We start from the raw sequence: 57,671 nt of genomic DNA, 5'->3' as shown, positions 1-57,671 counted from the left end.
GCGTGTAAGGCAGGTCATCGAGCACCCCCGCCGCTTCCATCACGGCCTGCGCGTTGTAGCTCTGGTCGCCGACCACCAGGGTTTGCGCCTGCGCCGTCAGGCACAGCAAAGAGGCGGCCAACCCGGCCGCCAGGGTTTTGAGGTAACGCACGTTCGTCTCCAGATGCCTTGTGGGGCATTCAAGTCGATCCGCACGCACGGTCTCGGTTTTAAAAAGCTTTTATCTGTGGCGAGGGAGCTTGCTCCCGCTGGGCAGCGTAGCGGCCCCATGCTCCGGACAAAGAGCAGGGCCGCTTCGCGCCCCAGCGGGAGCAAGCTCCCTCGCCACAGGTTTTTGGGTGTCCGGGCTATTTTCGTGGTGTTGAAGGCGAGATGTAAAATACTGATAACGCATAACCTAATTCATTAATAATGCGCATATCGCATCACGCTAGCGCGGCAATTCAACCCGAGCCACCAACCCCGACCCACGTCGATTGCTCAGGCTCAGCTCACCGCCCTGCTCGCGCACAATGGCCCGCGCTGCCGAGAGCCCAAGCCCTACCCCACCGGTATTGCGGTTGCGTGAGGTCTCGAGACGAAAGAACGGGTCGAACACACGCTCCAGGTCCGCCTCGGGAATCCCCGGGCCCTCGTCGCTGACCTCGATGCGTACCCGCTGATCGTCAACACTCAGAGCAATGCTGGGGTGCCGGGCGTACTTGGCGGCATTTTCCAGCAGGTTGACCACCACCCGTTTAAGCGCCAATGGCCGGCCGTGATAGACCAGATGGGGCGGCCCCCGGAAGTCGACCGCCAGCTGCTGGTCGCGATAGTCGTCGATGATGGTTTGCAGCAGTTCAGACAAATCGAATGCCGTGCTGTGCTCCAGTACCGTATCGTCGCGGAAAAACGCCAGCGCGGCGTTGATCATCGACTGCATTTCCTCGACATCGCGAATCAGCTTGTGCTGATGGTCCAGATCCTCCATGAACTCACAGCGCAGGCGTATCCGCGTCAAAGGCGCGCGCAAGTCATGGGAAATGGCTGCCAGCATCTGGGTGCGTTCGCCGATGAAGTGCTGGATCTGCGCCTGCATGGTGTTGAAGGCGATAGTGGCCTGGCGTATTTCGTCGGGGCCTTCGATGTCGATGGGCGGTGCGCGCAGATCGCCGCCGAAGCGTCTGGCGGCACTGGCGAAACGCTGCAACGGCTTGGCCAATTGCCGGGTGGCCACCCAGGCGACCAGCAAGGTGGCGATCAACCCCAGGATGATGATCACCGCAATCCGCGTGGGTGCGCTCAGGCCCCAACTGCGTTCGGGTGGGATGAAGGACAACCAGCTGCCATCAAGTAACTGCACCAGCGCGACATAATGCGCGTCGGGGCTGCCACGGGGCCAATCGTCCGGGCTGTACACCTGAATGGTGCGCCCCGTGCCAAACAACGCCTGTATCCCAGGGACTTCGCCCGCCTGTAGCACGTTGCCGCCGCTGGGCAGGCCGAAATCCACGGGGTCGGTATGCCACGTCACCTGCAACCGCGCATCGCTGGCCGCTGCAGCCAGATGCGAGCGCAACGGCGCAGGCGCCGCCTCGATCACTTTCAACGTCGCGGCCATTTGCTCCAGCAACCCCGTGCGGTCGATGGGCGGACGCGCCCACACCCCGGCCACCTGCACGAACAAGGCATTGAGGGCCAGTGAGGCGAGCATCGCGGCGAGAATGGTCAGGGCGATCCGCCGATTCAGGGTGTCGCGGCGCAGCAGGCGGCGAATCATGCGCGGGTCACCGGGGCAGTGAACAGATAGCCGCCATTGCGCACGGTGCGGATCAGGTCCGGGCGCTTGCAATCGGGCTCGATCTTGCGCCGCAGCCGGCTGACCTGCACGTCGATGCTGCGGTCGAAGGCGTCGTGGCCCTGGCCGTGGGTCAGGTCGATCAACTGGTCGCGGGTGAGAATGCGCTGGGGGTGTTCAAGAAACACTACCAGCAGGTCGAACTCGCCACCGGACAACGGGATCATGACGCCCTCGGGCGAACGCAGCTCGCGACAGGTGATATCCAGATGCCAACCGGCGAAGGCAATCACCGGGCGTGAGCGCTCGTCGGCCGCGATGACCGGCTGTCCCGCACGCCGTTGCACAGCGCGCAGGCGCGCCAGCAATTCGCGTGGGGCGAAGGGTTTGGTCAGGTAGTCGTCGGCGCCCAGTTCCAGGCCAACAATGCGGTCGCTCAGCTCGCCCATGGCCGTGAGCATGATGATAGGGATGCCGAACTGCGCCCGCACTTTCTGACAGAGGCTGAGGCCGCCTTCGCCGGGCAACATGAGGTCGAGGATGATCGTGTCCGGCCGCTGTTGTGCGATGGCCGCCCACATGGCCTCGCCGTCGGCGGCCACGTCGACTTCATAGGCGTGCTGGACGAAGAATTTCTTCAGCAATGCCAGCACTTCCACGTCGTCATCGACGATCAGCAGTCTGCTCACGTTCACAGATTCCCAGGCCAAAAAAAGAACGACATCTAAAACCATTCCGGCGCCGGGGTCATTTATTTCAATCGAGCAACATTCCTTCGCCACGGACACAACCCGGACATCTTTGGGCAAAACCTGTCGGGCATTCTGCACGTCTTCCACCCAAGGAGACGCCTATGAAAGTTTCGAGCAGCAGGTACACCGAGCAAGCAGCAGGCGATGCGCGGCCACTGGTACTGAGCCAGCGCACCTCTTCCCCGGCTCAGGATAGCCCGATGCTGTTCCAGGAATCCTGCCTGGGGCTGAACGCGGACCTGGACCGTATCGTGCTGCGTCGCTACTTCGAACACTACAGCCCCGACGCCGGGCGCTGGGTCGAGTACGCCCACTCCATTCCCATCGCCGACCTTATCCACTGGATCATGACCCATGGCCAGTTGCATATCGAATCGTCACACGACACTCCAAACGAACAGGCAACCCATTGATGGCCCGTAAATGCTCACTCCTGCTACTGATGGCGGCCACCCTGAGCCTGATGGCTTGCAGCAGCAACAAGGTCGAACCCGAGCGATATACAGGCTTTCTTCATGACTACAGCCTGCTTAAAGAACAACAGAGCCCGTCGGGCCAGACCGTACTGAGTTGGATCAGCCCGGCCTTGAAGCGCGGCCGCTACAAGCAGGTCTACCTGGCGCCTAGCCAGTTTTTCCCGGCTGTTGAACCCACCGCTCAGATCCCCCAAAGCACGCTCTCCCACGTCACCGGCTACTACGACCTGGTACTGCGCTCGGAACTTGGCAAATACGTTTACCTGGCCTCAAAACCTGGCCCTGACACCCTCACAGTACGCCCTGCCATCACCCGCATCGCCACCAGCCCCCAGGGACTGCGGTTGTATGAGTGGCTGCCGATCACCCTGGTCGCAGCGGGCGTGAGCGCCGCCACAGGCATACGCGATCGAGACAGTGAAATCGCCACGGAGCTGTCATTGGAAGATGGTTCGACCGGCGATGTCGTGGCGGCCATGGTGCGTAAAGGCACCGGTGCCCCCCTGGCCAATGACAAGCAAGTCATGACGGCCGACAACGTCAAGGACGTGCTCGACGGCTGGGCCCGCGACCTGGGTACGTCGTACAGTGCAGTCGCTCGATAACCCTCGCCGCGCTCAAACGTCATAATCACAGGGGCATCTGCGTGGTAATCTCCCGGCACCACGAATAGACATTGATCGTCACTTGACGATGACCAAAGCCAGGAAAGACCATGCCCAAGATTTCTCACTCAGCGCTACGCCGTAACTTCCGTGACCTGCTGGCAACGCCCCTGTGCGTTGAAACCGCCTCCGTATTCGACCCCATGTCTGCCCGCATCGCGGCCGACCTGGGGTTTGAAGTGGGAATCCTGGGCGGCTCCGTCGCCTCCCTGCAGGTGCTGGCGGCCCCCGATTTTGCGTTGATTACCCTGAGTGAGTTCGTCGAGCAAGCCACCCGCATCGGCCGTGTGGCCCAGTTGCCCTTCATCGCCGATGCCGACCATGGCTACGGCAACGCCCTGAATGTAATGCGCACCGTGGAAGAGCTGGAACGCGCCGGCGTCGCGGCGCTGACCATCGAAGACACCCTCTTGCCTGCGCAATTCGGGCGTAAATCCACGGACCTGATTTCCGTCGAAGAAGGCATCGGCAAGGTCAAGGCCGCGCTGGAGGCGCGTGTCGACCCGGCGCTGTCGATCATTGCGCGCACCAACGCCGGCGTGCTGCCCACCAGCGACGTGATTGCGCGGACCAAGGCCTACGAAAAGGCCGGTGCTGACGGCATCTGCATGGTCGGCGTCAAGGACTTCGACCACCTGGAGCAAATCGCGGAGAACCTCAGCGTTCCGCTGATGCTGGTGACCTACGGCAACCCACAACTGCACGACAGCGAGCGCCTGGCCAGCCTGGGCGTACGCATCGTGGTGGCCGGGCATGGCGCCTACTTCGCCGCGATCAAGGCCACTTACGACAGCCTGCGTGCCCAGCGTCAGCTGACCCACAGCACCTCGAACCTCAGTGCGACGGAATTGACCCACACCTACACCTTGCCTGAGAGCTATGTGGCGTGGGCCGAAGAGTTCATGGATGTAAAAGAGTAATCAATCACTCACGGCTCAGCCGTTGGCGCATCCCTGCGCTGGCGGCCGGGCCGGGCTGTACCACGCACTGATCCATCGCCACCCACGCACCTTCCTCCGTCGCCATCATCGGCTGCACCGGCCGGCCCGTCTCGCGTTCCACCACCTCGACACTGATGCCCTCCTCGGCGTAATGCCGATTGCCCCACGCCACCAACGCCATCAGCACCATACGAAAGTCTTCGCCTCTGGCCGTCGGCACGTATTCGTACCGTGGCGGCCGCTCGCTGTAGGCGCGGCGCTCCAGCATCCCCGCGTCTACCAAGCCATTAAGGCGGCGCGTCAGCATGTTGGGCGCGATGCCCAGGCTGCGCGAGAACTCGTCAAAACGGCGCAAGCCGTGCAAGGCGTCGCGCATGATCAGCATGCTCCACCACTCCCCTACCCGTTCAAGGCTACGGGCGATGGGGCATTCGGCACTGATGAGGGATTTGCGCTGCATAAGTATTCCTGTGTGCGAGTACAAACTTGTATGACTCCATGTTACTTTCATGATGATAGTGACGTCCATACGCTGTGTACCCTTCAAGCAACAGGAGTCGATTGAGCATGAGTAAACGTATCGTCGTGACGGGCATGGGCGCGCTGACGCCGCTGGGGTCGAGCGTGGAATCCACTTGGCAGCGCTTGCTGGACGGGCAGTCGGGCATCCGCCGGTTGCCGCAAGAGTTGATCGGTGATCTGGCGGTCAGCATCGGCGGCCAGGTGCAGAGTGTGTTGCAAGACCCCGAAGCCGGTTTTGATCCTGATCGACTGTTGGCAGCCAAGGAACAGCGCAAGATGGACCGCTTTATCCTGTTTGCCCTGGCGGCGGCGGATGAAGCCCTGAAGCAGGCCAATTGGGCCCCCAGAACACCCGAGGAGCAGGAACGCACGGCAACCATCATCGCCTCCGGCGTCGGCGGTTTCCCGGCCATTGCCGATGCGGTGCGCACCACCGACAGCAAGGGCCCGCGTCGTTTGTCGCCCTTCACCATTCCATCGTTTCTGAGCAACATGGCCGCCGGGCATGTGTCGATCAACTATGGCTTGAAAGGCCCGCTGGGTGCGCCAGTAACCGCGTGTGCCGCCGGGGTTCAGGCTATCGGCGACGCAGCGCGAATGATTCGCGCCGGGGAAGTCGACGTCGCGGTATGCGGCGGTGCCGAAGCGGCGATTCATCGCGTCAGCCTTGCCGGATTCGCCGCAGCGCGAGCGCTGTCCAGCGATTTCAATGCCACCCCGCAGCGCGCTTCGCGACCCTTCGATCAGGCGCGCGACGGCTTTGTGATGGGCGAAGGCGCCGGCATTCTGGTAATTGAAGAACTCGAACATGCCCTGGCGCGGGGCGCGCAGCCGATTGCCGAACTGGTGGGCTATGGCACCAGTGCAGACGCCTATCACATGACCGCAGGGCCTGAAGACGGTGACGGTGCGCGCCGGGCAATGACTCAAGCGTTGCGCCAGGCGGGCATCGAGGCGTCGCAGGTGCAGTACCTGAATGCCCACGCGACCTCCACACCGGTGGGAGACAAAGGCGAGCTGGCGGCGATCAGGACGCTATTCGGTACTGGCGGTAGCCCGGCGATCAGCTCGACAAAATCCGCCACCGGCCACTTGCTCGGTGCTGCGGGGGGCATCGAAGCCGTCTTCACCGTGCTTGCCCTGCGTGACCAGATCGCGCCAATGACACTCAACCTGGAAAACCCGGACGCCCTCGCCGACGGCCTGGACATGGTGCGCGATGAGGCGCGTCCCATGCCGATTGAATATGCGCTGTCCAATGGCTTCGGCTTTGGCGGCGTGAACGCCAGCGTGCTGTTCCGACGCTGGACATAAGCCGGGGTTTGCCCCTGGAGTGAATTTCACCGACCATGGCGCCTTTCTGTTCCTGCCAACACGAGGTGCCCATGGCCAACCACGACCTGTCCTATACCCCTGACCCGGACGCCGATTCCATCTCCTCCGACGTAATCGGCTTCAACGGCATCCTGGTCTCCACCCAGATTCCCACCCATGCCGATGGCAGCCTGGAACTGGGCGATATCACCCTGCAAAGCGAGTGCACCCTGCAAGCGCTGAAAGTCGCGCTGGAAAAAGCCGGCAGTTCCATGGACCGGGTCATGCACCTGACCATCTACCTCACCGACATGGCCGACCGTGCTGCGTTCAACGAGGTCTACAAGCGCTTTTTCGCCAAGCCCTGGCCAGTGCGGGCGGCAGTGGGCGTTGCCGCCTTGGCGGTGGAAGGTATGCGGGTGGAAGTGACGGCGATGGCTGCCAAGGCTTGAATCTGTGACGCCGTTAACGCCGATCTGATAGGAATGTCGAACGCGGTCAAAGAGGTGGGCTTGCCTGCGATAGCGGTGGTGAATGTTCCATCGCCATCGCAGTATAGGTATCTACACAACTGTGCAGTTCGCCGCAGCCCCCGGTAACTACGATGCGAAGCGAGCCGCTCTTGATCTGCTCTTGATCTTAGGCGCCCCGTTAAACCACGCTGGCCGGAATTCGACAGGGATTTGGGGGGTAAACCGGCAGGGATGCCGGTTTAGCCGCCCCGCGCCATGGATGGCGCGTGGCGGCGGCCCCCCAAATCACTGGCGGATTACGGGCACACCGAGCCTGGGCGAGGTGCCGAGTGGTGGGGCAAGAGCGTTTTGCTTACTTTTGCCTGGGCCGGCATTCCGGCTTTTCAAAAGTGAGCCGCCGTCAGGGCGGAACCCAAGGTGGCCGTTACCGCAGGAATGGATATGTACTCGGTATAACAGTGTCGCCTGTCAGGTCGTCATCGCAGGCAAGCCAGCTCCCACATTTGGAACGCGGGGCATCAGGTCGATAGAGGTCGGCTGTCAGGCCGTCTTCGCAGGCAAGCCAGCTCCCACATTTGGAACGCGAGGCATCAGGTCGATAGAGGTCGGCTGTCAGGCCGTCTTCGCAGGCAAGCCAGCTCACACATTGGGTCTTCGTTGCGTTGAGTAATGCGTTCGCTTAACGGGCTTGCATTAGGGCCGACAGCCCTGCGGTAGATGCCGCCCAGGCATTTCACGGCTACAATGCGCGCCTCGACCGTGACAAGCCTGACTAAAAAAACTATGTCCTTGCCCAAGCATCACCTGGAATTGCTCAGCCCTGCCCGCGATGTCGCCATTGCGCGCGAGGCTATCCTGCACGGCGCCGACGCCGTTTATATCGGCGGGCCGAGCTTCGGCGCCCGCCATAATGCGTGTAACGAGGTGAGCGATATCGCTCAACTGGTGGAATTCGCCCGCCGTTACCACGCCCGCGTCTTCACCACCATCAACACCATCCTGCATGACAACGAGCTAGAACCTGCGCGCAAGCTGATCCATCAGCTCTACGATGCCGGTGTGGATGCGTTGATCGTGCAAGACCTGGGCGTGATGGAGCTGGATATTCCGCCGATCGAGCTGCACGCCAGCACCCAGACCGACATCCGCACCCTGGGCCGGGCCAGGTTTCTCGACCAGGCCGGTTTCTCGCAGTTGGTACTGGCCCGCGAGCTGAACCTGCAAGAGATCCGCGCCATTGCCGACGAGACCGATGCCGCCATCGAGTTCTTTATCCACGGCGCCCTGTGCGTAGCGTTCTCCGGGCAGTGCAATATCTCCCACGCGCAAAATGGCCGCAGCGCCAACCGTGGCGACTGCTCCCAGGCCTGCCGCCTGCCCTACACCCTGAAAGATGACCAGGGCCGCGTGGTGGCCTTTGAAAAGCATCTGCTGTCGATGAAAGACAACAACCAGAGCGCCAACCTGCGTGCCCTGGTCGAAGCGGGCGTGCGTTCGTTCAAGATCGAAGGCCGCTACAAGGACATGGGTTATGTGAAGAACATCACCGCCTACTACCGTCAGCGCCTCGACGAGATCCTCGAAGACCGCCCGGACCTGGCCCGCGCTTCCAGCGGCCGTACCGCGCACTTCTTCCTGCCCGACCCGGAAAAAACCTTCCACCGTGGCAGCACCGATTACTTTGTCAGCGACCGCAAGATCGACATCGGTGCCTTTGACACCCCGACCTTTACCGGCCTGCCCGTGGGCACCGTGGAAAAAGCCGGCAAGCGCGACTTGCAGGTGGTCACCCATGAGCCACTGTCCAACGGCGACGGCCTCAATGTGCTGATCAAGCGTGAAGTGGTGGGTTTTCGCGCCAATATCGCCGAGCCCAAGGGGGAGTTCGAGGAAGACGGTGAGAAGCGCTACCGCTACCGCGTCGAGCCCAACGAAATGCCCGCCGGCTTGCACCAGCTGCGCCCGCATCACCCGCTCAATCGCAACCTGGACCACAACTGGCAACAGGCCCTGCTCAAGACCTCGGCCGAGCGCCGTATCGGTTTGTCATGGGTCGCGAGCCTGCGTGAAGAGCAGCTGCAAATCACCGCGACCAGCGAGGAAGGCATCAGCGCCAGTGTCACCCTGCCCGGCCCGTTTGGCGTGGCCAACAAACCGGAACAGGCGCTGGACACCCTGCGCGACCTGCTCGGCCAGCTCGGCACCACCGAGTACCACGCCACCCGTATCGAACTGGATGCGCCGCAAGCGTTCTTCATCCCCAACTCGCAGCTCAAGGCGTTACGCCGTGAAGTGATCGAAGCACTGACCGCCGCACGCGTCGCCGCACATCCGCGGGGTGGGCGCAAGGCTGAAACTTCGCCGCCGCCGGTGTATCCCGAGGCGCACTTGTCGTTCCTGGCCAACGTCTACAACCAGAAGGCCCGGGACTTCTACCACCGTCACGGCGTGAAGCTGATCGATGCGGCCTTCGAAGCCCACGAAGAAACCGGCGAAGTGCCGGTGATGATCACCAAGCACTGCCTGCGTTTCTCGTTCAACCTGTGCCCTAAACAGGCCAAGGGCGTGACCGGAGTGAAGACCAAGGTGGCACCCATGCAATTGATCCACGGTGACGAAGTGCTGACCCTGAAGTTCGACTGCAAACCCTGCGAAATGCATGTGGTGGGCAAGATCAAGGGGCATATCCTCGGTCTGCCGCAGCCTGGCAGTGCGGTGGAGCATTTCAACCCGGAAAACCTTATCTACCAGGGCACGCACTAACCCTCACCTGTAGGAGCGAGCTTGCTCGCGAAGAACGAGAGAACGCCGCGTTTCAACCCTGATACGCGGCGTCATCGTTAACCTTCTTCGCGAGCAAGCTCGCGCCTACCGAGGTTGCGGGGCCACCACCAGCCCCGTTGCAACCCTGCCGCTGCCAGCAGAATCGCCGCCACACCCAGCCATTGCAGCCACCCCAGGCGATGCCCGAACGCAATCCAATCCACAAAGATCGCCGCAATCGGGTAGATGAACGACAGTGCGCCGGTAATGGCCGTCGGCAGTTTCTGGATCGCGCCATACAGCAGTACATACATCAAACCTGTGTGCACCACCCCCAAGGTGACCAAGGCCGCCCACGTCGTGGTGGATGCTGGCAGGCCATTCCAGGGCACCAGTGGCGCCAGCAATAGCGCGCCAGTCGTCACCTGGATCAATGCCATCAAATGCGGCGGTACTTCCTTGAGGCGCTTGATGATCAACGCCGCGACCGCATACAAAAATGCCGCACCCAGGGCCAGCGCGATGCCAACCAGGTAATCTCCTCCACCCGTTTGCTCGCCATGGGCGGTGACAATCGCCAACATGCCCAGGAACGCCACGCTCAACCATGCCAATTTCTGCACGGTGATTTTTTCACCGAGAAACACCGCCGCCAGCATCACCAGGATAAACGGCTGCACGTTGTACACCGCGGTGCTGATAGCGATGGAGGCACGGGAATAGGATTCGAACAGCAGCAACCAGTTGCCGACAATGGCCACGCCGCTGAGCACGGCCAGCCCCAGTTTTGCCCAACTGAGCAGGTCCAGGCGCAGGTAACCCAGCCAGGCGCACACCAGTACCAGCGTCAGCGCACCGATCACGCAGCGCCAGAACACCACCTCGATCACCGACACGCCAGACACCAGCACAAACCAGCCAATGCTGCCCGAGATCAGCATGGCGGCGACCATTTCCCACGACCCACGACGGATGGATGAATCCATGATTGAGGCTCCTCAAGTGAGGCTCCAGTATGGCAATCTGTTGGCGACGGCTACAGCGACTAAAAAAGGCAAAATCCCGAAATCACCTTTTCTTATTAGGCACAGACCATGATCGACACCATCGACCAGCAACTGATCGCCGCTTTGATGGACGACTCGCGGTTGTCCCTCAAGGCCCTGGCAGGCATCACCGGGCTGTCGTCACCCAGCGTCAGCGAACGCCTGCGCCGCCTGGAAGAACGCGGCGTGCTGACCCACTACACCGTCGACATCGACCCCAAACACTTCGGCTACCTGCTGCAAGCCATCGTGCGCATCCGCCCCCTGCCCGGCAAATTGCAGGAAGTGGAGCGCCAGATCCAGGCGATCCCCGAGTTCACAGAGTGCGACAAGGTTACCGGGGACGACTGCTTTATCGCACGCCTGCACGTACGCACCATGGAACACCTCGACACGCTGCTGGACCGGCTGAATACCTATGCCGAAACCAACACCGCTATCGTCAAGAAAACCCCGGTGAAACGGCGCTTGCCGCCGTTGGCTGACTAAATGGTTTGTTCAGGTACTCATGCCCAATGCACGGCGCGCTCACTGGTCAGTTTTTCCACAAACCCCACAATCCGCCGACAGGCCTGCGCCAGGCGCTCTTCGCCCAGGGTAAAGGACAGTCGAACGAACCCCTGGGCCGGCTCGCCGAAGGCTGCCGCGTCCAGCACCGACACGCCCGCTTCACGAAACAGGCGCCAGGCAAAATCCAGCGACCCCAGCCCCGTGCCGCGCACATCCACCAGCACAAACATGCCCGCTTGCGGCGCCTGCACCTGGATGCCTGGGCAGGTGCTCAAGGCGGTCACTACCAGGTCACGTCGGCGTCGGTAGGTCTCCCGCATACCTTCAGTGACTTCATCGTGGGCCAACACCGCGGCGGTCGCCGCCTCCATCACAAAGCCGGGCAAGCCGTACATCATGCTCAACAGCAGGGTTTCGGCGTGCTGCACCATTTGCACTGGAGCGATGAGCCAGCCGATACGCCAGCCGGTCATGGCGTGGGACTTGGACAAGCTGCCGATCACAATGCAGCGCTGGGCCATGCCCGGGAATGCCGCGAGGCTGTGGTATTGACCGTCGAACACCAGGCTTTCGTAGACCTCATCCACCACCACCCACAGATCATGGGCGATGGCCAAGTCGGCAATGGCTTGCAGCTCCTGCAGGTCAAGCACCACGCCAGTGGGGTTGTTCGGATTGGAAAAGAATATCGCCCGGGTACGCGGGGTGATCGCGGCGGCGAGCAAGGACGGATTCAGGCGAAAGCCGACCTCAGCACTGCAGGGCACCCGCACCAGAGTGGCGCCGCTGGCCTTGAGCGTGGCTTCGTAGGTGACATACATCGGGTCGAGCACCAGCACTTCGTCGCCGCCCTGCAACAGGCACAGCGAACTGATGAACAGCGCGTTCTGCGCACCGGGCACGATGATCACGTTGTCGGCCGCCAACGGCCGGGTAAGGGTTCGGCTGTAACGGGCGGCGATCGCCTCGCGCAGTGCGGGGCGACCGGCGATCTCGGTGTAGTGAGAATCTCCCGCGTGCAAGGCATTGACGGCGGCGTCGGTGATAAAGGACGGCGTGGCGAAATCCGGGTCGCCGACGCTGAGGATGATGACGTCTTCGCCCTGGCTGGCGGCGTCGAACGCGGCGTGGTGGATGTCCCAGGCGGCAACGCCCTGCCCTGCAATTCGCTCAACGAAGGGGGAAAACTTCATGCCAGAGCCTCTGATGAAAGAAGAAAGACGCAGATCCGTAGATGCGCGGGCGACAAAAGGCCAACTTAGTGCATGGCAAACCTTCGTTCAATGGCTAAATAGGGCCTTGTCCCCATGGCAGGCAATCACATTGAACCCCCTTCCGGTCGCCGTTCTCAAAGTTGCATAGACCACGGCCCTGGAACACGCACAATGACTTTCATTCTATGGTTGGCCGTATTGGGCGCCGTACTGCTTACCCTGGCCCTCACCTCCTCATACTTGCGCTGGATGCCGGTCACCACCTCGGCGGTGTGCCTGTTGCTGGGTATCGCCATCGGCCCTCTGGGTGTGGACCTGCTGCATCTGGACATCAAGGGCTCGGCGCGCTGGATGGAGCACCTGACCGAAGTCGCAGTGCTGTTTTCGCTGTTTGTCAGCGGCCTGAAATTGCGCCTGCCGCTCAAGCATCGCACCTGGCGCATCGCCTTCGGCCTGGCCGGCCCGGTCATGTTGTTGACCATCCTCGGCACCGGGCTGTTGCTGCATTACCTGCTTGATCTGTCGTGGGGGGTGTCTCTGCTGGTGGGCGCGATCCTGGCGCCGACCGACCCGGTGCTGGCGGGCCTGGTTCAGGTCAACAATGCCCAGGACTACGACGCGCTGCGCTTCGGTCTGTCAGGCGAAGCGGGGCTGAACGATGGCAGCGCCTTCCCGTTTGTGATCTTCGGCCTGCTGTTCATGCAACACGGCGGCTTCGATGGCGACTGGGTCGGCGGTTGGGTGCTGAAAAACCTGGTATGGGCGGTGCCGGTCGGGCTATTGATCGGCTACTGGATGGGCCGAGGTATCGGCCGGGTGACGTTACGCCTGCGCCTGATCAATGCCGACAGCACCCTCTCGCCCAATGATTACCTGACACTGGCATTGATCGCCCTTGCCTATGTGACCGCCGAAGCCGTGGGCGGCTATGGCTTCCTGTCGGTATTCGCGGCGGGCCTGGGGTTGCGCCAGGCCGAGGTGAAGTCCACCGGCAACGCCCAGACACCCGCCGAGCACCTGGCGCAACCGGTGGTGGGCCACCTTGAAATCGAGCCCGAGCAAGCCTTGCATGGTGACGTCAGCCAGTTGAAGGACACCCAGATCGCGGCAGGCGTGATGATGGGCGACATGCTGGCCTTCGGCAGCCTGGTGGAGCGGGCCATGGAGGTGTTCCTGGTGACAGTCTTGGGCATCGTGCTGGTCAGCCACTGGGAGTGGGCCGCGTTGGCGGTGGCACCGTTGCTGTTTTGTGTGATTCGCCCCGCCAGTGTATTCGCCATGCCTTGGGGCCGCCTGTTGGACCGGCGGCAACGCAGCCTGGTCAGTTGGTTCGGCATTCGTGGGATCGGCAGCATTTACTACCTGTTCTATGCGCTCAACCACGGGCTGGTGGGCACCAGCAGTGCGGTGGCGGTCAACCTGACGTTGTCGGTCATCGCGTTGAGCATCCTGGCCCACGGGTTGAGTACCCAGCCCATGCTGGCGTGGTATGAGCGTCAGGCTGCGCAAAAAAATTGAATCCTGCACCGCGCCGGGGTTTCAAACAGTCAGGACCCACAGTGCGAGTCAACTAATGAAAAACATCGCCCAACGATTGCTTGAGGAACGCCAACGCCTGGGATATTCGCAGCAATACCTGGCGCAGGCAGGCGGCGTGACCACACGCGAGCAACGTCAATATGAACTGGGCGAAGACCTGCCCCATGCCAACTACCTGGCAGCTTTGGCCGAGCATGGGGTGGATGTGGTGTATGTGATCACTGGCAAGCGCAGCACAGTGGTCAATATCAGCCGCGATCAGGCGCAGACGCTGATCGATAACCGCGTGGTGGGCCAGGAGGTGTCGCTGGACGGCGGGGCCGAGGAAGACGTCTACTTCAAGCTCAGCAATCCCTCGGGCCCGCCGCCGGATCAGTCCTGATTTTCAGTGTTGCCAACGTCCGCCGCTTCATCCAGGTCGTTCAGCGGTACCTCGGCATCGTCCATCAGCGAACCCGGGTCTTCGTTGCCCGGGTCGTTGAGTTCATCGTCCAGTTCTTTTGACATGTGCGTCTCCTCTAACCGCCTTGGGTATCGATATCGGCATCGGTTTCAGGCTTGTGCTCACGCTCAGGCCTGAAGTCTGGACTGTAGTCGTTTTCCTTGGCCTTTGGGTCGCTCGCAGGCGTTGGATCCTTGGGCGCTTCGGCGGCAGTGCCAGGGGCCGGCTCGCCGCCGTCGATGGCGGGGTCGTTGCGATTGTGGGTCTGGGGATCTTTAGGCTGGGTCATGAGGCACCTCTTTGCAGGCCGGTGAAAAATCTGTACCGCATAGAGCTAAGGCGTCACGGCCACGGCTGAAGTTCCGTCCAATTGCTCAGCGCAGTGGATTGTCCACCTGGATATAAAACGCATAGATGCCCAGCACTAGCCAGAACACCATGAACAACCACGGCGCGCGCATGGAAAACAACAACGACTTGCGATAGCCCTTGTGGCTCGACTCCACCTCGGAAAACAGTGGCGACTCATCGTAGGCCATGCCCATCACCGGCTCGCTGCGCAGCAATTCGCTTTGCTTGTAGTGCCAGTGGTCGATGATTTCATACGCCGCACGGATACCGGGCCAGGCATTCAGCGAACTGAGAATACCCAGCGAAACCAGGAAGATCGGCACCACCAGCGTGAACAGCTTGCCCCATTCCGGGTTGAGGTTGCCCATGCCGGAGACAAAGGCAATCACCAGGAAGGATTGCGCGGTCAGGTAGGCGTCGGTGCGGTTGGCCAGGATGCTGGTTTCGTACTGGATCTCGCGCCGGTAAAAGTCGAGGCGGTCCTTGGGCGAGCCGAAAATCTTGGCGTTGTGTTCGCTGTGGTCGTTCAGGGCCGCTTCCGGAGTGTGGGGGGAGATGATTCTGGACACGACGGTGCTCCACAAGGTGACGAAACTTCTTAGAAGAATCGGGGCTCGGTGAAGTTCAAGTGGGTTGGCGCACCAATCTGAAACACGCCGCGCCCCATTGTGGTGAGCCCCCTTCTGTGGCGAGCGAGCTTGCTCGCGCTGGAGTGCGCAGCGCTCCCGCTTTTATTGGGGCCGCTGCGCAGCCCGGCGCGAGCAAGCTCGCTCGCCACAGGTTATTGATGCCTAGTTCGCATTCCGGCACAGGCATTGCTTTATCCATTCACTACCCGGTAAACAGGAGCATGCGTTACCCCCCGACCCAGAGCCGCCCCCATAAGAAAGTAAGGACCAGGCCTGTTGGCACCTTCAGCCACGGGCTCATAAAAACATGCGTTTTTTTAAGCGGCAGTGCCACCCAAAGCCACACTGGGCACTGACAAGGTACTGGAATGGCTCGATCTTTCTTTGATGAAATGAATGACGCAAACGGCGTATGCCGTGCGCACTATCAGGACTTCTCTCGCTGGCTGGCCAATACGCCGCCGGAACTGCTGGCCCAGCGTCGCCGTGAAGCGGACTTGCTGTTCCATCGCGCCGGGATCACCTTCACCCTGTATGGCGACGAACAAGACACCGAACGCCTGATTCCCTTCGACATCATTCCCCGCAGCATCCCCGCCAGTGAATGGAGCCTGATCGAGCGTGGCTGCATCCAGCGGGTCAATGCACTGAACATGTTTCTCGCCGACATCTACCACGACCAACGCATCATCAAGGCCGGGATCATTCCGGCAGAACAGGTGCTGGGCAACGAGGGCTATCAGAAGGCGATGGTCGGCCTGGACCTGCACCGCGACATTTACTCGCACATCTCCGGTGTCGACCTAGTGCGCGACGGTGACGGCACTTACTACGTGCTCGAAGACAACCTGCGCACCCCCAGCGGCGTGAGCTACATGCTCGAAGACCGCAAGATGATGATGCGGCTGTTCCCGGAAGTCTTCGCCAAGCAGCGCATTGCGCCGGTGGATCATTACCCTAACCTGCTGCTCAAGACCTTGAAGAGTTCCAGCCGCCTGGACAATCCCAACGTGGTCGTCCTGACTCCAGGGCGCTTCAACAGCGCCTTCTTCGAACACGCGTTCCTTGCCCGGGAAATGGGCGTAGAGCTGGTGGAAGGTGCCGATCTGTTCGTGCACGATCTCAAGGTGTTCATGCGCACCACCGACGGCCCCAAGCCCGTGGACGTGATCTACCGGCGCATCGACGACGCCTTCCTCGACCCCCAGGCGTTCAACCCCGAGTCGATGCTCGGCGTGCCGGGGTTGGTGGCGGCTTACTGCGCCGGCAATGTGGTACTGGCCAACGCCATCGGCACCGGGGTGGCTGACGACAAGTCGATCTATCCCTATGTACCGGCGATGATCCGCTTCTACCTGGACGAGGAACCGATCCTGCAGAACGTGCCGACCTTCCAATGCCGCAAGCCCGATGAACTGTCTCATGTGCTGGCCAACCTCGAGCAGTTGGTGGTCAAGGAAACCCAGGGCTCCGGCGGCTACGGCATGCTGGTGGGCCCGGCGTCGACGGCCGCCGAGATCGAAGACTTCCGCCAGCGCATCAAGGCGCGTCCCCATGCCTACATCGCCCAACCGACCCTGAGCCTGTCCACCTGCCCGACCTTCGTCGAAAACGGCATTGCGCCCCGGCATATCGACCTGCGCCCATTCGTACTCTCGGGCAAGGAAACCCGCCTGGTGCCCGGCGGCTTGACCCGCGTGGCGCTTAAGGAAGGCTCGCTGGTCGTCAACTCGTCGCAGGGCGGCGGAACCAAGGACACCTGGGTGGTGGAGGGCTGAGTATGTTGAGTAGAACCGCTGCAGATCTGTATTGGATGTCCCGCTACCTGGAGCGCGCCGAGAACCTGGCACGCATGCTGGAAGTCAGTTATTCGCTGTCCTTGATGCCCCAGGCCGGGCGCAGCGATGGTCTGGATGAGTTGGCGATGTCGTTGCTCAGCAGCGGCACTCTGGACAGCTACCTGGAACGCCACCACACCCTGGATGCCGAGCGCATGCTGCACTTCTTCGCCCTCGACGAAGAAAACCCGGCCAGCATCTACAACTGCCTGCGCGCCGCCCGGGGCAATGCCCACGCTGTGCGCGGACGCATCACCGCCGACATGTGGGAAAACCTCAATGCCACCTGGCTGGAAATGCGCAGCATTGCCGCCGGCGGCCTGGCGCGACATGGCATCAGCCACTTCTGTGACTGGGTCAAACAACGTTCGCACCTGTTTCGCGGCGCGACCTCGGGCACCATCATGCGCAATGACGCCTATCGCTTCATCCGCCTCGGCACCTTTGTCGAGCGCGCCGACAACACCCTGCGCCTGCTGGATGCACGCTACGAGATGTTCGGCGAAGAGTCCGAAGAAGTCAGCGACCTGTCGGCCCGCGGCTATTACCAGTGGAGCGCCCTGCTCCGCGCGTTGTCGTCATTCGAGGCGTATACCGAGCTGTACCCCAATGCCCTGAACGCCCGCTCGGTCTCGGAACTGCTGCTGTTGCGCAGTGACGTGCCGCGCTCGCTGCATGCGTGTATCGAGGAGTTGAGCCATATTCTCGCGGATCTGCCGGGTAGTTATGGGCGCACGGCGCAGCGCTTGGCTGCCGAGTTTGAAGCGCGGCTGCGGTATACGGGGATTGATGAGATTCTGGAGGATGGGTTGCATAGGCGGTTGACGGAGTTTATTGAGGGCGTGCGGGAGTTGGCGGGGGCGGTGCAGAGTTCGTATTTGGAAGTGATCTGAAACCTGTCTTGGGATTTGAAATGCAGGCAGCTTTCTATATAAAAAGCCCGCACCCCAAGCCCACGTCACGCAACTTCAAGACAAGCCAAATTAAACCCTGCGAATTCTAATATTATCAACAAAAAATTTCATACCGGACATCGTTCTGCTTAGAATCAAAACCCGTAAAGGGTAAACATTAGAGCTCTCTGGCGGCACAAACTCAACCACAAGCTTTTTCCAATAATGATTAACTTGGATATCTTCCATTGCAATTCGATTGTTGCCAGAGAAAATTAACGCTATCCCATAATATTTATCGGACTGATCAACAGCAAGATCAGAACTAAACTCGTATTTCTGGCCAGCAGAAAACTGGTTGCCCGTATAAATCTTCTCCAGTCCAAATTCAGCCGAGACCCCGGAGTTAACTAGCCACAGATAATAACCTCCAGCTTGAGAACTAAATCCATAAATCCCGGCGTTGACAGCACGCCAACCGTTAAGCGTTTCATCATCAAACGTAGTAAATTCGATCTCAATTGGGAGAGGTTTGTTGATGACTTTGTACTCCACTATTGGAAAGCTGATGGTCAGGGCTTCATCCTTGCTTGTGCTGACCGCTGCCTTGAGCTCCATCTGCAGCTTGGTGCCATCACCCAATCCATTCAAATAACTACGAGCGATCCCTGGTTCGATTTTTCCGTTAGCGATCCAGGTCGGGTTGACAGCTGCACTGCTCGCACCGTTGTACACCGTCAGCGAATGATCAACGCCCTTGTCCGTTTTCCCCAGCAGCCTCAACCAGACGGGGTAAGGCGCAGTCATAAACGGCCAGACACCAATATGACCTGTGGCATTGCCGGTAAACGTAGTCAAGTCCAGTACTTGAGTCGCCGCGTTAGCCTGATTGATCTTGAGCACGGTTTTGGCCAACTCAGCCTGGGGTATCGGCGTTACCGTTACCCTTAACACCTTCGACGGCCAACCTACATCATTCCGTGTGACGTCATATTCAAGTGTAAAGGTTCTGTTAGCGTTACCGATATTCGCCGCAAAAGCCAAAGAGGCAATATCAAATTCCACGCTGCCCGCCGCCGCGTTCCCCGGTTTTCCGAGTATTGCTGGCGAACCGATACCCGCTGTACCGACCATTTTGGGTTGAATGAAATCAGTATCGGCCATGCCGGTATAGCTGACCACCAGCTTGCTGCCTTGCAACACATTCATGGGTGCCAACGTGGCCGTTTCCGGGCCGGTGATACTGGCGTGGCGCAACACCGGTACCGGCAAATCCACCAAGCCACGACTGATCAGCAGGTCAGTGATTGCTGAGTAACGCTTCTTGCCGTCGCGCTCCAAGGTATAAAAAGCCGAAACCCATTCATCTTCGTTGGGCCCGATATATTTGTACGGCACCGGGAAGACAGCGACTTGCCCATCCGTGTCTACGTTGAATGGAATAGGCGGCGCGGAAACGCGGCTATACCAATACAGCGTCAACCCATCCCCGGCCTGGGTCTCGCTGAAGGGCGCCTTGACGTTGGCCCCGTTGACGACGTCGTCCGGATCCAATTGATTGCCTTGGGCCTTTTCCACCTCGGGGGCCGGCATGTCCCGTGTAGGCTCCCCCACTTGATACACCTGGCGCAGAGACTCCTGAGGCTGCTCGCCTCCTCGAGTAGCGCTATAAAGCACTTCGATCTGGCGCCCATCAAAGCGCGCGAGCTCGGTGCCGGATACATCAAAAGTCATTTCCTCGCCAGGGGATATCTCGCCGACGGCTCGGCCGGCAATATAGTCGACCGTACCCTCGGCGTCGGCGGCCAAGATGATCACTTGCAGCCTGTCGGAGCTGGCCCAACTGGTTTGCGCCGGGAAGCGGATGGTAATCAGCGGCAAGTCCGGCTTGAGAACGCCACCCAAGGCCTGGTCCACTGTCGGCGCAGGCCATCTGACTATCTCCCCGATGACCGAGAGGTAGAGATTGTGTGAACGCTTGTCGGGCACGCCGGCGCTGGCACCTGTCAACTCGTAATACACCACCGCGCTGCCTTGGGCGATTGCATGCACCAAGTGGTTTTCGATCTTGAAGGTATAACCCTTCCCACCTGCCAGGGGCCGATCTTCAAAATGGGAAACCGAGCCCCCTTGGTGATTCTTCCCATTCCAGTAAAAGAAAATCTGACTGTAGGCCCTTGCATCCGCCGCTGAAACTGCCAGGCCGACTTCAACGTCCCGGGTGCCTAATACTTCCAGGTCAATTTCTCGATCAGTCTCAGGAAACTGGACCCAGGCCGCGCCCAGGCGATCGGTTTCCAGGTACACCGAAACCAACGCAGTTGTCGACCAGAGCGCCCAGGGATCGGGCATATTTCCGGTGGGGCCTTGAACTTGAAACGCGACCGGCAGCAACTCACTGTCCCCGGCATCCTGGATGGCTTCATAGCCCACAAAGCAAACAATGTCCCGGCCGACTTCATCCGGCTGGATCAACCGCTCGATGCGAACCGACCCCCAGACGACGATGAGCAGGTCATAGGCAGCCATGTTCGACCAGTGCCTGCAGATTATCTCCACGCCGAGCTTGGCCCGCTCATCATTGACCCCCTCAAGCCTTACATCCTCCGGTAATTCCAAGATCAGGTTCTGATTACCGGGTGCCGGGTTGAGGTCTTCTCCGCCGGGATGTTGCAGGTTGACGCGTAGACGCAAGGGAGCGGTCTGGGAATTATCGTCACTGCCGCGAATAACCAGCACCTGCACCGGGTCAGCCCAGGACTCGCGAATACTGTCGAACGGCACAGTGAAGGGGATGCGGGTCAAGTGCTCATCGCCTTCGCGAATCAGGTTGAAGGCAACCGGACTACCGGGCCCCCAGTACAACTCGAACAACGTTCCTTCGGGTGTCCCATCTGGCCTGTCGATATGCACCACCAAGGGCCGCATGGTATGCGACACGCCGATGCCGCCATCAGCGTTCTCGATATCGCCCTCGATGGGCGGGTGCATCAGCGGGATGTCCACCACTGGCAGGTTGGGAGTTAGTGAAGGACGGCGATAAAGATGCCTGGCCATGTTGCCTCCTCGATTTCACGCAGCCCCATCGACATGGGCACCATCTGGGTAAATCAGACACCTGAATGCACTGCCCTGGCTACTGTCAGAATTCACAGGTAGCGACAGACGGCCGCGTGTCTGCGTAATGACACCGCAATTGAAAAAAGTGCCGCAACACCACTCGTCGTAACCTGTGAACTTTGACAGTAGCCAGCGCTGAATCACGAGTGTTTGATAACGCCAAGGCATAGGTGGTTAAGCCGCGATGCGCCGACCTAACGACTCGCTCAGGAGAACGAAAATGAGCAACGAAAGCGCCAAGATCTCCTCGCCGGACCAACCGAGGCAGCTTCCGCGCTTGTTGATTCCGGGCCTCACAAACCAAGTCGACGGCTACGACGGGGGCATTCCGGCCTGGTTAATCGCGGCAGGCCTGAGCGTCAGAGTGGACAACACTTGGGTTGCCAGCATCGACGATATCGTCAGTATCGTCTCGATGCCTGACATGACGTTGCTGGCCATCAAGCAGGTAGCTCCTGGAGAAGAGCATCACAACAGTTATTTCTTTTCCATTCCCGCAGAAAAGCTTCCCGACGGAGAGATGCGCCTGGGATACGTGGTGAATTACAAAGGGAGCAAGGACGACTACGAGGTCTCTTATCCGCTGAGTGTGCTGATCAAAACACAACTGCCCGCCGGTGAAGATATTGAACCGATCGAACCGGGCCACTCGGAACTGACGTTCACGCTCTCGACTCTCACGGTATTCCCACCCGATGCCACAAAAGGCGTCAATGCCATCATTGAGCCTTACCCGAATATGCATGCTGAAGACCGCATCCACTTCCAATGGGGCGGCCTGACCATCGTGCAAAAGGTCGCGGGTGTGGGCCAGCCGACGCTGATCGTCATCAATTACGCCCAGATTGCCAGCGCCGGCGATAGTGAGAACCTGCTAACCGGTTTCTACGTCGTAGACCTTGTCGGCAATGCATCGGCCCTCAGGTCCGGATACCGGCAAGTGCGTGTAGAGCTTACCAGTGCGCAATGGGACGGGCCTTTCATCCAGTCTGATGACCCGCTGGGGTATATCGACATTGAAAAACTCGCCGGTGGCAACCTGACCGTCGGTATGTATACCCCGGCACGCGTCGGCAGGGCTGGCGACTGGTATGTCATCACCTTCAAAGCCTACCCGCCTTTGGGCGGCGAGGTGGTGCATCGGCGCATAGTCACCATCAGCAGGGCCGGTACCGTGACGTATCACGAGGTGCCTTACAGCAAGGTCCGTGCTGCCGCTGGAGGACGAGTGGAATTGAGCTACGAATTGATTCGGGCAGACGACCTGGTCAATCAAACATCGAAGAAAACCTTCGCTGAAGTGTTGGGGACGGTGGTACGGCTGGAGGCGCCCTACTTCGAAAAATACCCTGAAGATATCGTTCACATCGAAACAGAACTCGTGGTGACGCTCCCCTGGTATGCCTGGCGCACCTCCCACGACAGGCTGACGTTGATCCTGCGCTTTGTGAAGTCACTCAATGAAATCATCTTGTATAGCGTGACGAAACCGGTGGGGTCATTTTGGGGCGATGGTCAGCCGATTCAGTGGGTCATCAGAGGCGCAGACATCGAACAATTCGCAGGCTACGCCCCAGACCTTTACTTCGTGTACGAGTCCACTTCCGAATCCCCTTCCGTCAAAGCGCGGTCCACTGACCTGAACGAGTCAGTGCGACGGCGCGTGCAGATACTGTCCGGTTCTTGACTAATGTGCTTGAGCACGACCGTTCGTCTAAACCTGTCAATTTTGACAGTAGCCAAGTTCTTCTTCACAGGTGTTTGATATCTACACGCTCAGGAACAGCATCCTGTAATGCTCGCCTACGTCCTACCCGGAGAACGCCATGTCTAGTAAAAACAGCAAGCCGGCTACCACTAACAGCAAAAAGGTGTCGTCGATAAAACCCAAGTTTCTTGACACCCCGCGGATTCCAGGGATGTCCCCAGCGTTTAAAGGCTATGACGGTGGTATCGCGCAGTGGTTGTTGGCCGGAGGATTGACCGTTGCAGTGGATAAAAACTGGTCGGCCAAGCCCAAGGATAAGATCCAAGTGCTGTCCATTGCCGGAGGGGTGAAGGTCCTTGCCGAGAAAACCCTGTTGCCTGGAGAAGAACAGCGAAACAGTTTTTCATTCGCTATCTCGGACAATGACCTGCCTGAGGGCGATGTGATACTGCAGTACAAGGTGCTGTATGAGGGCGGACCGGATAATGATGCCTCCTATCCACTGACATTAATGGTCAAGAGAAGCATGCCGGCGGGCCGCGACATGGATGAGATGGAATCAGGTCATTCTGCCCTCAACTTCACGCTGTCTGACTTAGAGATCCGAGAAATACAGGCCGGTCGAGGTGTCACTATTACCTTTGATCCTTACCCGAACATGCATGAGTTGGATGTGATTGAGGCCCAATTCGGCAACTATTTTCCGCCGCGTCAGCAAGTGACGGGGGTAGGCCTGCGGACCGAGATAAAACTCAACCGCGATCAAATTGTCGCCGTCGGAAACGGCACTAACCGTTTAGTGAGTTTTCAAGTCGTCGACGCAGTGCGCAACGTGTCCACTCCCCGCTCAAGAAATATTCCGGTGCTGGTGGATATTGGTACCGCGAATTTGGAAGCACCTATCTTCGTGCAACAGCAGTTCCCCGGTGTCATCGATCTTGAATCACTCGCCGGCGAGGACCTGCATATGCAGCTTTTCACCTACCCGTGGGAGGGGCCTGTAGGACACACGTATTTTGCCACTTACCGGGGTTACCCCAAGTTGGGGGGCGTGGTGCTGCACGAGGAATACGTTCCGATTACAGCGGCTGGCAGGCCCCATGACTTCCATATACCTAATGACAAAGTGCGAGCCTGCGCCGGCGGCAAGGTCGAGGTCAGCTTTATCTTGCTCAAAGGGCTCGACAGGGTGGGTTACTCGAAGTTTGCCTCTGCAGCGGTGCAGGATGCCCTTGTCCGGCTACAGCCGCCGATGTTCTTGCGCTACCCCTCTCATGTGGTCAACCCAATTCCCGTCAATGGCGCCGCCGTGGAGATCCCGTGGTACGCCTGGCGCCAACCCACCGACAAGCTTATGTTGATCATGCGTTATGAGGTGCCGGGCAGCCACGACCTTATCATTTACGATGACCCCTTCACGGTCGGCCAGGTGCCCGAGGGGGTGCCGATCAGACGCCTGATTCCGTATGACGGGCTGTTGAAATTCAATGGCACGACGCCGGACCTTTACTACGTTTATGAATCCGCAAACATTCTGGCCAGCAGCAGGGACCTGAACGAATCGATACGTCAGCCAGTGCAGATTGGGGCGCCGGTAGTTAAGTAAAAACTGCTGCCCTCCCGAAAACCTTGCCCTGGAGATAGAGCAATGACCGGCAAAACGATAAAAGAGACAGGCACCCCCCTCGAAGACTACGATCTGGGCCCAGTCTTGATCAGCGGTATAACGCCTCCCGTCGAAGGGGATACCGAGTCCGACGGTGCCCTCGGCGCGCGACACGTCGAACATGACCTGGAGGTGCTGCTCCTGGGGTTTCCCGATCAGGTATTGGACACCGAGATCTACCTGATCTGGAACAACCCTCATGCGCCCGTGGACTATCTCATCATCCAACCGGAGAACCAGGGCAATCGGTTTTTCAGCTTGATGGTGGATAAGGAACAGATCCTGCCGGAATGGGCCGAAGTCTATTGCCTCATCAGGCGCCCCAGCGGCAACACGTCCAAAACCAAGCCGCTCAAGCTCAGGGTAAAACGCAACCGCCCTGGCGATCCCGACCAGCACTCTGAAAGCGGTCATCGAGGCCTGGTATTTTACCTGCCGCCCGACCTGGAAGCCGGTAGCCACGTAGACATGGCGAGGGCGGAACGGGGTGTGACGCTTGAAATTCAGCCCTGGGAATATATGGCTGAGTGGGATACCTGCCGTATTGCGTGGGGCTCAAAGATTGTCGAAAAAGTGGTGACGGCCAGTGAAGTGGGGCGTGAATTTGAGATGACGATATCCCTTGAGGATATCCTCGAAAACCCCCACTACGTGAACATGCCGGTGGCCATGCAGATCAGGGATGTGGGCGGTAACTACCCTGCTGATCCCAATTCAGCCTCGAATTGGTCGGAGAAGAAGCGCGTCGAGGTCAACCTCGGCTTGTTACGCCCGCGCCCACCCTTCCTGGAGCAGGCCGGGGAGGACGTGAACCTTGACGAGTTGGGAGCCGCAGACCAGACAGTCCAGGTGTTTGTCGATAACGATTTTTTTGAGCGGGGCGATACAATCGCGTTTGAGTGGGAGGGGCGCGATGTTCAAAATGTGCCCTTTTTCCACTCGGAGGAAAGATCTGTCGTACTGACCAATGTTATCGAAGAGTTCGACATCCCGAATGAATGGGTGCGTGCGGTCGCGATGGGTACGGTGATCATGTACTACAGCCTTTACAAGCACCGGGACGACAAATGGCTGCCATCGAGAAAAGTGCGTGTCACGGTTACAGGTAACGTTCCCGAATGGCCTGCACCGTGCATTGTCGAAGCCCCCGGTGGAGAGCTGGAGCCAACGTCCATTGCCACGATGAAGTTCAACGTACAGGATGGCTGGACCACCGCAACCAAACTGCGCATTGTGTGGGCAGCCCATTCGGTTAACTTTACAGAAGAGTTTTATCTAGATCCTTTTCCGGTTGACCGAGTAGTTTCGTTTACCGTGCCGAACGATCAAGTCAGACGTTTCAACACGTTGCCTGTCGAAGTGTATTACGAGCGTATCGACCTAAAGCCCGAGCGTCAGTCGCAACGCTTACCGATTCACGTTGGCGAGCCGGCCAGAACATTACCTGCCGTGGAAGTGGAACAAGCATGGGGTAACTACTTGGATCCCAATGATGTTGACGGCCATGTGAACGTAATTATTCCACTTACCGATAGCCTGGAGAATGACCTTGTAACGTTGGATTGGGAGGGCAGTGTCACGAGCACATCAGTGCCCGTCACGGTGACCAAGGAGCAGGAAGGCGCGACGCTGGTCATTCCCGTCCCGCGCAATTTTGTCATTGATAATTTGAATGAGTCAGTGAGGATCAAATATAACTTGGTCAGGGCCAATGTCCCTAGACGCTTTTCGCCAATTAGCGTGCTATACATTCGCGAGGGGCGTGACCATATTACTGACTTTCACAATGCTAACATTAATGGGTGGAGATATGGCCCCGCGCTGAGTGATCCTCGTGACAAGGCGTTCAGAGTCTACGGCAGTTACACGGTCTTCCATAACTATACTTATGCTCAAAATAACAAAGCCGGTGTAATTTTCAGTCAGGTTTTTAGCAATTTGCATATCGGACAACGGTATCAATTCAGTATAAAGATCAGAAGATTTGATGGGCGGTTTTCAGTTCCAATTTATTCGTTGAGCACTTCACAGGGGGCGGTGACATCTGAAACTTCGATTACAGATTTGAGAAACTTTCAGACACTCATTGGCAATGTGACTGCCAACAGTACAGAACTCACGCTTTACATTAACTCTCATGTTGCAACGCCCGATGGCAACGACACTGAAATGGGTGAGATTCGTTTCAGACTTATTTAACAAGTACAAAACTGTCTTTGTAGAACCCTAACAGGTATTTTAGAAAGGAGTCACACTCATGTCCCCGGCCATTCCCGCTAATCCCCAGCCCGTTGCTGAGCTGGGTGAACTTCACATTCCAGGACTACACCCAGCAGCACCTGGCAATACCGAGATTGACGGTAATCTGGGACTCAGAAATATCGAAACACCGCAGCTTGTCTACGTTAAGAAAGGGGCCCATACATATCCCGGACAGCTGTTCGAACTGTTTAGCAACGACCAAGTAATTCCAATTGCTCACACCTTTGTCATGCCCGCTGACGTCCAGAGTGAATGGCTGCCGATTCTCCTGCCCGAGGGCAGTATCAAGCCTAAATGGCTAGACCCGCTCGTATGCCGTATCAACCATACCGGCGTATCAACCCACCCTCTGCGCTTGCGGGTCAATCTCGATATACCGGCAGGCAATGATCCGGATCCCGGTAAACCGGGACACCAAGGGCTGGTTATTTACCTGCCTGACGATGTGCTGGTTAACGGTGTCAGCGAAGAGCGAGCCCGCGAAGGGATCGAAATCACGCTCATGCCTTACCTTCACATGGCGGAAGGTGACTGCATCCGGCTGTGCTGGGGGGATCAGCAGATCACTTATTCCGTGAGCGTCACAGACCTCGGCCGCGAGATACACCTTGTGGTGCCTTACGCGAAAATCATGGCCGCCCGCGACGCCATAGGGCTGAACGTGCGGCTGCAAGTACGTGGGCCAACGGGTAACTTTACCGAGCCCGCCGCACGTTGGTCGGCGCCCAGCGAAGTGCTTGTGTATGCCCAGCGGGACATTTTGAGAGAGCCTTTTACAGAGGTTGACCCGCAAACCGGGGTAATTGATCTGGATAAGTTGCAGGGCAAACCGCTGATCGCTTCTGTGTTTGCCTCACCCGATTATTTCGAGCGACAAGACACCTTGGAGTTCTTTTTCACGGCAACCAACGCCCAAGGGGAGCTATCCACCCATAGTAAAAAACAAACAGTGGACAGGACCAACCGTATTTTTGACTTCGAGGTCCCCTATGCATTTATGGCGAACCTGATCCATGGCCACGCCAAACTCCATTACGTACTGCACAAATACGTCCAGCCAATGGAGATGTATTCGCAAGCAGCCTATGTGAGTATCGAAGGCGCGGATGTGGAGTGGCCTGCGCCGTACCTGAACGAGGCTATGCCCTTTGCCGACACACGAGCTACCGAAGTCGACATCTATGTCTACGTGCCTTATCAAGCCGCCTGGAGACCGCAAGACCTGATCACCCTGGTCTGGGTATTACCTGACCCTGAAGGCACCGTGGAATACCGCTCTAGCTGTAATGCCGGCGCACGCCCTGAGCACGGCGCCATTGAGTTCGTACTACCGGCAGAACAGACCAAGCGGTTCGTGGGCCGCCCTTCACAGATGTACTACGAAGCCAACAACAGTGAGGGGGTCTCGCTGGGGGTCTCAGCGCGCAAGCCCCTGCAAGTAGGTGAGCGGTGGGCCACCATGGCGGCCCCCGTCGTCGACAAGGTCATCGGGCATCAACTCGACCCGGACCTGATAGGTGACGGTGTCTGGGTGACTATCCCTTCCCCACCAGTAGGCCGGGAGGTTCGCTTGCACTGGTACGGCCCGAGTAACCGCGTTGAAATGCTCAAGTACATAGAAACCCCTGGCGATGTACGGATCAAAGTACCCGCCCACTATGTGCTGGAAGACCTCAACCGCCTCGTAAAAGTCTATTGGCAAGTCAGCTTGAACGGGACTGCGCACCGCTATTCCAAAGTCGTCACACTGCGGATTGCGCGTCGCGGCATAGATGGCGGTGAAAACAGTTAGCAGGTGTGATCATCACGCTCAACGCTGAAGTGTGTACCTCGATTGGCAACGCTCTCTCAACCGTGGAGAACTTCATAATGCCTCGTGCTTCTGAAAAAAAAGCTGGCGGTTCAACTACGGGTGACCAACCTGAGTTGTTTATCCAGAATCTGGGCAGGCCTATCGCTGAAGATACTGTGCCGGATGCGTGCATTGGCCTGAGGCACGTCGAATATGACCTCACCCCCCAACTTTTTCGATCCCCTCAGCAAACGTTCGCGCTGGACACCGTGCTGTATCTGTACTGGAACGGCCCGACACCGGAGGATTACCTGATCATCGACGACAGCAACGTGAATGACCTGGTTTATCTCCTTACGATGCGAAAAGAGAGCATTCTGCCGGCAATGGCCAAGGTGTATTGCACGGTGGAAGAGCCTGCTGCCGACCCCGTCGACTCCAATAGCCTCATATTGCGGATCAAACTCAACCGCCCCGGTGAACGCGACCCGAATTCGGACGTTCCCGGACATCAAGGACTGGTAGTTTTTTTACCTGAGGATATCGAAGCGGGTGCCGTGGTCGATCGTGAGAGGGCTATATCGGGGGTCATTCTGGAGGTCCAGCCTTACGAGAATATGGAAGTGTATGACACGTGCCGATTTGCCTGGGGCAAAGAACTCTTCACCCATGTGGTCACCCGCGAGGAGGTTAACAGGGGCTTCCAGATCACGGTTCCCACCCAGGTCATCCTCGATGCCGGCAGCGACCCTTACCTGAAAATGGCGATGCAAGTCATCGACGCCGTTGGCAATTATCCAATCTATGACCCTGAGTCGGACGCCAATTGGTCGCCGACCCAGACGGTGGCGGTTGACCTTGGCACCCGACCACTGGAGGCGCCTTTTATTGAACAACCAGGCGAGATCGTTGACTTGAAAAAGCTGGGCGATAAGCCGCAGAAGGTCCTGCTGTTTCTTCACCCCGAGGTCTTCGGTAAAGGTGATCGCGTACTTCTGGACTGGGCGGGTCGAGACGCGGAGAACATCCCGGTGCCCTACCGCGAGGAGAAAGTGGTCGAACGCACCAATAGCTTCATGGCATTCAATATCCCCAATGAAAGGCTCAAGGCGCTGGGAGGTGGTATTTCGTTCTTGTCTTGTAGCCTGCAAAAGGCGAGAACCGATGACTGGCGGGTTTCGAAGAAGGTTCGACTGAACATACGCGGTGCCGCCAGCCCATGGCGTGCGCCTCAGGTTCTGGAGGCCTCGGCAGGCTATCTGGACCCCACTCTCGCCCAGGTTACAGTGTCCATGATAGCGCCCGATGGATGGGATGCTTCGGTCCCAATACGCCTGGTGTGGGTAGGCCGCTCGACGATCTACACCCAGGAATACACGCTGCTCACCCTCCCTGAGGATCGTATCCTGGTGTTCAGGATCGAAGGTAAGCAGATCAGGCGTTTTAATCACCAACTCACCGAGCTGTACTACGAACGTGCCGATCATGCCTCTGGCCGTGCGTCGCAACGTTTGCGATTACAGGTCGGTGAGCCGCTCGGACGATTGCCAAAGGCGCGAGTTGAAGGCTCGACGGTTGAGCACCAAGTGAGCGTCGTACTGCCGTTCACCGAAACAGTGCCCGGCGATATCCTGACCTTGCAATGGATGAGCAGCCACGTCAGGACCTCGGTGCCCACAACATTGACTCCAGAAACAGCCGGCCTGGCACTGTCTATTCCGATTTCAGTGAAAAACCTCAAGCATGGCGAGATCGTGAAGGTGTTCTACAGCCTTAGCCGTAGCGGCCAACCCACTCGGTATTCTGAGCTGCTGGTATGGATAAAGGGCCAATAAAGACGAGTGTCAATGCGCGGGCGTCCACCAGCGCGGCAACAACTGCCGCACCCGCTGCTCCCCAAACCGATCATCAATCAACATCACCACCCCCCGATCCTGTTGGCTGCGAATCACCCTCCCCGCCGCCTGCACGACTTTTTGAATACCCGGGTACAGATACGTGTAGTCGTACCCCGCGCCAAAAATTGCGCCCATGCGCTGTTTCATCTGCTCGTTCACCGGGTTGAGCTGGGGCAGGCCCAGGGTGGCGATAAACGCGCCGATCAAGCGCGCGCCGGGCAAGTCAATGCCTTCGCCGAACGCTCCGCCCAGTACCGCAAAGCCGATGCCCTGGCTGTGTGGGGTGAACTGGTCGAGAAAGGCTTGGCGCTCGGCCTCGGCCATACCTCGGGATTGCAGCCACAGCGCAATCTGTGGGTGTCGCTCAGCCAGTAGCTGCGCGACCTGTTGCAGGTAATCGAAGCTGGAGAAAAACGCCAGATAGTTACCCGGTTGCGCGGCGAACTGCTGGGCGATCAATGCCACGATGGGTTCCAGCGATGCCTGGCGATGCACGAACCGCGTGGAGATCCGCTCAACGATGCTCACCTGCAACTGCTCGGCCTTGAACGGTGATTCAACGTCGACCCAGGCGGTGTCCGCTGGCAGGCCCAGCAAATCGGCGTAATAGTGCCGTGGGCTCAAGGTCGCGGAAAACAACACGCTGCTGCGCGCAGCGGTCAGCCTGGGCCGGATGAACTCGGCCGGTACCACGTTGCGCAGGCACAGGGTCGAGCTGCTGCGCTTGGCGGTGAACGAGCGCTTAGTGATATCGAAAATAAAGTGCTCGTTAAACAGCTCCGCCACTTTGGCCCATTGCAGCGCGTCGAAGTAGAAGGCTTGCAGGTCACCGTTGAGGGCATCGGGGTGATCGTTGAAGTAATCGCCCATGGCGCTGGTGCACAGGCTCAGGGCCTGGAGCAGTTTGTCGGGTTTGGCGGCGTAGGCCTGATAAGGCGCCAGTTGATCCTTGTGCAACGCGTTCCACTCACGGTTGAGGCGCTGCAAGGGTTTTTTCAGCGCCTCGGGTGCACTGTCACGAACGGTCTTGAGGCTGTATTGATCCAGGCTGGCGCTGTACATCGAGCGGGCTCGCTCGACCAGGTTGTGGGCTTCATCCACCAGCACCGAGACCTGCCATTGGTTGAGCTGGGCGAGGCCGAACAGCATCGCGCCAAAGTCGAAGTAATAGTTGTAGTCGGCGACGATCAGGTCGCTCCAGCGCGCCATTTCCTGGCTCAAATAGTACGGGCAAACCTGATGAGCCAGCGCCACGTTGCGCAGGCTGCGTTGATCGAGCAGGCGCACCTGGGACGCGGCCTGGCGGGCGGCAGGCAGGCGGTCGTAAAAGCCCTTGGCCAACGGGCAGGAGTCACCGTGGCAGGCTTTGTCCAGGTGTTCGCACGCCTTGTCCCGGGCCACCAGTTCAAGCACACGCAGTGACAGCTCGGGGCTGCTGTCGTACAACACCTGCGCAGCATCCAGGGCCAGCTTGCGCCCGGGCGTCTTGGCGGTGAGGAAGAACACCTTGTCCAGTTGCTGCGGCGCCAAGGCCTTGAGCTGCGGGAAGATAGTGCCGATGGTCTTGCCAATGCCGGTGGGCGCCTGGGCCATCAGGCACCGGCCGGTACTCACCGCTTTGTAGACCGACTCGGCCAAGGTGCGCTGCCCGGAACGGAAGTCGGCATGGGGGAATGCCAGGCTCTGCGCGCCAGCGTTGCGTGCCGCGCGATGCTGCATTTCTTGCCGGGCCCAGTCCAGGAACAGCGCGCATTGTTGGTTGAAGAACTGCTCAAGGCCTGGCGCATCGAATCGCTGGTTGAGCACGGTTTCGCCTTCGCCGACGATATCGAAGTACACCAGCGCCAGGTCGATCTCACTGAGCCCGAGCTTCTGGCACATCAGCCAGCCATACACTTTGACCTGGGCCCAGTGCAGCTGCCGATGGTTGGCGGGTTGGGCAGCGAGGTCGCCGCGGTAGGTCTTCACCTCTTCGAGGCGGTTGCTGTCCGGGTCATAGCCGTCCGCCCTGCCCCGTACTTTGAGTTGCTGGTACTCGCCTTCAAGCGCCACTTCATTCTGGTAGTGCGCATTGCGCCGTGACGCTACCGTGCGATGGCCGACGATGCCTTCCTGGGCGCTGGGCGACGGCGTAAAGCGCAGGTCGAGGTCACCGACCTTGGCCGTGAACTCACACAACGCCCGCACGGCCACGCTGTAACTCAAGCGGGTTGCTCCGCCCAGCGCACGTAGCAGACAGTGACTGGCATCTGGTGCTCGCCGCAGAATTGCAGCCAACGCAACTGGTTGTCTTGCAGGCGGTCGCCGGGGCCTTTGACCTCGATCATGCGATAGGTATTTTGTGCGGGCCAGAACTGGATAAGGTCCGGCATCCCGGCACGGTTGGCACGGATATCCTGCAACAGGCGCGCAAACCAATGGCGCAAGTGTTCGGCGGGCAGGCAGGCCAGGGCTTGCTCCAGCAGTTCTTCGTTGAGCAGGTTCCAGAACACAAAAGGCGACTGAATGCCCCATTTCTCTACATAGTGTTGGCGGATGCTAGCCTTGTAGCGACCATCCTCCAGTTGTGCAAAGCACGCGGCAAACAAGGCTTCTCGGCGTTGATAAAAGTCCTCGCTGTGCAAGTCCGCCGGCCCGCGCTGGAACGGGTGGAAGAACGCCCCCGGCAGCGGGGCGAAAATCGCCTCCCAGCACAGCAAGCCGAACAGCGAATTGATCAGGCCATTCTCGACGTAATGCACGGGCGCATCCGGTTCGCTCAGGTGCGCCAGCACACTGGATTCCACCGACAGCAGCGGTTCCTGCATCAGTGCCAGGTCCAGGCGCGCCACCGCTTGGGGCTTGGCCCTGGGCAGCGCCGGCCCGCCAAGTTTGCGCCGCAGGCGCGGCACTACCCTTAGCAGCTGTTGGTGTTCGGCGGCGCTGTGTGGGGCCTGTTGTGCCTCGGTCGCCAGGGACATGGCTTGGGCGTAATCCTCCTGGCGCTCCAGTACGCGAATCAGCCGCGCCCGGGCACCGGGGTGCGTGCAACCGCGGTAAATCTGTTCGGCCAGCGCCAGTTCGGCGCAGCGTTCGCAATACTGGCCGATCTGGAACAACAGCTTGGCGCGGCGCTTTTCCAGCCAGGGGTTGTCGGTACACAACGTGGCGACCTGCGCCAACACCGTATCCAGCGCTTCACCGGCTTCAAAGGCTTGCTGGCACTGGTTCAGGAACAGGAACCCATGCACGTCGTCCCGGCTGCGTAACCCACGCGACTCGGCGCAGAACTCGACTTTTTCATAGGTGTAGATGCCCAGGTCTGCCAGCACGAATTCCGACCAGTCCTGGTGCAGATTGCCGAAGAACATCAGGCGCAGGCGATCACACAACTCCATTACCGTCAGGCTGTAGAGCGCGTCGTCCACGTCGGGGCACCACTGGGCAAAGCTGCGCGGCTCGGTAAATTGCGCGGCCAAGGGTTCAAGCCAGTCGGCCTTGTTACCCTTGGGTTGGTCGATACAAGGCTTGAAGGCACCGAGCAATTCACTCTTTTGCAGCAGCGCGAACAGGGTGGCAAACGGCAGCGGGCTTTGATCCTCCACCCATCCCAGCTCACGCAATGGCCCCGCCGCCGCATGGGGGCAACCGATTTCCTGGTAATGGAGTTTAGTGGCGCGAAAATGCACGCCCTTGCGCATCACCATGCGCACCAACAACGCCTGGGAGGCCTGGGGCAACCTGTCAAATTGCTGAATGAATTGCTGTTCGTGCGCATTGAGCAAATCGGCGTAGCGTTGCCCCAACCAAACCAGCACTTGGCGGAAGTTATGCAGGTAATACAAGGGGTCTTCGAGGGGGTTGGCCATGGTGCAATGCAATCAAATACTGGTTATGCATACAGAGTGCCGGGGCAAAGCCGTTGTTGCAATCAGTAATAGATAAATGGCGCCTGCAACTTTTTGCAAAAAAACAATCTGATGAGTGGGTTGATCGCGTAATATTTATGGCCCCGCAAGCAGACGCTGCGGGACTTTTCAGGGTTAAAGGTAAGGGTTATGAACATGAAGAATTTGGGTCTGCCACTGGTTGCACTCACTTTTCTGGTATTGGCCGGTTGCTCCACGCAAACCGTGGTGACCTTGCAGAACGGCACGCAGTATTTGACCAAGGACACGCCCAACGCCAAGACCGCCGACGGCTTCTACGAGTTCACCGATATTGCCGGCAAGCGTATTCGTATCAAGGCCGATGATGTGGCCACGGTGCGTAAGGAAAAATGATCATCTAGCAAAACCCATCAAATGTGGGAGCTGGCTTGCCTGCGATAGCGATTTTTCAGTCACCGCATGGCTGTCTCGACCGCCGCCATCGCAGGCAAGCCAGCTCCCACACCGAATGCGTTAGCTGATGACTATCCCCTCCCCCGACAGACTGCTCACACCCACCAGCGTCACCGAATCCGTCCCAAAGCCAATGACTGTATCCCCGCCCACCACCTTGACGTGATCGCGGTAATCGGTGCTGCCCGCCACGTCGTTGAACACCAGCTTGTCCGTCGCCTGGTAGCCAATCACCCGGTCATTGCCAAACTGCCCGCTGAACAAAAACGTGTTGTGCCCGCTGCTGTCACGGATGGTGTCATTGCCCTTGCCACCTTCTATAAAGTCCGCGCCCCTGCCGCCTTTGATCAAGTCGTCGCCGTCGCTGCCGATGATGAAGGTATTGCCCTTGTGCGCCTCGGCATTGCGGTTGAGGTCTTGCACCCAGGTGGTGGCCCGTGCCGGGTCGGACAGGTTGGCGACGATAACCGTGGAGTCGCGGGTCATCTGTTCGTAGAACCCCGAGTCGAGGATACGGGTCATGCCGTCACCGTAACCGGTGGGCAAGTGCGAAACCCAAGTGGGCAGGTTGAGGATGGAAAACGGCAGCACGTTCCACAGGGATGAGGCGTAGTGATCGTTGAAACTGACAATGTTGTCAGTGCTCGATTCGTGGGCCTTGTCGTGCACGCCCAGGGACGACAGGTTGAATGACGAGCCATCCAGGGCTCGGAATACTGGATCGTTTTCATAACCGACGTTAAGCACCTTGTCGCCGGCGCTCTGGGTCGGCGATGCGTAGGCCACGTAATTGGCGTCTTTATAGAACCCCGACCAAGTACTGTCGCTCAAGTCGGCCATGCTGTTGACCGCCATGCCGCCCAGGCTGTGGCCGCTGACCACTACGTCATTGCCGCCCAGGCCCTGGGCAGTGGCGTAGTCCGCCACGTTCTTGAGCAACCCGCCAAAAGCCTCCCCCGCGTAGTTCTTGGCATAATCCTTGGGCCCGAAGGCGGCGAGCAGGTCGTTGATCACATCGCCGATGGAGTCGGTGATCACACTTTCCCGAGGCCCTGAAGTGCCGCGGAAACTGATGCCGATTTCCAGCAGCTTGCCAGCGTCATCGTACTTGCCCAGCACCTCGGCCTGCGCCGTGCCGTAGCCGAATTTTTCGCCAAAGTAGGTGCCGCGTGCATCGACCTTGCCGCTATAGCCCAGGGTACTGGCGCTGATGGGCGTCCAGCCGGCTGCTTGCACCGCCTCAAGGGCGGCTTTTTCCGAGTCGGGGTTCCAGGGGATCCCGGGGATGACCCCTTGGGCATTGCTGCCGCCAATCAGCGCGCTGACCAGGGTGGCCGGTAACCCCAGCCCGAGGCCATTGTTCTGGTAGCCGACGGCAAAGCCGTTATCCAGGTTGTGGTAGGAATACAGCGTGATCGCCATGGCATCGGCGAACAACGCCTTGGAGTCCTCGGTACCGAGGTTTTTATAGTCAAAGATACCCATTGGTAGTGCCTCTCTGTTGTTGGATTTGTAGAGAAAGCCAAAACACCTGTTATCCGTTACCACCTGTAGGAGCGAGCTTGCGTGGCGAGGGAGCTTGCTCCCGCTGGGCTGCGCAGCGGCCCCAAAAACTTGCGGGCGCTGCGCACCCGAGCGGGAGCAAGCTCCCTCGCCACAACCAACTGCACCTGGCCTTTAGAACGCCCAATCCAGGCTCAAGCCGACACCGTGCACCTTCTCCTTGCTGGCCAGCAGGCCGTTGTAATCGAAGTTCACCCGCGCATCCTTGCTCAATGCCAGGCTGACCCGTGCCCCGACCAACGCCGCATCGCGCACCATCGGCGCACTTTCCACCGTGAACGAAGGGCCGCCCGAGGCAAACGCCAGGTGCTGCTCCGAATCGGTGCTGCTCAGGTTGTGCTGCCAGCCCAGGGTGCCGGAGACTTCCAGTTGCTGATGGTCGTTGATATTGAGGGTCTTCAAGGCCCGCATACCCAGGGTGCTGAGCACCAGGTCACGGCTGTCGTCGCCACTTCTCAGCGCGGCGGCGTCGCCCTTCTCTTTGAAGCTGTCAGTTGCCAGGTGCACGTAGGCCAGGTTGGCGAACGGCTCCAGGGCCAGTGGTTGCAGGTTGATGCGGTACGCCGCTTCCGTGAACACCTGGGTACTGTGGGCATCGACCTTGGCTTTTTGCTTGCCGCTGACATCGCCGTATTGCAGGTCGCGTTTGACATCGGCGCGGTGCCAGCTGTAGGTCGCGCCGCCACTCAGGCGCCAGGCGCCGATTTCATGCCCGGCATAGGCGCCGAAATGGTAGCTGTCGACCGAGGCGCGGCTGTGGGTGCCGCTGCCCATGTTCAACGACGTGTCGCTGTAACCGGCCACCAGGCCAATGCGTGTGGCCTCATCGACGGCGCCGTCCACACCGGCGAGCATGCCGCCGATAGAGGTGGTGTAGCCCGCCGTGTCGTTGCGGCTGTCGGTCTTGCCCCATGCGCCCAATGCCTTGACCCACACGTTGCCACGGCTGTCGATGGCTTGGCTGGTAGCGCCCATCTCGCCATTGCGCAGACGCTCGCCCACCGCTTCGCGTACGTAGCGGCTGTCATTGACGAGTGCGGTTTCCAGCGCTGGGTAGACTTCCCCACTCAGTTGCTGAAACGCGCCCTGGGCCGAAGCGGCCGTGGGTGCCAGCAGCAGGCTTTCATACACACCGTTGCCCGCGCCCAATTGCTCGACGGCTGCGGCCACGGCGCGCTGGTTCGGCGTGGCGGCCACACTGGCGAAGCTGTTGGTGCGTGCCACATCCAGCTGCACGCCGTTGGCGGCATAGTTCAAGGTACCGCCGACAAACAGGTAGTTGGGAACCACTGCCGCGAAGCTGCCGGTGACGCCACCTGCCGCTTGCAGGATGTTGTATTGGCGGCCGATCAGACTTTGGGCCTGGGGCGCGCTCAACAAGGTCGGGCTGTTTTCCAGGGCCAGGGTCACGGTGCCGCCGTTGAGGGTGGCCGTGCCGCCCGCGACGATACGATCGCTGCTGGTGGGCGACAGTTCTACCGCATAGGTCGAGCCCGGTTCAAAGTTGACGTTGCCCGCCACGTTCAAGGTGCCAATGGAATTGCCCGGTGCCACAGTACCGCCGCTTTTCGCGCTCAGCGAACCGATACGCCCCGAACCACCGACCACGCCGCTCTGGCTCACAGTGACGTCGGAGGTGACCGAACCGTTGATCGCCAGCAAGCCCTGGTTGACCAGCGTCGGCCCGCTGTAGGTGTTGGCGCCGGTGAGCACCAAGGTACCGATGCCCTGCTTGGTCAGGCCGCCATGGCCCGAGATGTCGTTGCTCCACACATCCCGCCCGCAGTGCAAGTCATCGCACACACGCTGGGTGGGTTTGCCGGCATCCACCACCGCGCCGACGCCCGGCAGGTCCGCCACGAACTGGCCGCTGCCGTAGGCGCCGTCGATACGGAACTCGGCCGGGATATCCTCGGCGGTGATAAACATCCCTGGGCCGTTGACCGCCTTGCCCAGGTTGATCATGCCCCAGCCATAGAGGGAGTCGATGCCCGGCGCGCCGAGGTCGGTGGCGGTGGTCTTGAGCACGGTGGAGATCTGGTCGCCGCTCATGTACTGGAAGCGTTCCATCAGCACCGCTGCGCTGCCGGCTACGTGAGGCGCGGCCATGGATGTGCCGTTGAAGTTGGCGTAGTCGTTGGTGAGGTTGTCCAGGTTGGTGCCGTTGATGATCGAGCTGTAGATCTTGGTGCCGGGCGCCGATACGCAAAAGCTTGCCGCATAGCCACAGCGCGACGAGAAGGTGCTGATCACATAGGGGTTGGCACTTGCGGTGTCCGGGTTTTGCTGCAACGCGGCCACCGACAGCCAGTTCGGGGCAATCTCCGGCACAAAGTACGCCAGTCCGGAAATGGCATCCGGGTTGTTACGGTTGTAGTCATTACCCGCGGCGAAGATGGTCAGCACACCGCTGCGGGCCGCATCGATGGCGCCTTGATAAGCCCCCCCTGCGATTGTGCCGAGGATCGGTCGAATGGTATTGAATTGCGCCTGGGCTTCGTTGACGGTGAAATTGGGAAACGCCGGATCGCGCCCGCCCTTGGCGTACTGATCACCGATGCCAATACCCCAGCTGTTGTTGATGATGCGAGCGCCGCTGGCAACCAGCGCATCCCAACCGGCTTTGTACACCGCGCCATCGTTGCCCAGGATAATTCCGTCTTCCGGGCCCGGGTCACCGTTTTCGGCACTGATGATTTGCGCATTGAACGCCACGCCATGCATCGGCCCGCCATCGCGGTTACCCGCAGCAATCCCGCCGACATGCGTGCCGTGGTTGCCCAGCTTGCCATTGGAGCCCAGGGACGGAGTGCCGTCGTAACGGAAAGCATCTCCGGCCTTCACCGGGATATACGGGTCGGTGTATTGGCGGATGCCCTCGGTGACAATGGTCACCACTTTGTTGGGGCTGGCGAATTCCGGATGTGGCGCATACACCGGCTGGTCGAAGATCCCCAGCTTGACGCCCTTGCCGGTATAGCCGGCCGCATAGGCGGTGTCGGCGTGCACGGCACCCAGGCCCCAGTCGGCCTTGAACTCATTGCTGCGCCAGCTGGCGGCGTCGCCCAGTTTGCCGGTTTCCACATAGGGTGCAGCCTGGGCGGTCCCCAGGCTTGCCAGGCAACACAGCAACGCGCCGTATGGCACGCAGCTCAGCGCCTTGAGCGGATAGCCCGGGCCTGTGTGGATGGCGGTAGTTAACCCTGACTTGCGTTTTTTCACGGTGACCTTCCTTAGTTTTCTTATTGCACGTGTGTAAATCACTTTCTCCAGAACACCGCCGCTGATCGTTCCCACGCTCCGCGTGGGAATGCGGCCCCGGACGCTCTGCGTCCCAAAGCGTGACGCGGAGCGTCACAAGAGGCGTTACCACGCGGAGCGTGGGAACGATCAGCGGAGCGTGGGAACGATCAGGTTCGCGGTGTCTTCAGAACTGCCAGTTCAGGCTCAAGCCCACGCCCTGGGTTTTCGCGCGCCCACCCAGTTGGCCGTTGTAATCCAGGTTGACCCGTGTCGATGCATTCAGCGCCAGGCTGGCCTGCACGCCCACCAGGGCGGCATCGCGCAGCAACGGTGCACTGCGCACCGCAAATGAAGGCCCGCCTGCGACAAACGCCAGGTGCTCTTCGGACTCCACCGCCGTCAGGCTGTGTTGCCAGCCCAACGAACCGGACAGGTCCAGTTGCTGGTGGTCATTGAGGGCCAGGGTTTTCAGGGCACGCACGCCAAGGGTGCTGAGCACTGCATCACGCCGGTCGCTGCCGCGTTCCAGGGCAGCGGCGTCGCCTTTTTCGTGGAAGGACTCGCTGTTCAGATGCACATAGGCCAGGTTGGCGAACGGCTCCAGGGCCACCGCTTGCAGGCGGATGCGGTACGCGGCTTCGGAGAAGACTTGCGCCGTGGTCGCGTCCAGCTTGGTTTTTTGCTTGCCGCTGACATCACCCCATTGCAGGTCGCGCTTCACGTCGCCGCGATGCCAGCTGTAGGCACCGCCGACGCTCAGGCGCCAGTCACCCAGCTCGCGCCCGGCGTACGCGCCAAAGTGGTAGCTGTCGATGGACGCCGATGAATGGGTACCGCTGCCCATATTCAGCGAGCTGTCGCTGTAGCCGGCGACCACACCCACGCGGGTCTGCTCATCCAGCGCGCCATCCACGCCGGCCAACAAGCCACCGATGGAGGTGGTGGAACCCGCCGTTTCAGTGCGGCTGTCGGTCTTGCCCCAGGCGCCCAGCGCCTTGAGCCACAGGTTGCTTTCACCTGTCACTGGCACATGGCGCAGGCGCTCGCCCACGGCATTACGCAGTTGCAGGCTGTCGTTGATCAGCATCGCACCCACGGCGGGGTAGATTTCCCCGGACAGTTGCTGCAAACCCTGCTGGGCGGTGGCGGCTGACTGCGACTGCAGCAGGCTTTCATACACTGGGTTGCCAGCGCCCAATTGCTCGGCCGCCGCCGCAACGTTGCGCTGGTTGCGGGTGGCGCCGACGCTGGCGAAGCTGGCGCCATTGCGCCCAACATTCAGTTGCACGGCATTGGCGGCGTAGTCGAGGGTGCCACCGAGGAACAGGTAGTTGGGCAGCACTTGCCCGAACTGGCCCTGGATACCGCCCGCCGCCTCGAGAATCGAGTACTGCCGGCCAATCAGGCTTTGGGCCTGGCTCTGGCTGAGCAAGGTCGGGCTGTTTTCCAGCGCCAGCGTGACCGTGCCGCCGCCCAGAACCGCCTGGCCGCCGGCAACAATGCGGTCACTGCTGGTGGGCGTCAGCTCCACGGCATAGGTAGAGCCGGCGCCGAGGTTTACGTCCCCTGCCACTTGCAAGGTGCCCACGGAATTGCCCGGGGCCACACGGCCGCCGTTGTTTACAGACAACGCGGCAATACGCCCGGAACCGCCGAGGGTGCCGCTGTCATTCACCGTCACTGCCGAAGCCAGCGAGCCATTGACGGCCAGCAGACCGCCGTTGACGAGGGTCGCGCCGCGATAGGTGCTGTCGCCGCTGAGCACCAGGCTACCGGCACCGGCCTTGACCAGGCTGCCCTCGTACACGCGGTTGGCGGCGGCCTGGTCGCGGGCGTTGCCGATGGCGTAGTCGGTCTGGTCCTGCTGGCTGGCAGTCGCGCCGACGCCGTTTTGCCAGCCCTTGTCGATCAGGGTTTGCTGCCAGGCAGTGTGTTCGGCGCGGTCCTCGGCCTGGCGCTGAAGCAGCGCCTGGTCGGAGATGCCATTGCTCCACACATCGCCCTGCCCGGCGGCCAGGTTCACCTCCATAGGCCCGAGCAATTGCCCAGGGCCATGCATCGCCCGGCCCAGGTCAGGCACACCCCAGCCGACAATCGCATTGGGCGCCTGGGTGATCGAGCCGTCGAGCTGCGTGGCGGTGGTCAGCAGCACCTGCAAGGCTTGCTCGTTGGTCATGTAGGGATAACGTTCCATCACCAGCGCCAACGCGCCGGTGGCATGGGGCGCTGCCATCGAGGTGCCGGACTTGACCCCATAACCCCCGTCAGGAATGGTGCTGTTGATCAGCGCGCCGGGGGTAGAAATACACCAGTACTTGGCGACGCCGCATTTGTTGTATTTCTGGTTATTGGCCTTATCCAACCCGGACACGGCAAGCCAGTGGCCTTCCAGTTCCGGCTGGAAATACGGCAAGGCCGAGCGCACGCTCGCGTTGGCATAGCCGCTGTTGCCGGCGCTGAACACATTGATCACGCCAGCCTTGGCCACGTCCGCTGCCGCGTCCAGCCAGGTGCCACGGTTGTAATGCTGGGCGTACGCCGCGTGCATGTTGTCCAGGGTCTGGTAGCTGACGTCCTTTGGCTGGCTGCCCCAGCTGTTGTTGATGGCGCGCACGCCGGAGTCCACCAAAGCGGTGTACACGGTCTTGAAGTATTTGGGGTCAGGGGTGGGGCCGAACAGGAAGCTGTCGTTGGCGTTGGTGTTGCCCACAAAAACTTGCGCGTTGTAGGCCACGCCATGCATGCCCACGCCGTCGCGGGCGGCGCCCATGGTGCCGGTGACGTGGGTGCCGTGGGAATCATTGTTCGGGTTGAGCGCGCCCGTGGTGGTGAAGGCGCTGCCATCGACATAGGTGCCAGTGGCAGTGACCGGGTGGAAACGGTCTTTGGAGGCTTCGGGGTGATTGGCATCGAACCCTGAGTCCAGCGCGCCGATTTTCACGCCTTGGCCGCTGATCCCGGCGGCGTAGGCTTCATCGGCTTTCATGCGGCCCAGGCCCCAGTCGCTCTGGTACTCGGCCGAGCGCCAACTGGCGGGGTTACCCGGCTGGCCGGTCTCGGTGTATTGCGCCTGTGCCGCAACGGACAGCAAGAGCAAGGAACCTGCGGTGAAGGGTTTGAAACGCGGTGAATCGGTGATCATGTGCACACTCCCTATTATTGTTATTCCCTGCCCTGTGGCGAGGGAGCTTGCTCCCGCTGGAGTGCGAAGCGCTCCCTAAAAAAAGCCGGCTCCAGCTTCGCTGTCGAGCGGGAGCAAGCGCCCTCGCCACAAAACACGCGCTCCTACAGTTTTCCATCCGGGCCGAAGGCTTCGTCCACTTTGGCCAAGTCGGTATCGCGCAAGTTGCCCGCGTAGTAGTGCAATTTGGTCCAGGCCATCAAGTAGTCATAACGTGCCTGGGCCAGGTCGCGGCGGGTGCTGTACAACTGCTGTTCGGCGTTCAGTGCGTCGAGGTTGACGCGCTCGCCGCCGAGAATGCTTTGCTTGGTCGACACCACCAGCGCCTCCGCGGATGCCAGCGCTTTCTGATAGGCGCGCAACTTGCTCACGCCTGACAAGCACGCGCTGAACTGGCGACGCAGTTCGATCAGGGTTTCGCGGGTCTTGCCCTCCAGCTCGTATTCGGCCTGCTCCATCGCACGGCTGGCCTGGCGGGTGGAAGCCGAGATACCGCCACCGGCATACAGCGGCATGCTCACTTCGACGCCGATGGTGTTGGTGTCGTAGCGCTGGTTATAAGTGTTGCCGCTGTCGGACTCCTGCTTGCGCGAGGTGGCATACGCGGTGATTCGCGGCAAATGCCCGGCGCGGTTGCGTTCCACTTCATAGCGCGCCACTTCCAGGGACTGGCGTTGCGACGCCAGCACAGGGTTGTTGGTCAGCGCCAACTCATGCCAGGTGTCGTAGTTGGCCGGGGTCAGGGTGAACGCGGCAAAGCTCTGGTTCAGCGGTGCCAGGTCGTTGATGTTGACGCTTTGCACGCCGATCAACGCGCCCAGCTCCCGGAGCGAGGCGTCCTGCTCATCCAGGGCCTGGATCTCTTCGGCGGTGGCCAGCTCATAGCGGGACTCGGCTTCAAGGATATCGGTGCGAGTGCCCTCGCCTTGCTGGAACAGATGCCGGTTCTGCTGGAATTGTTGTTCGAACGCCTTCTTTTTGGCCCTGGCGATGTCGATCTGGTCCTGGGCAAAGAGCGCCTGGGTGTAATAGCTCAACACCCGCACCAGCAACGCCTGGCTCTTGTCGCGAAAGCTTTCATCGGCAAACAGCGCCTGGGCTACGCCCTTGCGGTAGTTGGCATAGGCTTCGTAGTCGAACAGCGGCTGTTGCAGGCTGAAGGTCGAGCCGTAGCTGTTGTAGTTGCGGTCGTCGCGGTAACTGCCGCCGCGCCCGTCAGGCAGGTGCGCTTCGGAGTTGTTGCGGCCCTTGTTGTAGTTGTAGGACAACCGCGGCAGCAAGCCGGCGCGGCCAATGGTACGGTTTTCCAGGCCGGCGTCGCGCTCCTTGATGGCGCCCAGGAACACCGGGTCGTTGCGCAGCGCCTGCTCGTATACATCGAAGGGCCCCATCGCGGCCTGGGCACTGCCACACACCAGCAACAGCGAAATGAACACTGGCTTCATGCTCATTCCTCGGTCAACGCGGAGCCGGCGCGATCCAGCAGCGGCTTGAACAGATAGTTGAGCAGCGAACGCTCGCCAGTGCGCACGAACATCTCGGCGGGCATGCCGGGCTTGATCACCAGGCCGTTGAGTTTTTCCATCGCCGCTTCGCTGACGCTGGTGCGCAGCACGTAATACGGCGCCCCGGTTTTTTCATCGAGCATCTGGTCGGCGGAGATCAGGCTGACTTCACCCGGCACCCGTGGCGTGCGGCTCTGGTTGAAGGCGGTGAAGAGGATGTCGACCGGCAAGTGTGTGCCGACCTTGTCCACCAGGTGCACGGGCAAATGCCCTTCCACTTCCAGACGTGTGCCCTGGGGCACGATCTCCAGCAGGGTTTCACCGGCACGCACCACGGCGCCTTCGGTATGCACGCTGAGGTTGACCGCAATGCCATCGGCCGGCGCGTTGATTTCGCTATGCTGCAGATTGAAGCCGGCGGAGGTCAGTTGTTGCTCAAGGGTCAGGGCGCGCAGTTGCGCGTCGGCCAGTTGGCTGCGCACTTCCTTCTGATACTCCTCGCCGTGTTGCTGCAACTTGAGCCGCGACTCGACAATGCCCTGCTCTATCCGGCCGCTTTCCCCGGCGTTTTGCGCCAGGTCCTGCTGCACCTGGGACAACTGGCGCTGATAGTCCATCAGCCGGTTGCGCGGGATATAGCCGTTGTCGGCCAAAGGTTGCAGGTTGCTCAGTTGCGCGCGCAGGGATTGGGCCTGGGCGGTCAAGTCACTGCGGGCACGGCGCATACCGCTCAACTGTGACGTGGCGCCTTCGATGCTGGCGCGGATCCCGGCTTGTTCACGGGCAAACGCGTCGCGGCGGCTGCTGAACAACTGGCGCTGACCTTCCAGAACCAGCATCAGGGCCGAATCGGGATTGGCGCTCAGCTCAGCAGGAAAGGTAATACCGGGCAGGTTGTCACGCTCGCTCTGCCAGCGCGCCACGCTGGCCCAGGCCATGCGGTACTGGGCTTGCAGCGATTGCACATCGGCCTGGTTCTGGGTCTGGTCAAGACGGAACAGCGGCTGGCCTTGCTTGACCATTTCGCCCTCTTTTACCAGGATGCGGCTGACCACACCGGGGCTGAAGGTTTGTACCGCCTTACGCTTGCCCGACACCACCACGGTGCCTTGTACCGGGATGCCCTGGTCCAACGGTGCAAGGCTGGCCCAGAGGAAAAACCCACCGGCACCAACAATGGTGATCACCCAGCCCATTTTTACGAAAAAGCCGGCATCGCGTTCTTTGATTTGAGGTTCAACGGTAAGGCTGCTCATGCGCCTGGATTCCTTCCGGCCTGGTACTGACGACTGAAACTGACACCGGTTTTTTCTTTCGGAGCTTCCTGCTGCCCGGACAACGCCCGCAGCACCTCTTGGCTGGGCCCGAACGCTTGCAGTTGGCCTTCGCCGAGCACCAGCAATTTGTCGGCCTGGGCCAATGCCGAGGAGCGATGGGTGACCAGCACCACGCTGCTGCCCTGGGCTTTCATCTGCATGATGGCGCTGGCCAATGCGGCTTCGCCGACGGTGTCGAGGTTGGAGTTGGGTTCGTCCAGCACGATCAGCCGCGGCCCGCCGTACAGGGCGCGGGCCAGGGCGACCCGTTGTTTCTGGCCGCCGGACAAGCCACCGCCGTTGTCGCCCAGCACGGTGTCGTAGCCTTGGGGCAGGCGCAGGATCAATTCATGCACACCGGCCTGTTGTGCGGCCTTGACCACCAGCTCCGGGTCGGCCTCGCGAAAGCGCGCGATGTTATCGGCGATGCTGCCGCTGAACAGCTCGATGTCCTGGGGCAAATAGCCGATATGCGGGCCGAGGTCGTCGCGGTTCCAGCGGTGAATATCCGCGCCGTCCAGGCGCACGGTGCCGGCCAGGGTCGGCCATACGCCCACCAGCACGCGAGCCAGGGTGGACTTGCCGGAGCCCGACGCGCCCAGCACGCCCAGCACTTCACCGGCAGCCAGGTTGAAGCTGACCTGATGCAGGGTCGCCATGCGTCGCCCCGGCGGGCCGGCGCTGACCTGCTCGAAACTGACCTGGCCGTGGGGCGCAGGCAAAGCCATGTGCTCGACCTCTGGCGGGAATTCGCGCAGCAGTTCGTCGAGGCGCTGGTAGGCCAGCTTGGCCGAGCTCCATTGCTTCCACACTGCAATCAATTGGTCGATGGGGCTGAGTACGCGGCCCATCAAGATGGAGCCTGCGATCATCATCCCGGCGGTCATGTCGCCCTTGATCACCAGGTAGGCGCCCAGGCCCAGCACCAAGGATTGCAGGCACAGGCGCAGGGATTTGCTCAACGAGGTGATGATCGAACCGGTGTCGCTAGCCTTGTTCTGCAAACCCAGGAACTGAGAATGCACGCCAAACCAGCGTTGGCGCAGTGCGCCTAGCATGCCCATGGCCTGGATGGTTTCGGCGTTGTGCAAATGGCTGGTGGCCAGTTGGGTCGACTGCTGCGAAAAACCGCTGGCCTCGCCCAATGGCTTTTTGGTCAGGTATTCGTTAAGGCACGCCAGGCCAATCAACAGTACCGCGCCGGCCGTGGCCAGCACGCCGAGCCACACGTTGAACAGGAAAATCACGAACAGGTAGATCGGGAACCATGGCGCATCAAAGAATGCGAACAGCGCAGGCCCCGTGATGAATTGGCGCAAAGCGGTCAGGTCGCCCAAGGATTGCCCGGCATGCCCCTGGCCACGCTGCAAGTTGCGCTCGAAGGCGGCCTTGTACACGCGCAAGTTGAAACGTCGCTCCAACTGGCTGCCAATGCGGATCACGATGAAGCTGCGCACCACTTCCAGCAGGCCGATAAACGCAAAGAAGCCCACGACCATCAGCGTCAACATCACCAGGGTGGTTTCATTCTGGGAGGACAGCACACGGTCATACACTTGCAGCATGTAAATCGAGGGCACCAGCATTAATAGGTTAATCAATGCCGTGAAACAGCCAACGCTGATCAAAATACTTTTGTATTCACCCAGCGCCCTGAATAAGGGCGCCACCCCATGGGACTTCGCCATATTAATTGTTTTTCCTTGCAGCGAATTACGCAAAAGGGTCACCCCTACCGAGTAGGGTACGGCCGCCTAACAAATCGAGTTATATGCTTATAACTTTTAATTAAGGTTTACGTTGCAGCGTTACAACTTCGCCTGCTTTAGTGCGGGCTTGATAGTCGCCCTCTTTCTGGCGATTCAAATGGGTGATCCCCGAGCCTTCAGCGTTAAACAGCCAAATACCATCCGGCGTGGGCGACCACGTCAGCGGCTTGTCGCCCAGCCATTGCTCGGCACAGGCGATATCGCCTTCCAAGACGTTGGCTTGCTCCACTAACTTGAGCGCGCACACCTGATCCTGCTGCTTCAGTTCCCACTGCCCGGCAAGCTGCGCGGAGGTGGGTAATACAAGACTGCTAGCCATTGCGTGGGCTCCTGCCGACACGAACAACACCTGCACAACACAGGCGATCAAATGGGAAAAACGTGGCATATCCAACTCCAGCCCGGAGCGCGGCGCCGAAGCGCCGCGCGCTTTACATCAGGCTACGATGTCACTGGCAGCCGCTTGGCCAACGGTGGTGACGAGGAAATCCGCCACGCCGTGCCCGGAGAAGTCCACCGCCAAGGTGCCCAGATTGGTACCTGAGGCATAGGTCAGTACAGCATCGCCGGCATGCCCGGTAAATGCGTTGACAAAGGTCACGCCCGCACCCTTGGTGATACCGGACAGGTCGATCTTGTCCGAACCGGAGGTGAAGTCGAAGATCTTGTCCGCAGCCCCTGGCTTGGAGTCGGAACTGGCACCGTACACGAAAGTGTCGCTGCCAGCGCCGCCCCATAGCTGGTCTGCACCGCCGCCGCCGTAGATGAGGTCGTTGCCGGCCCCGCCCTTGATGGTGTTGGCAACCTGGTTACCAATGATCAGGTCGTTACCCGAACCGCCGAACGCGTTCTCGATGGTGACGCCCTTGGCGATGGACACGTTGCCCACCAGGCCGCCCACATCAGAGAACGAGGTGGCAGTGAGGTTGATCTTCTGGTTCTGGGTGAAACCGGAGAAGTCCAGGGTGTCGTTGCCGCCACCGTCCCATACCGAAAACACCAGCTTGTCGGCATTGGAAGTGGCGCTGAGGAAATCACGCCCGGTGTTGGAGTTGAACCCGTAGGTGGTGTCAGTGGCGCGGGTGTTGAAGTTGGCACCGTAGAGCTTCTGGATCGCCGCAATGTCGTCGATCAGCGGGCCGGAAGCGTAAGCCTCGACGCCGCCCTTGCTGAAGTTCTGGTTGGTGTTGCTCTCGCTCCAGTAACTCATGAGGCTATAGCCACGCGTGTCCTGTCCATAGGTTGCGTCGTTATAGGTCGGGTTGCCGTTCCCGGCGTTGTAGTCGCCAGGGTGAGCCAGGCCCAGGGTGTGGCCGATTTCGTGGGTCAGGGTCTGCCGGCCATAGTTGTTCAGGTCCGGGGTCTTGTTCGGCGTGTAGCTATTGTTGGTCAGGTACCACGAAGTGCCGTCGTAGCCTGCACCGGTACCGGGCAGGTAAGCGAAGGCCGCGGCGCCGTCCTGGCCGCTGCTGTAGTTGCCGAAGGTCATGTGGCCGTCACCGCCGGAAGCCTTTTCGGTAAAGGTCACGTTGGCAACATCCGCCCAGGATTGCATGGCCAGTGCGGCCTGTGCTTTCTGCTGGGTGTTGAATTGGCTGAACCCCGAGATGCCATGTTTGTTCATGGTGCTCTGGGTAGCCGAGGTGAGGAAGGTGTAGGTCAGATCGATCTTGCCGTTGCCATCAAAGTCCCGGTACGCAGCACCATCCCGCAGCAGCTGGGTCGCTGCCTGGTCCACGGTGTAGGACGGTTTGCCATTGACCGTGAGATTACCGCCACGGTCATACAAATGGCTGAAGCTATCGATTTGCGAGTAAGCAGTGCTGGCTTGCGCGGCAGATACAATAGCCTTGTCTTTTACTTTTGACATAAACGTACTTCCTTGTTTGCAAGTGCATCAGTCTTTGTTCGATAGGAACCTCGCGGGCGAGGATAGTCCTATCACTCACCTCTTTTGAAGGCGTAAGAAAACTGACACAACTTGAAATCTTTCGTCTACATCTATTTCCATCGCACAATTGTGACGCAGGTTGAAGTTGCAGAAGTCCCACGCAGTGTTTATTGGGGGCCGTTGCGTTTATGTGGCCGAATCGGCGCACACCACTATTTAAATATTAAATACAAGTAAAGCCGCTCTAAGCGAACGGCTCACTTGATTAATGGATCCAATATATTGTCACGGTGTCATTAGCAACATTAAAGAGCCACTATTCGCACTATTAAAGTGCGCTGTCCCCCATTACCGGGACATACTCCAGCCACACTGTTGCAGGGCTGCCAAGAGGGTTTCGCCAGCCAGGCCCGGCACCTCGACGCCGTCTTGGGTGGTCATGTCTTCACCTGCCAGAATGGCGTTGATGATCGCCTCCTCCACCGCCTCTGCCGCCGCGCTGAACAGCGGCGAAATATGGTCGTTGTTGACCATCTGCAACCCGGTGCTGAGGGGCAGGTCCTTGCGCCCATAGTCGGCCGGTGGCAAATCACGGTTACCGGTGGCAAACGCCAGGAACAGGTCGCCGCTGGAATCTTCGGTGCCGCCGCCGGTACGCGCGATGCCGATGGACGCGCGCTGCGCCAGGCGCTGGCATTGGTGGGGCAGCAAGGGGGCGTCCGTGGCGATGATCACCACGATGGAGCCCATGCCGGGGGTGCCTCGCTCGGCAAAGGGCGAAGCAATGTCCATCAAGTGACGGCCCACCGGGTAGCCATCGACCCGCAGCTCCTGGCGCTTGCCATGGTTGGCCTGCACCAGTACGCCGACAGTCCAGCCGCCCTGCTCTGCTGGCAACCGCCGTGACGCCGTGCCGATGCCGCCCTTGAACTCGTGGCAAATCATGCCGGTACCACCGCCCACCGCACCTTCCTGCACCGGGCCGCTTTCAGCCTGGTCCAGAGCCTGGCGCACATGCTCTGGGCGCACGTGCTGGCCCCAGATATCGTTGAGCAGGCCATCGTAGGTTTCCATGACCACCGGCATGCACCAGTACACCGCAGGGTCCGCCAGGCGCTCGCGCTCCAGGGCGATCAGGCTGTCGCGCACCACCCCGATACTGTGGGTGTTGGTGATGGCCATCGGCGTGGTCAACAGCCCCGCCTCGCTGATCCACTCAAGGCCCGTGGCGTCGCCGTTACCGTTGAGCACGTGGTAGCCGGCAAAACACGGTTGCTGCCGCGCTTCCCCGGCACGCGGCTGGACCAGCGTGACGCCGGTGCGCACCTGCTTACCGTCCACACAGGCCTTGATCGTCGAGTGACCGACGCGAACCCCGGGAACATCGGTGATGGCATTCAATTCGCCGGGCATGCCCAACCCCAACGTAATGCCCAATTGACGTGCACGCATACCCACTCCTTACAGTTTCTGGAACGCCGGACTCAACCGGCCACTGATGCAATACAAGATCACCGACAGGGCCAGCAAGCCGATGATAATCATGATGTCGCGTACCGAGGCCTCCAGGATCAAGGTGACCAGCAGGTAACCGGCACCCAGTACCGCCAGCAATGCCGGCAGCGGCCATAACGGCATGCGATAGGGATGCTCGCGATCACGCAGCAGCACCCGGCTCATCAGCGCGCTCAGCGCCACCACCAGGTACACCAGCATAATCAGCAGCACGCTGAACGAGGTCAGGTCGGCCAGGTTAGAACTGAAGCTCAACAGCGCCGAGGGTATCGCCAGGAACAGTGTCGCCAGCCACGGCGAGTCCCAGCGCGGGTGAATACGCGTGAACAGCTTGTTGATACTCGGCGTCCACAGCGCATCGCGACCGCTGCTGAACACCACGCGGCCAATCTGGATCACGATGGCAACGATGGCGTTGAACACCGACAGGAAAATCCCGGCACTCACCAGCCGCGACAAGGTTTCATTGCCATGACTGGTCAACAGATAGCCGATCGGGTCGGGGCTGCTGATCATTGCGCTCAGGGACGGCGCGCCGATCAACAGTGCAGTGATCGGCACCAACTCGATGACCACCACCAACCCCAACGACCATAGCACCGCCTTGTGCACGCCCTTGCCGCCGCACTTCATGTCTTCGGCCAGCAACACCGCCGGGCCGTAGCCGTTGAACGAGAACAGGCCGATGCCGACGGCGCCGATCACCAAGGCCCAGGGCGCCAGGTGCAACACGCCGTTTTCGACGATCTGCGGCTGCAACAACACACTGGCCGGTTGCACCGGGTTACCGAAGCCGATCACCACAATCACCAGCAACGCCGCCACTTCCAATAGCAGGCAGGTGCCGGTAATCCAGGCGTTGAGCTTGATGTTGAGGATGCCCAGGGCGTAGCTGCACACCACGATCACCAGGGCGACGGTTTGCGAATCGAATGTCGTGCCGAGGGCGTTATTCAGGTAAGTCGCCGCACCGGTCGCCAATACCGGCGGGATAAACAGCAACATCACCAACACCGTCAGGAAGGTGGCGTAACCGGCCATGCCACCAAACACGCGCTTGGCATACACATACTCGCCGCCGGCGCTGTTATGGGCGCGGCCGAGTTCGGCGTAACAGAAGGCGAACATCAACGCGAGCAACGCCGCCATCACAAACGCCAGGAACACGCCACTGCCCGCCTGCTGGATGGCAAACGGGGCGATCACGAAGACGGAACTGGCCGGCGTTACCGCTGAAACGGTAATCGCCACGACATCAAAGACGCTCAGGGTGGGCTTGAGCACGCCATCGGGCGCGGGGGTGGCACTCATATCGTTATCCTCTGTCGTTGTTTTTGGTGTGAGGCAGAAACGAAAAATGATTGTTCCTCGGGATATGCTTCCCGTTGGACAGTGTCGACGTTATCGGCTGGTGGGGCTGCCGGCCAATTCCCCTATTGGCGTACTCCCCTTGACGGTGCCCAGCAGAAGCCTAACCCTTGGCCGATCATTTGAGGGTGGGGATGTTGAGATGAGCCTGTTCCGGGAAATCGGTATGCACGCGTGGTTGGGCCGCACCCTGTCACAGATCGGCACCGAGCGGTTCTGGAAGCAACTGGTACTGTTATTGCATCAGTGCCTGCCCTTCGATAATGCCCTGGCGATTTTCTACCCGCTGGATGGCCCGCCCCAGGCCCTGGAGGAGTACGACGCCCAACCCAGCAGCAAGCCGGCGTCGATGCTGGTGTACCTCAACGGCCTGTACCTGCTCGACCCGTTTTACCAGGCTTGCCGCGAAAACTATGCCAGCGGCGTATACCGCCTGGAGGAAGTGGCGCCGGACCATTTTCGCCAGAGTGAGTACTTCCTCAATTACTTCCACGACAATGTGCTGGAAGACGAAGTGCAAGTGATCCTGCAACTGCCCGGCGTGGGCACGCTGTCGCTGTCGCTGGGCATGCAGCGGCGCTTCAGCTTCGAAGAAACCGGGCTGTTGACCACGCTGTCGGCGTGGGTGTTGCCGCTCATGCACCAGCATTGGCAGCAAAGCACCCAGCGGGCACCGGCCATGGACAGCCAGATTCGCGATGCCCTGAGTCATTTCGGCAGCGGTGTGCTGTCGGACCGCGAGCTGGAAATCGCCCGGCTGGTGTTGCGTGGGTTCTCCTCCAAGGCCATGGCCGAACGCTTGAAGATCTCGCCGGACACCGTAAAAGTGCACCGCAGGCATCTGTACGCCAAGCTGGACATTTCGTCGCAGCCCGAGTTGTTTTCACTATTCATCCAGTCATTGGGGCATGACCTGGAGAACCCATAAACCTCATTCGAGCTGAAAGCGTGTTTGGCGCCTGTCAACGCCCCGTCCGTATGGTATTCCATACCCGAGTACGCACCCGGTCGATATTCAACGGCATGGCTTGCAGTGCAAACAGCTTGCCCATCATCTCCGGGCTCGGATACACCTTGGTGTCGGCCTTGATCGCCGGGTCTACCAGGCTGTCGGCCGCCGCGTTGCCGTTAGCGTAGTGCACGTAGTTGGTGACACTCGCCATCACGTCGGGGCGCAGCAGATAGTTCATGAAGGCATAGCCGGCTTTCTCATCCGGCGCGTCGGCGGGCATGGCGACCATGTCAAACCAGATCGCCGCGCCTTCCTTGGGAATGTTGTAGCCGATATTCACGCCGTTCCTGGCTTCCTTGGCGCGGCTTTCGGCCTGCAGGATGTCGCCGGAGAAACCGACGGCTACACAGATATCGCCATTGGCCAGGTCGGCGGTGTATTTCGAGGAATGAAAATACGCCACGTAAGGCCGCACTTGCATCAGCAGGGCTTCGGCCTTCTTGTAGTCCTCGGCTTTTTTGCTGTGGTGCGGCAAGCCCAGGTAATTGAGCGCGGCTGGCAGCAGTTCGGGGCCGTTGTCGAGGATGGCGACCCCGCACTTTTGCAGCTTGGCCATGTTTTCCGGCTGGAAGATCAAGTCCCAGGAGTCCACCGGGGCGTCGTCGCCGAGTACCGCCTTGACCTTGTCGATGTTGTAGCCAATGCCGGTGCTGCCCCACAGGTACGGAAAGCCGTGAGCATTGCCAGGGTCATTGTTTTCCACGGCCTTGAGCAGCACCGGGTTGAGATTTTTCCAGTTGGGCAGCTGGCTCTTGTCGAGCTTTTTAAGGGCGCCGCCCTGGATCTGCCGCGCCATGAAATGGTTGGAGGGAAACACCACGTCGTAACCCGATTTACCGGTCATCAGCTTGCCATCGAGGGTTTCGTTGCTGTCGTACAGGTCATAGGTGAAACCGATGCCGGTGTCTTTCTGGAAATTCCTGGTGGTGTCCGGTGCGATGTAGTCCGACCAGTTATAGATCTTCACGGTCTCGGCAGCCTGGCTGATAGTAGCCAGCAACATCAAGGGCAACAGGGCAATGGCTTTCATGGTTCGATTTCCTGGCGGTTTTAGGGCTGTTTTTATGGCAGGCGATCAAGGATCAAAGCGTTACAGAATCAGGACGTAGGTCTTGCGCACGGTTTCCTGGATATCCCAGATACCGGTGCTATTGGCTGGCAACATCAGTGCGTCACCGGCTTGTATGTGCAGGGTTTCCCCGTTGTCAGGCGTGAAGGTGCAGCGCCCTTGGATGAAATGGCAAAACTCCTGGGACTTGATCTGCCGACGCCAGCGCCCTGGGGTGCAGGCCCAGATGCCGGTCTCGACCCCGTCATTGCGCTCCACGCTCAGGGTCGAGGCCACGGCGATGGGCGCGCCCAGGGGCACCGCCACCGGTGATGAATCTGGCAGAGCGGTGTTCAGCGTGTCTTTGAATTGCGTAATGCTCATGGGTTTTCCCCTGTGGGTGGAACGAGTCAGTGCATGAAGCCTTCCATGAAACCGGCAACGCCGGTTGCCAGCTTGCGGCGCCAGGGCGGGGTGTTGGGGTTGGCCAACACCTGGTCTTCATGGACAAAACTGCGAATGATCGCGTTGTAACCCAGCCAGCGGCACGGCTCGGGCTCCCAGGCCTTGAGCGCCTGGAGTCCGCCTTCGCGAATCACCCAGGGTTGTCGGGTCAACGGGGTGTCGCGGCCCAGGATCAAGTCGGCCAGGGTACGGCCGCCGAGGTTGGTGGCGCCCACGCCCTCCCCGCCATAACCGCCGGACAGTGCGATGCCAGTGGCGTGGTCACAGAGCATGTGCGGACGAAAACGGCGCGACATGCCCAGGTTGCCGCCCCAGGAGTGGGTAATCCTGGCCTTTTTCAGCTGTGGGAAGAGTTCACCAAACAGGTAGCGACGCAACTCTACTTCGCTGTCCGTCAGGTCGAAGTTGTGCCGTAACTTGCCGGCAAATTGATAGCCACCACGGGCGCCGAACACCAGGCGATTGTCGGCCGTGCGCTGGCCGTAGGTGACTTGTCGGCTGCTCTCGCCAAAGGCCTGGCCCTGGCTGAGCCCGATGCCCTCCCAGGTGCTGGCCGGCAGCGGTTCGGTGGCGACGATCAAGCTCTGCACCGGTAACTGGTAGCGGCCCAACGGCGGCAAGGTATTGGCGTAACCCTCGACAGCAGGCACCACCCAGGCGGCGCGCACGCAGGCCTTGGCAGTGCGCAGGCTGCCGGACTGCCAATGGGTCACGGGGCTGTTTTCGTAAATGGTCACGCCCAGGCTTTCAACCGCCCGCGCCAGGCCACGCACCAGCTTCGCCGGGTTGATCGTCGCGACGTGGGGGGCATAGATGCCGCCATAAGGCTTGGCAATGCGGACCTGCTCGGCCAATTGCTGCGGGCTGAGCCAGCGGTAGTCGTCTTCGGTGAGGCCCTGGGCGTACAGCTTGTCCAGATAGCGGCGCAGGCTGCCTTCCTGCTCGGGGTAGCGTGCGGCGCAATACAAGGCGCCGCCTTTGCGGTAGTCGCAGTCAATGCCTTCGCGGACCAGCACCTGTGCCACTTCATCAGGAATGCCATGCAAGAGGTCAAACGAAGCGCGACGCTGCTGGGGGGCAAGCTCAGCCAGCAGACGGTCTTCTCCCAAGAGGTTGCCCATCAACCAGCCACCATTGCGCCCGGATGCGCCGAAACCGGCCGTTTGCGCCTCGATGATTGCAATTTTCAGCTCAGGGGCCTGGCGCTTCAGGTAATAGGCGGTCCACAGGCCGGTATAGCCGGCGCCGATAATCGCCACATTGACGTCCAGGTCGTGCTCCAGCGACGGGCGCGCTACCAGCGGGTCGTCCAACTGGTCCATCCATAAACTGATACTGCGCCATGCCGGCATGCCAGGTTCCCCTACCTCGGTTCGATAGGGCCGATCCTAGAGTGCAGCGTCAGGGGCTGTCTTGCGCGCGTGCACGCACAGAAATTTGTTTGAGGTACGCCTTGGGCGATTGCCCGGTGTGCTGGCGAAAAGCGCTGTAGAACGCCGAGAGTGAATTGAAACCGGCGGCAAAGGCCAACTCATCGACTTTGACCGGCGCGGTGGCGTGGTCCAGCGCGGCCAGTACATGCTGGAGTCGCGCCTGGTTGACGTAGCGATAGAAGCTCTGCCCCAGCACCTGGTTCAGCAGGTAGGACATCTGGTTGCGACTGTAGCCACAGGCCTTGGCGACCCGCTGCAGGTCCAAGTCCGGGTCCAGGTACGGCTGCTGACGCTCGAAATATTGTTGCAGGTCATTGGCCATATAACCCAACTGCTGGGGCGACAAACCCAGGCGGCTGACCGTGGTACGCAGCGCCTGGGTCGGTTGCTCGTGCACCAGGGACGCATATTCATGCACCCGCCAGATCAACCCGTCGCGCACCGTAATGGCCTCACTGGTACGAAACGACACCAGGCCCTGGCCGCCACGCAAGGTAATGCGGTACTGGATAAACGCGGTATCGCCATCGGCGCGGATGCGATCAGTGTGTTCAATCGCCTCATCCGCCTCACGGGGCATGCTGGCCTGCAGGTACTCGCGCAACTCGGCATAGCCCACCACACGGTTCTGGAAAAAATCGTGGTACAGGATCTCGGGGTGGTAGTAAGCCATCACCCCGTCCAGATCGCGATGTCGCCAGCACAGGTGATGGCGCAGCACCAACTCGCCGGTAGCGTGGGAATTGTGACACTCATCGTCTGGAGCGATGTCGGACATATCGGGCTCTACGGCGGGGAAAATTTTTGAGAATGCCGAAGTTTACCCTTGCCTTCAATGGTCAGATTGAGCGTCTGACTAATGGCCTTTTGCCTATTCCTTTGTAGGACATGATCTATATCAAAACCAGGCGAAAGAACCGCCGAACGGGCCGAAAAAAGTCACCTTGCAGTTGCGAACGAATGCTATTTTTAAGCCCTTAGCTGTCATGACCAGTGAAGGTCCTGGCCCCTGCCGCGAGCTAAAGGAAGCGCTCAATGAACAAGGTGGGCAACATGAACAAAGTGACATTTCCCAACGCCTGCCAGCTGATGCGCTGGCATTTTCACCCGATGGGCTTCGAGGGCAGCATGGACGCCCCCGGCAGCATGATCGCCCGCCTGTTCGACCGGGCCAGCGGCGAGACATTGATCGCCATCGCGGGGATCCCTTGCGCTACGGTGATGAACGCGACTGATGTGGAGCGCATCATCGAGGCAGTGGAGGATGAATTGGAGAGTTTCGTGCCGCCGGTTTCGTTGCGGGCGTGAGGCGGCAATAGCGTAATAACGCCCACTTTGACGGTAACCACGATGCGAAGCGAGCCGCTCTTGGTCTTGATCTTGATCTGCTTTTGATCTTGATCTCAGGCGCCCCGTTAAACCACGCTGGCCGAACGCAGGCTTGAATTC

The 57,671-nt window shown here is 60.0% G+C and carries 44 protein-coding genes and 1 pseudogene (1 of these 45 running past the window's edge); 19 read left to right on the top strand and 26 right to left on the bottom strand.

Annotated elements, in window-relative coordinates; translation table 11 throughout:
- The 3 genes from AC1RAC_RS00225 to AC1RAC_RS00215 all read right to left on the bottom strand — a co-directional run.
- Nucleotides 1-151: the beginning of an ABC transporter substrate-binding protein gene (locus AC1RAC_RS00225; protein ID WP_034127415.1), read on the bottom strand. The gene continues 806 nt to the left of window position 1, outside the view; the window shows 151 of its 957 coding nt (coding positions 1-151); its start codon is at nt 149-151; its stop codon lies off the left edge, out of view.
- Between the two features lie 279 nt (nt 152-430).
- Entirely contained in the window at nt 431-1,759 is a 1,329-nt protein-coding gene (locus AC1RAC_RS00220) for an ATP-binding protein (protein WP_200583337.1), read from the bottom strand.
- Complete coding sequence (locus tag AC1RAC_RS00215; RefSeq protein ID WP_371920461.1) at nt 1,756-2,466, bottom strand: response regulator; 711 nt, start codon at nt 2,464-2,466, stop codon at nt 1,756-1,758. The genes AC1RAC_RS00220 and AC1RAC_RS00215 overlap by 4 nt, the downstream gene beginning before the upstream one ends.
- A gap of 164 nt (nt 2,467-2,630) precedes the next feature.
- Here AC1RAC_RS00215 and AC1RAC_RS00210 point away from each other — a divergent pair, with 164 nt between their 5' ends.
- From AC1RAC_RS00210 to AC1RAC_RS00200, 3 genes are all read left to right on the top strand, one after another.
- On the top strand, nt 2,631-2,942 hold the full coding sequence (locus AC1RAC_RS00210; protein WP_054918920.1) for a hypothetical protein: 312 nt from the start codon (nt 2,631-2,633) through the stop codon (nt 2,940-2,942).
- Nucleotides 2,942-3,610: a DUF3313 domain-containing protein gene (locus tag AC1RAC_RS00205; RefSeq protein ID WP_054898480.1), complete on the top strand. Its 669-nt coding sequence runs from the start codon at nt 2,942-2,944 to the stop codon at nt 3,608-3,610. Before AC1RAC_RS00210 ends, AC1RAC_RS00205 begins: the two co-directional genes overlap by 1 nt.
- 110 nt (nt 3,611-3,720) lie before the next feature.
- A complete protein-coding gene (locus AC1RAC_RS00200) occupies nt 3,721-4,590 on the top strand; it encodes an isocitrate lyase/PEP mutase family protein (protein ID WP_014718426.1) in 870 nt (289 codons plus the stop codon).
- A gap of 4 nt (nt 4,591-4,594) precedes the next feature.
- Here AC1RAC_RS00200 and AC1RAC_RS00195 read toward each other — a convergent pair whose 3' ends face one another.
- Nucleotides 4,595-5,071, bottom strand: a complete 477-nt coding sequence (locus tag AC1RAC_RS00195; RefSeq protein WP_034127411.1) for a winged helix-turn-helix transcriptional regulator — start codon at nt 5,069-5,071, stop codon at nt 4,595-4,597.
- A gap of 107 nt (nt 5,072-5,178) precedes the next feature.
- On the opposite strand from AC1RAC_RS00195, the gene fabF reads away from it, so the two are divergent.
- From fabF to AC1RAC_RS00180, 3 genes are all read left to right on the top strand, one after another.
- Nucleotides 5,179-6,447: a beta-ketoacyl-ACP synthase II gene (gene fabF / locus AC1RAC_RS00190; RefSeq protein WP_492615977.1), complete on the top strand. Its 1,269-nt coding sequence runs from the start codon at nt 5,179-5,181 to the stop codon at nt 6,445-6,447.
- 71 nt (nt 6,448-6,518) lie between these two features.
- Nucleotides 6,519-6,899, top strand: coding sequence for a RidA family protein (locus AC1RAC_RS00185; protein ID WP_014718423.1), 381 nt, complete (start codon nt 6,519-6,521; stop codon nt 6,897-6,899).
- Nucleotides 6,900-7,703: 804 nt separating this feature from the next.
- Nucleotides 7,704-9,683 carry a peptidase U32 family protein gene (locus tag AC1RAC_RS00180; protein ID WP_236281366.1) on the top strand — a complete coding sequence of 660 codons (1,980 nt, stop codon included), beginning with the start codon at nt 7,704-7,706 and terminating at the stop codon, nt 9,681-9,683.
- A 77-nt stretch (nt 9,684-9,760) separates the two neighbouring features.
- On the opposite strand, the gene AC1RAC_RS00175 is transcribed toward AC1RAC_RS00180, so the two are convergent.
- Complete coding sequence (locus tag AC1RAC_RS00175; RefSeq protein WP_034127661.1) at nt 9,761-10,669, bottom strand: DMT family transporter; 909 nt, start codon at nt 10,667-10,669, stop codon at nt 9,761-9,763.
- A gap of 108 nt (nt 10,670-10,777) precedes the next feature.
- Here AC1RAC_RS00175 and AC1RAC_RS00170 point away from each other — a divergent pair, with 108 nt between their 5' ends.
- Complete coding sequence (locus AC1RAC_RS00170) at nt 10,778-11,218, top strand: Lrp/AsnC family transcriptional regulator (RefSeq protein WP_034119698.1); 441 nt, start codon at nt 10,778-10,780, stop codon at nt 11,216-11,218.
- A 38-nt stretch (nt 11,219-11,256) separates the two neighbouring features.
- Here AC1RAC_RS00170 and AC1RAC_RS00165 read toward each other — a convergent pair.
- Nucleotides 11,257-12,432, bottom strand: a pseudogene (locus AC1RAC_RS00165) (pyridoxal phosphate-dependent aminotransferase); the annotation flags it as partial.
- 192 nt (nt 12,433-12,624) lie between these two features.
- On the opposite strand from AC1RAC_RS00165, the gene AC1RAC_RS00160 reads away from it, so the two are divergent.
- Nucleotides 12,625-13,971: a cation:proton antiporter gene (locus tag AC1RAC_RS00160; RefSeq protein ID WP_054899060.1), complete on the top strand. Its 1,347-nt coding sequence runs from the start codon at nt 12,625-12,627 to the stop codon at nt 13,969-13,971.
- A gap of 55 nt (nt 13,972-14,026) precedes the next feature.
- Nucleotides 14,027-14,374, top strand: coding sequence for a helix-turn-helix domain-containing protein (locus tag AC1RAC_RS00155; RefSeq protein WP_054899059.1), 348 nt, complete (start codon nt 14,027-14,029; stop codon nt 14,372-14,374).
- On the opposite strand, the gene AC1RAC_RS00150 is transcribed toward AC1RAC_RS00155, so the two are convergent.
- From AC1RAC_RS00150 to AC1RAC_RS00140, 3 genes are all read right to left on the bottom strand, one after another.
- The gene (locus AC1RAC_RS00150) at nt 14,365-14,499 is read right to left on the bottom strand and encodes a hypothetical protein (protein ID WP_014718417.1); all 135 of its coding nucleotides are present in this window, start codon (nt 14,497-14,499) and stop codon (nt 14,365-14,367) included. The genes AC1RAC_RS00155 and AC1RAC_RS00150 overlap by 10 nt on opposite strands.
- 11 nt (nt 14,500-14,510) lie before the next feature.
- Nucleotides 14,511-14,723, bottom strand: coding sequence for a hypothetical protein (locus AC1RAC_RS00145; RefSeq protein WP_072446696.1), 213 nt, complete (start codon nt 14,721-14,723; stop codon nt 14,511-14,513).
- An 85-nt stretch (nt 14,724-14,808) separates the two neighbouring features.
- Nucleotides 14,809-15,354 (bottom strand): hypothetical protein, encoded by a 546-nt coding sequence (locus AC1RAC_RS00140; RefSeq protein WP_014718415.1) that lies wholly within the window; start codon nt 15,352-15,354, stop codon nt 14,809-14,811.
- Between the two features lie 428 nt (nt 15,355-15,782).
- Here AC1RAC_RS00140 and AC1RAC_RS00135 point away from each other — a divergent pair, with 428 nt between their 5' ends.
- Nucleotides 15,783-17,192, top strand: a complete 1,410-nt coding sequence (locus AC1RAC_RS00135) for a circularly permuted type 2 ATP-grasp protein (RefSeq protein WP_127882300.1) — start codon at nt 15,783-15,785, stop codon at nt 17,190-17,192.
- 2 nt (nt 17,193-17,194) lie between these two features.
- Nucleotides 17,195-18,145, top strand: coding sequence for an alpha-E domain-containing protein (locus AC1RAC_RS00130; protein WP_054899057.1), 951 nt, complete (start codon nt 17,195-17,197; stop codon nt 18,143-18,145).
- Between the two features lie 90 nt (nt 18,146-18,235).
- On the opposite strand, the gene AC1RAC_RS00125 is transcribed toward AC1RAC_RS00130, so the two are convergent.
- Nucleotides 18,236-21,202 (bottom strand): hypothetical protein, encoded by a 2,967-nt coding sequence (locus AC1RAC_RS00125; RefSeq protein WP_492615976.1) that lies wholly within the window; start codon nt 21,200-21,202, stop codon nt 18,236-18,238.
- Nucleotides 21,203-21,485: 283 nt separating this feature from the next.
- Between AC1RAC_RS00125 and AC1RAC_RS00120 the strand changes: the two genes are divergently transcribed.
- The 5 genes from AC1RAC_RS00120 to AC1RAC_RS00100 all read left to right on the top strand — a co-directional run bounded on the left by AC1RAC_RS00120 (nt 21,486) and on the right by AC1RAC_RS00100 (nt 30,528).
- Nucleotides 21,486-22,952: a hypothetical protein gene (locus AC1RAC_RS00120; RefSeq protein ID WP_492615975.1), complete on the top strand. Its 1,467-nt coding sequence runs from the start codon at nt 21,486-21,488 to the stop codon at nt 22,950-22,952.
- Between the two features lie 139 nt (nt 22,953-23,091).
- The gene (locus tag AC1RAC_RS00115) at nt 23,092-24,579 is read left to right on the top strand and encodes a hypothetical protein (protein WP_314543691.1); all 1,488 of its coding nucleotides are present in this window, start codon (nt 23,092-23,094) and stop codon (nt 24,577-24,579) included.
- 42 nt (nt 24,580-24,621) lie between these two features.
- Nucleotides 24,622-26,838: a hypothetical protein gene (locus AC1RAC_RS00110; RefSeq protein ID WP_492615974.1), complete on the top strand. Its 2,217-nt coding sequence runs from the start codon at nt 24,622-24,624 to the stop codon at nt 26,836-26,838.
- Nucleotides 26,839-26,896: 58 nt separating this feature from the next.
- Nucleotides 26,897-28,693 (top strand): hypothetical protein, encoded by a 1,797-nt coding sequence (locus AC1RAC_RS00105; RefSeq protein WP_492615973.1) that lies wholly within the window; start codon nt 26,897-26,899, stop codon nt 28,691-28,693.
- Between the two features lie 77 nt (nt 28,694-28,770).
- Nucleotides 28,771-30,528 carry a hypothetical protein gene (locus AC1RAC_RS00100; protein WP_492615972.1) on the top strand — a complete coding sequence of 586 codons (1,758 nt, stop codon included), beginning with the start codon at nt 28,771-28,773 and terminating at the stop codon, nt 30,526-30,528.
- 9 nt (nt 30,529-30,537) lie between these two features.
- On the opposite strand, the gene AC1RAC_RS00095 is transcribed toward AC1RAC_RS00100, so the two are convergent.
- Nucleotides 30,538-32,796 (bottom strand): ATP-dependent DNA helicase, encoded by a 2,259-nt coding sequence (locus AC1RAC_RS00095; protein WP_492615971.1) that lies wholly within the window; start codon nt 32,794-32,796, stop codon nt 30,538-30,540.
- Nucleotides 32,793-34,439: a VRR-NUC domain-containing protein gene (locus tag AC1RAC_RS00090; RefSeq protein ID WP_492615970.1), complete on the bottom strand. Its 1,647-nt coding sequence runs from the start codon at nt 34,437-34,439 to the stop codon at nt 32,793-32,795. The genes AC1RAC_RS00095 and AC1RAC_RS00090 overlap by 4 nt, the downstream gene beginning before the upstream one ends.
- A 189-nt stretch (nt 34,440-34,628) precedes the next feature.
- Between AC1RAC_RS00090 and AC1RAC_RS00085 the strand changes: the two genes are divergently transcribed.
- Complete coding sequence (locus AC1RAC_RS00085; protein ID WP_003191162.1) at nt 34,629-34,853, top strand: YgdI/YgdR family lipoprotein; 225 nt, start codon at nt 34,629-34,631, stop codon at nt 34,851-34,853.
- A 120-nt stretch (nt 34,854-34,973) separates the two neighbouring features.
- Here AC1RAC_RS00085 and AC1RAC_RS00080 read toward each other — a convergent pair whose 3' ends face one another.
- The 10 genes from AC1RAC_RS00080 to AC1RAC_RS00035 all read right to left on the bottom strand — a co-directional run bounded on the left by AC1RAC_RS00080 (nt 34,974) and on the right by AC1RAC_RS00035 (nt 52,207).
- Nucleotides 34,974-36,398, bottom strand: a complete 1,425-nt coding sequence (locus AC1RAC_RS00080; protein ID WP_054898112.1) for a polyurethane esterase — start codon at nt 36,396-36,398, stop codon at nt 34,974-34,976.
- 192 nt (nt 36,399-36,590) lie between these two features.
- On the bottom strand, nt 36,591-39,698 hold the full coding sequence (locus AC1RAC_RS00075) for an autotransporter serine protease (protein WP_054898111.1): 3,108 nt from the start codon (nt 39,696-39,698) through the stop codon (nt 36,591-36,593).
- A gap of 205 nt (nt 39,699-39,903) precedes the next feature.
- Nucleotides 39,904-42,861, bottom strand: a complete 2,958-nt coding sequence (eprS, locus tag AC1RAC_RS00070; RefSeq protein ID WP_492615969.1) for an autotransporter serine peptidase EprS — start codon at nt 42,859-42,861, stop codon at nt 39,904-39,906.
- Between the two features lie 143 nt (nt 42,862-43,004).
- The gene (locus tag AC1RAC_RS00065) at nt 43,005-44,345 is read right to left on the bottom strand and encodes a TolC family outer membrane protein (protein WP_003191155.1); all 1,341 of its coding nucleotides are present in this window, start codon (nt 44,343-44,345) and stop codon (nt 43,005-43,007) included.
- 2 nt (nt 44,346-44,347) lie between these two features.
- On the bottom strand, nt 44,348-45,661 hold the full coding sequence (locus AC1RAC_RS00060; protein ID WP_057977342.1) for an HlyD family type I secretion periplasmic adaptor subunit: 1,314 nt from the start codon (nt 45,659-45,661) through the stop codon (nt 44,348-44,350).
- On the bottom strand, nt 45,658-47,409 hold the full coding sequence (locus AC1RAC_RS00055) for a type I secretion system permease/ATPase (RefSeq protein WP_034127694.1): 1,752 nt from the start codon (nt 47,407-47,409) through the stop codon (nt 45,658-45,660). The genes AC1RAC_RS00060 and AC1RAC_RS00055 overlap by 4 nt, the downstream gene beginning before the upstream one ends.
- Before the next feature lie 100 nt (nt 47,410-47,509).
- Entirely contained in the window at nt 47,510-47,878 is a 369-nt protein-coding gene (locus AC1RAC_RS00050) for an AprI/Inh family metalloprotease inhibitor (RefSeq protein WP_054898107.1), read from the bottom strand.
- Nucleotides 47,879-47,926: 48 nt separating this feature from the next.
- A complete protein-coding gene (locus AC1RAC_RS00045) occupies nt 47,927-49,360 on the bottom strand; it encodes a serralysin family metalloprotease (protein ID WP_054898106.1) in 1,434 nt (477 codons plus the stop codon).
- 369 nt (nt 49,361-49,729) lie between these two features.
- Nucleotides 49,730-50,833: a DmpA family aminopeptidase gene (locus tag AC1RAC_RS00040; RefSeq protein WP_054922195.1), complete on the bottom strand. Its 1,104-nt coding sequence runs from the start codon at nt 50,831-50,833 to the stop codon at nt 49,730-49,732.
- Between the two features lie 9 nt (nt 50,834-50,842).
- Complete coding sequence (locus AC1RAC_RS00035; RefSeq protein WP_034127698.1) at nt 50,843-52,207, bottom strand: APC family permease; 1,365 nt, start codon at nt 52,205-52,207, stop codon at nt 50,843-50,845.
- Between the two features lie 199 nt (nt 52,208-52,406).
- Here AC1RAC_RS00035 and AC1RAC_RS00030 point away from each other — a divergent pair, with 199 nt between their 5' ends.
- On the top strand, nt 52,407-53,192 hold the full coding sequence (locus AC1RAC_RS00030) for a helix-turn-helix domain-containing protein (RefSeq protein ID WP_259284221.1): 786 nt from the start codon (nt 52,407-52,409) through the stop codon (nt 53,190-53,192).
- A gap of 34 nt (nt 53,193-53,226) precedes the next feature.
- On the opposite strand, the gene AC1RAC_RS00025 is transcribed toward AC1RAC_RS00030, so the two are convergent.
- Genes AC1RAC_RS00025 through AC1RAC_RS00010 form a run of 4 tightly spaced genes read right to left on the bottom strand, consistent with a single transcriptional unit; the run spans nt 53,227 to nt 57,000 of the window.
- Nucleotides 53,227-54,306 (bottom strand): polyamine ABC transporter substrate-binding protein, encoded by a 1,080-nt coding sequence (locus tag AC1RAC_RS00025; protein ID WP_054922193.1) that lies wholly within the window; start codon nt 54,304-54,306, stop codon nt 53,227-53,229.
- Between the two features lie 60 nt (nt 54,307-54,366).
- Nucleotides 54,367-54,708 (bottom strand): cupin domain-containing protein, encoded by a 342-nt coding sequence (locus AC1RAC_RS00020; RefSeq protein WP_034127701.1) that lies wholly within the window; start codon nt 54,706-54,708, stop codon nt 54,367-54,369.
- Between the two features lie 26 nt (nt 54,709-54,734).
- Nucleotides 54,735-56,141 (bottom strand): NAD(P)/FAD-dependent oxidoreductase, encoded by a 1,407-nt coding sequence (locus AC1RAC_RS00015; RefSeq protein WP_034127702.1) that lies wholly within the window; start codon nt 56,139-56,141, stop codon nt 54,735-54,737.
- Nucleotides 56,142-56,190: 49 nt separating this feature from the next.
- Nucleotides 56,191-57,000, bottom strand: coding sequence for a helix-turn-helix transcriptional regulator (locus AC1RAC_RS00010; RefSeq protein ID WP_054922191.1), 810 nt, complete (start codon nt 56,998-57,000; stop codon nt 56,191-56,193).
- A gap of 257 nt (nt 57,001-57,257) precedes the next feature.
- Here AC1RAC_RS00010 and AC1RAC_RS00005 point away from each other — a divergent pair, with 257 nt between their 5' ends.
- Nucleotides 57,258-57,530, top strand: coding sequence for a DUF1652 domain-containing protein (locus AC1RAC_RS00005; protein WP_127882153.1), 273 nt, complete (start codon nt 57,258-57,260; stop codon nt 57,528-57,530).
- Nucleotides 57,531-57,671: the final 141 nt, after the last annotated feature.

The sequence above is a fragment of the Pseudomonas sp. GW823-FHT02F05 genome (assembly GCF_058797315.1).
Note: the sequence above shows the minus strand (reverse complement) of the source record. Positions and strands in the feature narration are given on the sequence as shown.

What these genes read in the sequence shown, in the direction of transcription:
- AC1RAC_RS00220 (WP_200583337.1), bottom strand. Translation starts at nt 1,759, where the DNA reads ATGATTCGCCGCCTGCTGCGCCGCGACACCCTGAATCGGCGGATCGCC.
- AC1RAC_RS00210 (WP_054918920.1), top strand. Translation starts at nt 2,631, where the DNA reads ATGAAAGTTTCGAGCAGCAGGTACACCGAGCAAGCAGCAGGCGATGCG.
- AC1RAC_RS00205 (WP_054898480.1), top strand. Translation starts at nt 2,942, where the DNA reads ATGGCCCGTAAATGCTCACTCCTGCTACTGATGGCGGCCACCCTGAGC.
- AC1RAC_RS00200 (WP_014718426.1), top strand. Translation starts at nt 3,721, where the DNA reads ATGCCCAAGATTTCTCACTCAGCGCTACGCCGTAACTTCCGTGACCTG.
- AC1RAC_RS00195 (WP_034127411.1), bottom strand. Translation starts at nt 5,071, where the DNA reads ATGCAGCGCAAATCCCTCATCAGTGCCGAATGCCCCATCGCCCGTAGC.
- fabF (WP_492615977.1), top strand. Translation starts at nt 5,179, where the DNA reads ATGAGTAAACGTATCGTCGTGACGGGCATGGGCGCGCTGACGCCGCTG.
- AC1RAC_RS00185 (WP_014718423.1), top strand. Translation starts at nt 6,519, where the DNA reads ATGGCCAACCACGACCTGTCCTATACCCCTGACCCGGACGCCGATTCC.
- AC1RAC_RS00180 (WP_236281366.1), top strand. Translation starts at nt 7,704, where the DNA reads ATGTCCTTGCCCAAGCATCACCTGGAATTGCTCAGCCCTGCCCGCGAT.
- AC1RAC_RS00175 (WP_034127661.1), bottom strand. Translation starts at nt 10,669, where the DNA reads ATGGATTCATCCATCCGTCGTGGGTCGTGGGAAATGGTCGCCGCCATG.
- AC1RAC_RS00170 (WP_034119698.1), top strand. Translation starts at nt 10,778, where the DNA reads ATGATCGACACCATCGACCAGCAACTGATCGCCGCTTTGATGGACGAC.
- AC1RAC_RS00160 (WP_054899060.1), top strand. Translation starts at nt 12,625, where the DNA reads ATGACTTTCATTCTATGGTTGGCCGTATTGGGCGCCGTACTGCTTACC.
- AC1RAC_RS00155 (WP_054899059.1), top strand. Translation starts at nt 14,027, where the DNA reads ATGAAAAACATCGCCCAACGATTGCTTGAGGAACGCCAACGCCTGGGA.
- AC1RAC_RS00150 (WP_014718417.1), bottom strand. Translation starts at nt 14,499, where the DNA reads ATGTCAAAAGAACTGGACGATGAACTCAACGACCCGGGCAACGAAGAC.
- AC1RAC_RS00145 (WP_072446696.1), bottom strand. Translation starts at nt 14,723, where the DNA reads ATGACCCAGCCTAAAGATCCCCAGACCCACAATCGCAACGACCCCGCC.
- AC1RAC_RS00135 (WP_127882300.1), top strand. Translation starts at nt 15,783, where the DNA reads ATGGCTCGATCTTTCTTTGATGAAATGAATGACGCAAACGGCGTATGC.
- AC1RAC_RS00130 (WP_054899057.1), top strand. Translation starts at nt 17,195, where the DNA reads ATGTTGAGTAGAACCGCTGCAGATCTGTATTGGATGTCCCGCTACCTG.
- AC1RAC_RS00125 (WP_492615976.1), bottom strand. Translation starts at nt 21,202, where the DNA reads ATGGCCAGGCATCTTTATCGCCGTCCTTCACTAACTCCCAACCTGCCA.
- AC1RAC_RS00120 (WP_492615975.1), top strand. Translation starts at nt 21,486, where the DNA reads ATGAGCAACGAAAGCGCCAAGATCTCCTCGCCGGACCAACCGAGGCAG.
- AC1RAC_RS00115 (WP_314543691.1), top strand. Translation starts at nt 23,092, where the DNA reads ATGTCTAGTAAAAACAGCAAGCCGGCTACCACTAACAGCAAAAAGGTG.
- AC1RAC_RS00110 (WP_492615974.1), top strand. Translation starts at nt 24,622, where the DNA reads ATGACCGGCAAAACGATAAAAGAGACAGGCACCCCCCTCGAAGACTAC.
- AC1RAC_RS00105 (WP_492615973.1), top strand. Translation starts at nt 26,897, where the DNA reads ATGTCCCCGGCCATTCCCGCTAATCCCCAGCCCGTTGCTGAGCTGGGT.
- AC1RAC_RS00100 (WP_492615972.1), top strand. Translation starts at nt 28,771, where the DNA reads ATGCCTCGTGCTTCTGAAAAAAAAGCTGGCGGTTCAACTACGGGTGAC.
- AC1RAC_RS00090 (WP_492615970.1), bottom strand. Translation starts at nt 34,439, where the DNA reads ATGGCCAACCCCCTCGAAGACCCCTTGTATTACCTGCATAACTTCCGC.
- AC1RAC_RS00085 (WP_003191162.1), top strand. Translation starts at nt 34,629, where the DNA reads ATGAACATGAAGAATTTGGGTCTGCCACTGGTTGCACTCACTTTTCTG.
- AC1RAC_RS00080 (WP_054898112.1), bottom strand. Translation starts at nt 36,398, where the DNA reads ATGGGTATCTTTGACTATAAAAACCTCGGTACCGAGGACTCCAAGGCG.
- eprS (WP_492615969.1), bottom strand. Translation starts at nt 42,861, where the DNA reads ATGATCACCGATTCACCGCGTTTCAAACCCTTCACCGCAGGTTCCTTG.
- AC1RAC_RS00065 (WP_003191155.1), bottom strand. Translation starts at nt 44,345, where the DNA reads ATGAAGCCAGTGTTCATTTCGCTGTTGCTGGTGTGTGGCAGTGCCCAG.
- AC1RAC_RS00060 (WP_057977342.1), bottom strand. Translation starts at nt 45,661, where the DNA reads ATGAGCAGCCTTACCGTTGAACCTCAAATCAAAGAACGCGATGCCGGC.
- AC1RAC_RS00055 (WP_034127694.1), bottom strand. Translation starts at nt 47,409, where the DNA reads ATGGCGAAGTCCCATGGGGTGGCGCCCTTATTCAGGGCGCTGGGTGAA.
- AC1RAC_RS00050 (WP_054898107.1), bottom strand. Translation starts at nt 47,878, where the DNA reads ATGCCACGTTTTTCCCATTTGATCGCCTGTGTTGTGCAGGTGTTGTTC.
- AC1RAC_RS00045 (WP_054898106.1), bottom strand. Translation starts at nt 49,360, where the DNA reads ATGTCAAAAGTAAAAGACAAGGCTATTGTATCTGCCGCGCAAGCCAGC.
- AC1RAC_RS00040 (WP_054922195.1), bottom strand. Translation starts at nt 50,833, where the DNA reads ATGCGTGCACGTCAATTGGGCATTACGTTGGGGTTGGGCATGCCCGGC.
- AC1RAC_RS00035 (WP_034127698.1), bottom strand. Translation starts at nt 52,207, where the DNA reads ATGAGTGCCACCCCCGCGCCCGATGGCGTGCTCAAGCCCACCCTGAGC.
- AC1RAC_RS00030 (WP_259284221.1), top strand. Translation starts at nt 52,407, where the DNA reads ATGAGCCTGTTCCGGGAAATCGGTATGCACGCGTGGTTGGGCCGCACC.
- AC1RAC_RS00025 (WP_054922193.1), bottom strand. Translation starts at nt 54,306, where the DNA reads ATGAAAGCCATTGCCCTGTTGCCCTTGATGTTGCTGGCTACTATCAGC.
- AC1RAC_RS00020 (WP_034127701.1), bottom strand. Translation starts at nt 54,708, where the DNA reads ATGAGCATTACGCAATTCAAAGACACGCTGAACACCGCTCTGCCAGAT.
- AC1RAC_RS00015 (WP_034127702.1), bottom strand. Translation starts at nt 56,141, where the DNA reads ATGCCGGCATGGCGCAGTATCAGTTTATGGATGGACCAGTTGGACGAC.
- AC1RAC_RS00010 (WP_054922191.1), bottom strand. Translation starts at nt 57,000, where the DNA reads ATGTCCGACATCGCTCCAGACGATGAGTGTCACAATTCCCACGCTACC.
- AC1RAC_RS00005 (WP_127882153.1), top strand. Translation starts at nt 57,258, where the DNA reads ATGAACAAGGTGGGCAACATGAACAAAGTGACATTTCCCAACGCCTGC.